Source organism: Aporhodopirellula sallentina SM41 (assembly GCF_000346505.1).
Classification (GTDB): Bacteria; Planctomycetota; Planctomycetia; order Pirellulales; family Pirellulaceae; genus Rhodopirellula; species Rhodopirellula sallentina.
In genome coordinates, this window is the sequence record NZ_ANOH01000228.1 from 1 (window position 1) to 57,671 (window position 57,671).

General features: G+C 52.3%; 51 protein-coding genes and 1 pseudogene (1 of these 52 running past the window's edge). 37 read left to right on the plus strand and 15 right to left on the minus strand.

The genetic code is table 11. The annotated features are described in order from the left end of the window. Nucleotides 1–125 precede the first annotated feature (125 nt). On the plus strand, nt 126–959 hold the full coding sequence (locus tag RSSM_RS15470; RefSeq protein ID WP_008680513.1) for a replication-relaxation family protein: 834 nt from the start codon (nt 126–128) through the stop codon (nt 957–959). Between the two features lie 408 nt (nt 960–1,367). Beyond that, nucleotides 1,368–4,841, plus strand: coding sequence for a leucine-rich repeat domain-containing protein (locus RSSM_RS15475; protein WP_008680517.1), 3,474 nt, complete (start codon nt 1,368–1,370; stop codon nt 4,839–4,841). 257 nt (nt 4,842–5,098) lie between these two features. Here RSSM_RS15475 and RSSM_RS32510 read toward each other — a convergent pair whose 3' ends face one another. Next, nucleotides 5,099–6,517 (minus strand): IS4 family transposase, encoded by a 1,419-nt coding sequence (locus tag RSSM_RS32510; RefSeq protein ID WP_160168139.1) that lies wholly within the window; start codon nt 6,515–6,517, stop codon nt 5,099–5,101. 1,270 nt (nt 6,518–7,787) lie between these two features. On the opposite strand from RSSM_RS32510, the gene RSSM_RS15490 reads away from it, so the two are divergent. From RSSM_RS15490 to RSSM_RS15510, 5 genes are all read left to right on the plus strand, one after another. Next, entirely contained in the window at nt 7,788–9,212 is a 1,425-nt protein-coding gene (locus RSSM_RS15490) for a type IV secretory system conjugative DNA transfer family protein (protein ID WP_236621169.1), read from the plus strand. A gap of 53 nt (nt 9,213–9,265) precedes the next feature. Further along, a complete protein-coding gene (locus tag RSSM_RS15495; protein WP_008680525.1) occupies nt 9,266–10,222 on the plus strand; it encodes a JAB domain-containing protein in 957 nt (318 codons plus the stop codon). A gap of 186 nt (nt 10,223–10,408) precedes the next feature. Further along, nucleotides 10,409–10,717, plus strand: coding sequence for a hypothetical protein (locus RSSM_RS15500; RefSeq protein ID WP_008680527.1), 309 nt, complete (start codon nt 10,409–10,411; stop codon nt 10,715–10,717). An 89-nt stretch (nt 10,718–10,806) separates the two neighbouring features. After that, nucleotides 10,807–11,082 (plus strand): hypothetical protein, encoded by a 276-nt coding sequence (locus RSSM_RS15505; protein ID WP_044302673.1) that lies wholly within the window; start codon nt 10,807–10,809, stop codon nt 11,080–11,082. Between the two features lie 168 nt (nt 11,083–11,250). Continuing rightward, complete coding sequence (locus RSSM_RS15510; protein ID WP_008680529.1) at nt 11,251–11,628, plus strand: DUF2958 domain-containing protein; 378 nt, start codon at nt 11,251–11,253, stop codon at nt 11,626–11,628. Nucleotides 11,629–11,698: 70 nt separating this feature from the next. Here RSSM_RS15510 and RSSM_RS15515 read toward each other — a convergent pair whose 3' ends face one another. Next, nucleotides 11,699–12,109: a hypothetical protein gene (locus RSSM_RS15515; RefSeq protein ID WP_008680531.1), complete on the minus strand. Its 411-nt coding sequence runs from the start codon at nt 12,107–12,109 to the stop codon at nt 11,699–11,701. 437 nt (nt 12,110–12,546) lie between these two features. On the opposite strand from RSSM_RS15515, the gene RSSM_RS15525 reads away from it, so the two are divergent. From RSSM_RS15525 to RSSM_RS15545, 6 genes and pseudogenes are all read left to right on the plus strand, one after another. After that, nucleotides 12,547–12,891: a hypothetical protein gene (locus RSSM_RS15525; RefSeq protein WP_008680536.1), complete on the plus strand. Its 345-nt coding sequence runs from the start codon at nt 12,547–12,549 to the stop codon at nt 12,889–12,891. Continuing rightward, nucleotides 12,884–13,153 (plus strand): annotated as a pseudogene (locus tag RSSM_RS35460) (HNH endonuclease); the annotation flags it as partial. The gene RSSM_RS15525 and the pseudogene RSSM_RS35460, both read left to right, overlap by 8 nt. 15 nt (nt 13,154–13,168) lie before the next feature. After that, the gene (locus RSSM_RS34760; RefSeq protein WP_236621170.1) at nt 13,169–13,501 is read left to right on the plus strand and encodes a hypothetical protein; all 333 of its coding nucleotides are present in this window, start codon (nt 13,169–13,171) and stop codon (nt 13,499–13,501) included. Nucleotides 13,502–13,550: 49 nt separating this feature from the next. Beyond that, nucleotides 13,551–14,036 carry a DUF6884 domain-containing protein gene (locus RSSM_RS31730; protein ID WP_390174058.1) on the plus strand — a complete coding sequence of 162 codons (486 nt, stop codon included), beginning with the start codon at nt 13,551–13,553 and terminating at the stop codon, nt 14,034–14,036. A gap of 109 nt (nt 14,037–14,145) precedes the next feature. After that, nucleotides 14,146–14,355, plus strand: a complete 210-nt coding sequence (locus RSSM_RS15540; protein ID WP_008680541.1) for a hypothetical protein — start codon at nt 14,146–14,148, stop codon at nt 14,353–14,355. A 32-nt stretch (nt 14,356–14,387) separates the two neighbouring features. Next, on the plus strand, nt 14,388–14,606 hold the full coding sequence (locus RSSM_RS15545; protein ID WP_008680544.1) for a hypothetical protein: 219 nt from the start codon (nt 14,388–14,390) through the stop codon (nt 14,604–14,606). Nucleotides 14,607–14,693: 87 nt separating this feature from the next. Here RSSM_RS15545 and RSSM_RS15550 read toward each other — a convergent pair whose 3' ends face one another. From RSSM_RS15550 to RSSM_RS15570, 5 genes are read right to left on the minus strand one after another with little or no spacing between them, the layout of a single operon-like run. Next, nucleotides 14,694–18,407 (minus strand): type I restriction endonuclease subunit R, encoded by a 3,714-nt coding sequence (locus RSSM_RS15550; protein WP_008680545.1) that lies wholly within the window; start codon nt 18,405–18,407, stop codon nt 14,694–14,696. A gap of 34 nt (nt 18,408–18,441) precedes the next feature. After that, nucleotides 18,442–19,107, minus strand: coding sequence for an abortive infection family protein (locus RSSM_RS15555; protein ID WP_008680547.1), 666 nt, complete (start codon nt 19,105–19,107; stop codon nt 18,442–18,444). A 58-nt stretch (nt 19,108–19,165) separates the two neighbouring features. After that, entirely contained in the window at nt 19,166–19,762 is a 597-nt protein-coding gene (locus RSSM_RS15560; protein WP_008680550.1) for a restriction endonuclease subunit S, read from the minus strand. Nucleotides 19,763–19,798: 36 nt separating this feature from the next. Next, a complete protein-coding gene (locus RSSM_RS15565; protein ID WP_008680551.1) occupies nt 19,799–20,323 on the minus strand; it encodes a restriction endonuclease subunit S in 525 nt (174 codons plus the stop codon). Further along, a complete protein-coding gene (locus RSSM_RS15570) occupies nt 20,320–21,912 on the minus strand; it encodes a type I restriction-modification system subunit M (RefSeq protein ID WP_008680553.1) in 1,593 nt (530 codons plus the stop codon). The genes RSSM_RS15565 and RSSM_RS15570 overlap by 4 nt, the downstream gene beginning before the upstream one ends. Before the next feature lie 119 nt (nt 21,913–22,031). Between RSSM_RS15570 and RSSM_RS15575 the strand changes: the two genes are divergently transcribed. The 5 genes from RSSM_RS15575 to RSSM_RS15595 all read left to right on the plus strand — a co-directional run bounded on the left by RSSM_RS15575 (nt 22,032) and on the right by RSSM_RS15595 (nt 29,579). Then, nucleotides 22,032–22,388, plus strand: a complete 357-nt coding sequence (locus RSSM_RS15575; protein WP_008680555.1) for a helix-turn-helix domain-containing protein — start codon at nt 22,032–22,034, stop codon at nt 22,386–22,388. Between the two features lie 150 nt (nt 22,389–22,538). Next, complete coding sequence (locus RSSM_RS15580) at nt 22,539–23,297, plus strand: Hachiman antiphage defense system protein HamA (RefSeq protein WP_008680556.1); 759 nt, start codon at nt 22,539–22,541, stop codon at nt 23,295–23,297. Nucleotides 23,298–23,604: 307 nt separating this feature from the next. After that, a complete protein-coding gene (locus RSSM_RS15585; protein ID WP_236621180.1) occupies nt 23,605–26,679 on the plus strand; it encodes a DEAD/DEAH box helicase in 3,075 nt (1,024 codons plus the stop codon). Nucleotides 26,680–26,959: 280 nt separating this feature from the next. Beyond that, the gene (locus tag RSSM_RS15590) at nt 26,960–28,651 is read left to right on the plus strand and encodes an AAA family ATPase (protein WP_008680561.1); all 1,692 of its coding nucleotides are present in this window, start codon (nt 26,960–26,962) and stop codon (nt 28,649–28,651) included. Between the two features lie 46 nt (nt 28,652–28,697). After that, nucleotides 28,698–29,579 (plus strand): AAA family ATPase, encoded by an 882-nt coding sequence (locus tag RSSM_RS15595; RefSeq protein ID WP_008680564.1) that lies wholly within the window; start codon nt 28,698–28,700, stop codon nt 29,577–29,579. A 61-nt stretch (nt 29,580–29,640) separates the two neighbouring features. Here the strand turns inward: RSSM_RS15595 and RSSM_RS15600 are convergent, their stop codons facing one another. Together RSSM_RS15600 and RSSM_RS15605 are read right to left on the minus strand one after the other, a co-directional pair. Next, nucleotides 29,641–30,639, minus strand: coding sequence for a tyrosine-type recombinase/integrase (locus RSSM_RS15600; RefSeq protein WP_008680566.1), 999 nt, complete (start codon nt 30,637–30,639; stop codon nt 29,641–29,643). A gap of 121 nt (nt 30,640–30,760) precedes the next feature. Then, nucleotides 30,761–31,123 (minus strand): hypothetical protein, encoded by a 363-nt coding sequence (locus tag RSSM_RS15605; RefSeq protein WP_044302677.1) that lies wholly within the window; start codon nt 31,121–31,123, stop codon nt 30,761–30,763. 857 nt (nt 31,124–31,980) lie between these two features. Here RSSM_RS15605 and RSSM_RS15615 point away from each other — a divergent pair. The 14 genes from RSSM_RS15615 to RSSM_RS15695 all read left to right on the plus strand — a co-directional run bounded on the left by RSSM_RS15615 (nt 31,981) and on the right by RSSM_RS15695 (nt 42,157). Further along, the gene (locus tag RSSM_RS15615) at nt 31,981–32,217 is read left to right on the plus strand and encodes a tetratricopeptide repeat protein (RefSeq protein WP_044302679.1); all 237 of its coding nucleotides are present in this window, start codon (nt 31,981–31,983) and stop codon (nt 32,215–32,217) included. A 144-nt stretch (nt 32,218–32,361) separates the two neighbouring features. Then, entirely contained in the window at nt 32,362–33,000 is a 639-nt protein-coding gene (locus tag RSSM_RS15620) for a hypothetical protein (protein WP_144059854.1), read from the plus strand. A 7-nt stretch (nt 33,001–33,007) separates the two neighbouring features. Next, a complete protein-coding gene (locus tag RSSM_RS15625; RefSeq protein WP_008680575.1) occupies nt 33,008–33,685 on the plus strand; it encodes a hypothetical protein in 678 nt (225 codons plus the stop codon). 230 nt (nt 33,686–33,915) lie between these two features. Next, nucleotides 33,916–34,455, plus strand: coding sequence for a hypothetical protein (locus tag RSSM_RS15630; RefSeq protein WP_144059855.1), 540 nt, complete (start codon nt 33,916–33,918; stop codon nt 34,453–34,455). Next, nucleotides 34,452–35,312, plus strand: a complete 861-nt coding sequence (locus RSSM_RS15635; protein WP_044302682.1) for a hypothetical protein — start codon at nt 34,452–34,454, stop codon at nt 35,310–35,312. Before RSSM_RS15630 ends, RSSM_RS15635 begins: the two co-directional genes overlap by 4 nt. A gap of 10 nt (nt 35,313–35,322) precedes the next feature. Next, nucleotides 35,323–37,053, plus strand: a complete 1,731-nt coding sequence (locus RSSM_RS15640) for a type IV secretory system conjugative DNA transfer family protein (protein WP_063709073.1) — start codon at nt 35,323–35,325, stop codon at nt 37,051–37,053. 868 nt (nt 37,054–37,921) lie between these two features. Further along, on the plus strand, nt 37,922–38,401 hold the full coding sequence (locus RSSM_RS15650; RefSeq protein WP_236621172.1) for a hypothetical protein: 480 nt from the start codon (nt 37,922–37,924) through the stop codon (nt 38,399–38,401). Nucleotides 38,402–38,450: 49 nt separating this feature from the next. Further along, nucleotides 38,451–38,672: a hypothetical protein gene (locus RSSM_RS15655; RefSeq protein WP_144059856.1), complete on the plus strand. Its 222-nt coding sequence runs from the start codon at nt 38,451–38,453 to the stop codon at nt 38,670–38,672. Continuing rightward, nucleotides 38,659–39,573 carry a replication-relaxation family protein gene (locus tag RSSM_RS15660; protein ID WP_008680587.1) on the plus strand — a complete coding sequence of 305 codons (915 nt, stop codon included), beginning with the start codon at nt 38,659–38,661 and terminating at the stop codon, nt 39,571–39,573. The genes RSSM_RS15655 and RSSM_RS15660 overlap by 14 nt, the downstream gene beginning before the upstream one ends. A 90-nt stretch (nt 39,574–39,663) precedes the next feature. Next, nucleotides 39,664–39,936, plus strand: coding sequence for a hypothetical protein (locus RSSM_RS15665; RefSeq protein ID WP_008680588.1), 273 nt, complete (start codon nt 39,664–39,666; stop codon nt 39,934–39,936). A gap of 236 nt (nt 39,937–40,172) precedes the next feature. Then, nucleotides 40,173–40,448 carry a hypothetical protein gene (locus tag RSSM_RS15675; RefSeq protein ID WP_008680590.1) on the plus strand — a complete coding sequence of 92 codons (276 nt, stop codon included), beginning with the start codon at nt 40,173–40,175 and terminating at the stop codon, nt 40,446–40,448. Between the two features lie 107 nt (nt 40,449–40,555). After that, on the plus strand, nt 40,556–41,029 hold the full coding sequence (locus RSSM_RS31735) for a hypothetical protein (RefSeq protein WP_144059857.1): 474 nt from the start codon (nt 40,556–40,558) through the stop codon (nt 41,027–41,029). A 545-nt stretch (nt 41,030–41,574) separates the two neighbouring features. Next, nucleotides 41,575–41,841: a helix-turn-helix domain-containing protein gene (locus tag RSSM_RS15690; RefSeq protein WP_044302707.1), complete on the plus strand. Its 267-nt coding sequence runs from the start codon at nt 41,575–41,577 to the stop codon at nt 41,839–41,841. Between the two features lie 58 nt (nt 41,842–41,899). Beyond that, nucleotides 41,900–42,157: a hypothetical protein gene (locus RSSM_RS15695; RefSeq protein ID WP_008680597.1), complete on the plus strand. Its 258-nt coding sequence runs from the start codon at nt 41,900–41,902 to the stop codon at nt 42,155–42,157. A 605-nt stretch (nt 42,158–42,762) separates the two neighbouring features. Here RSSM_RS15695 and RSSM_RS15700 read toward each other — a convergent pair. Continuing rightward, complete coding sequence (locus tag RSSM_RS15700; RefSeq protein ID WP_044302688.1) at nt 42,763–43,932, minus strand: transposase; 1,170 nt, start codon at nt 43,930–43,932, stop codon at nt 42,763–42,765. 225 nt (nt 43,933–44,157) lie between these two features. Here RSSM_RS15700 and RSSM_RS15705 point away from each other — a divergent pair, with 225 nt between their 5' ends. The 5 genes from RSSM_RS15705 (at nt 44,158) to RSSM_RS34140 (ending at nt 49,694) form a co-directional block, all read left to right on the plus strand. Next, nucleotides 44,158–45,120 (plus strand): PLP-dependent cysteine synthase family protein, encoded by a 963-nt coding sequence (locus RSSM_RS15705; protein ID WP_008680603.1) that lies wholly within the window; start codon nt 44,158–44,160, stop codon nt 45,118–45,120. A gap of 311 nt (nt 45,121–45,431) precedes the next feature. Further along, nucleotides 45,432–46,721, plus strand: coding sequence for a DUF1559 domain-containing protein (locus tag RSSM_RS15710; protein ID WP_044302689.1), 1,290 nt, complete (start codon nt 45,432–45,434; stop codon nt 46,719–46,721). A 258-nt stretch (nt 46,722–46,979) separates the two neighbouring features. Then, complete coding sequence (locus RSSM_RS15715; protein WP_044302690.1) at nt 46,980–47,159, plus strand: hypothetical protein; 180 nt, start codon at nt 46,980–46,982, stop codon at nt 47,157–47,159. 956 nt (nt 47,160–48,115) lie between these two features. Next, nucleotides 48,116–49,369 (plus strand): DUF1559 domain-containing protein, encoded by a 1,254-nt coding sequence (locus tag RSSM_RS15720; RefSeq protein ID WP_008680621.1) that lies wholly within the window; start codon nt 48,116–48,118, stop codon nt 49,367–49,369. A gap of 154 nt (nt 49,370–49,523) precedes the next feature. Then, nucleotides 49,524–49,694, plus strand: coding sequence for a hypothetical protein (locus RSSM_RS34140; protein WP_008680623.1), 171 nt, complete (start codon nt 49,524–49,526; stop codon nt 49,692–49,694). Nucleotides 49,695–49,761: 67 nt separating this feature from the next. Here the strand turns inward: RSSM_RS34140 and RSSM_RS15725 are convergent, their stop codons facing one another. From RSSM_RS15725 to RSSM_RS15745, 5 genes are all read right to left on the minus strand, one after another. Further along, nucleotides 49,762–51,531: a serine/threonine protein kinase gene (locus RSSM_RS15725; protein ID WP_236621173.1), complete on the minus strand. Its 1,770-nt coding sequence runs from the start codon at nt 51,529–51,531 to the stop codon at nt 49,762–49,764. After that, nucleotides 51,479–52,132, minus strand: coding sequence for a sigma-70 family RNA polymerase sigma factor (locus RSSM_RS15730; RefSeq protein ID WP_236621174.1), 654 nt, complete (start codon nt 52,130–52,132; stop codon nt 51,479–51,481). The genes RSSM_RS15725 and RSSM_RS15730 overlap by 53 nt, the downstream gene beginning before the upstream one ends. Before the next feature lie 314 nt (nt 52,133–52,446). Further along, a complete protein-coding gene (locus RSSM_RS15735) occupies nt 52,447–53,892 on the minus strand; it encodes a sulfatase (RefSeq protein ID WP_008680628.1) in 1,446 nt (481 codons plus the stop codon). A gap of 395 nt (nt 53,893–54,287) precedes the next feature. Further along, a complete protein-coding gene (locus RSSM_RS15740) occupies nt 54,288–56,288 on the minus strand; it encodes a protein kinase domain-containing protein (RefSeq protein ID WP_044302709.1) in 2,001 nt (666 codons plus the stop codon). A 498-nt stretch (nt 56,289–56,786) separates the two neighbouring features. Then, nucleotides 56,787–57,671: the 3' portion of a condensation domain protein gene (locus RSSM_RS15745; RefSeq protein ID WP_008680637.1), read on the minus strand. 543 nt of this gene lie beyond the right edge of the window; only the last 885 of its 1,428 coding nucleotides appear in the window; the start codon falls outside the window, past its right edge; the stop codon is at nt 56,787–56,789.

Here is a 57,671-nt window from a genome sequence, read left to right on the forward strand (position 1 = left end):
GTTCCAAGGGTGTTTGAGCGATCAAGTCATCGATGTCGCTCATATACGATGATGAGTTTCGGGTGTTCATGCAAGGCGAAAGGGGAGTGGTGGTTCGCTTAGTATGGTACGCTTACAAGCACTCTATGGCAAAACAAAACTCCGTCGCCCTGACTGCTCGTGACTTCGAGATTTTGACCGCTTTGGATCGAACGCCACTGACACCACGGCAGCTACAGACAACAAGTCAGTCATTCGATCAGCCGTTCTCCGATGAAGCGTTGGCACGTCGTCGGCTCGGCAAACTACGAGACGCTGGTTTCGTCCAATCATTTCCTTACTCGCTAGTCAGCGAAGGCAGGGCCCCAAAGTATTGGAAGCTGACGCGGGCCGGCTATCGATTGATCTACGGTGCGGATGCAATCATGCCCAGCCGAAGGTATTTCTCTGAAGTACCAATGGGTAACCATTTCCACACTCATTCGATCGCGGCGGTCATTGCTCATATCGTCGCTTGTGGGAAGCGACACGGGGTCGAGATGGATCAGTTTGCTCGGGAGAATAGCTTCAAACTCCAAGCGGGCCAGTTTCAACTGTACCCCGATGCCGCCTTTCGGCTGGTTCGCAAGTCGCAACGTGATCGCCCGTATTCGTTCGTATTGGAACTGGATAACGGAACCGAACGGGTGCGGAGCAACCGCGACACCGAATCATTGGAACGCAAGATCCGAGGCTACGACGCTCATCAATCACAGTACAAACGTGACGATCCAGCCAGGTATCTTGTCCTCTTTGTCACCACGCGGAGCAAATCACGCCTTGATCATGTTCTTGCTGCTTGCGGCAGCTTGGTTCGCAATCCGAATCGAACCACGGTGATTGGGACAACACTCCAAACTCTGCTCGACTGTGATCCCTTCGCTTCCCCGAATCAGGAATCCAATCAAGGTCTCAAAAGAACGCTGATTCCCGTATGTTGAGGCCTGGACGCCGATTGAAATTCTCGACAAATAAAGGTAAGAAATGAGTTGGAAAAGTGGCTCCGGCGTCGGCCACCGGAGCAGCTTCGTTTGGGATCGTTTCAACGCGTCGGTGCCAGCTTTTCGGACACCGATGCGAATTCCGCGTACAGCTTCAACGCCTCGAACGATGCAACCTCAGCTTCCTGATGAGCTTCTGAACTCGCGTCGGTCTACTTGTCATTGCATGGCTTAAAGAGCTCTTGATCGGGAAGGATTCAGCTAACGAGGATTTGGCAAAAAATGCTCCGCAGTTGTGGAGCCACGAAAACGCACGCTGACAACATCAGAATGCGAAAGAGGATAGAATCCCCTGACACCAAATTTCATCAGCCCATGGAAGATTCTGCAACTGCGCAAGGATAGAAAATGAGTGACTCCTCTCCTGAGACAGCCTTTGACGAGTTTAATCAGAGCGTATCCAACGAAATCCGTGCGGTGCGGCGAAGCGGAAAAAGAAAACTGAAAATCGCGAACATTCCCCTCGAGGAACTGACGCCGGAAATATGCACTATTGAGGGACTAGAATCGTTATCACTCAGTTCGCTTAACGTCCGTGAACTCCCGGATTGGGTTGGAACACTAACGGACTTGACGGAACTCAGCATCCGACAAGTTCCCTTGACGTCGTCTTTGGACTGCATATGCAATCTTACAAATCTCCAGGTCTTGGACATTAGCGGATTAAGGGTTGCCAAACTTCCCGCGAATCTTGGTGCATTGAGGGCCCTGACACATCTCCGCATTCACTCATGCCAATTTGATTCGCTCCCAGATTCGATAGGCGAACTTGATTGTTTGATCGAACTTGAGGTGGTAAACGCTCGACTGGCCACCTTGACGCGGCATATTGGCAATCTGCAGTCGCTGTGCCGCCTCGATTTATCAAAAAATAAACTCACCAATGTTCCGGACGAACTTGGAGCGGTAAGTCACCTCAAATTCTTAAATCTGTCCGAGAACAACATTGAGGTTCTTCCAAATGAGATCAGCGATTTAGAAGAACTTGAGATACTTAAAGTGTCTATGAACTCACTCAAGACATTGCCATCGAACTTACGAGGACTCAAGAGTTTGGCGGAATTGGACTTGGCTGAAAATGATTTGGTTGGATTACCGGAGAGCCTATCTTTCGTTCGCTCTCTCAAAACAATTGACGTACGTTGCAATAAAATCCAGTCTTTGCCAGGAAGTTTGGGTGATTTGCATGACTTGCGAGAATTGAAACTGCAGGGCAACAGAATTGAACAGCTACCAGAATCAATTGGAAAACTGACTGATCTCAATTTCGTAGATCTATCTGAAAATAGACTGACTTTCCTACCGGACCAAATTGCAGGATTGAAGAGTCTTCGAAGGATTTCATTGAAGTCAAATAATCTGCTTACGATCCCAGCCAGTATCGGCGAGCTAAGTGAGCTGGCTTCGCTAGACCTAAGCAATAACCGTTTGTCATCGCTTCCCAGAAGTGTTTCGTCGCTTGACAGAATCGAGTTGCGTTTGCATGGAAATCCGATTCCAGATTCTATGAAAGCGGCTCACGAAGCTGGCTGGGATGCATTCTGTGCGTTTTTGCAAGGTGTCTCGACCGATGGGATTCGGTTGTATGAAGCAAAAATGCTGCTGATCGGTGAAGGTGGTGTGGGTAAAACATCACTCGTGGAAGCGCTGCTCGGCAAAGAGTTTGTAGACGGCCGGAAAACGACCCATGGTATCGAATTAAAGCAACTCGTTCTCGATCATCCGGACGATGTGGACGATGACGGAAACGCCACATCAATATCCTTAAATACCTGGGATTTCGGAGGGCAGAAGGTTTATCGTGTCACGCACCAGTTTTTCTACAGTCCGCGTGCACTTTACGTGATTGTCTGGGAGGCCAGACGCGGAGTTGAGAACTCCAGGGTCGAAGAATGGTTGCGTCACATTAAGATGCGTGCGGGAGCCGATGTACGAGCATTGGTGGTTGCCACACATTGCGGGTCATTGGATCGCGTACCAAGAATTGATGAACAAAGGTTACGCGATGAATTCGGAGATGTTATTTGCGGTTTTTTTGAAGTTGACAGCAAAACAGGATTGGGCATCGAGCATCTTCGATCTGCAATTTCGGTCCAGGCAGCTGCACTTCCCCAAGTTGGAGAACTATTCCCTAAGGCTTGGAGCCATGCGAAGCAGGAAGTTATTAGATCGAGATCTGCGACGATAAAGTGGTCTACATTCAAGCGAAAATGCAGGACTCACAAACTGGATTCAGTTGCAACTACAGCTTTGGCTGGTCTCTTAGACAACCTGGGTCTCATCGTTTACTTTGGTGAATCCTTGGAGCTAGACGACCTAGTGATCCTGAAACCCGAGTGGCTGAGTAAAGCAATTGGCTTTGTTCTTGAAGATAAAGAAACCATTCGTGACAACGGCGTACTGTCTCACAAGCGGCTACCTCAAATCTGGGACAACCCGTCACGCCCTAACAACGAGCGTTATGGGCGTGATCTACATCCCCACTTCCTTCGATTAATGGAGAGGTTTGACCTTTCCTATCGGATTGATGATCAATCTAGCCTCGTGGCAGAACTTGTCCCCACCAACCGCCCCAAGCTACCTTGGAATAGAACAGATCGGTTGGATCCGAAGCAGCAGAAAGAACTAAGTGAAACTCGCTTGGTTGTCCAAATTGAGGAGGATCCACCCGGGCTTATCCCTTGGCTGATCGTTAGGAATCACCGGCACAATGAACGTCGTCTACACTGGACGTCGGGCGTTTTCTTGACCCATGTCCGACACGGGCAAGCACATCTTGAGATGGTTGATCGAGAGCTCTTCATTACGGTGCGATCTGTCTATCCTCAGCATTTCATGAATTTGCTCCATGACTCAGTGTCGTCACTGATCGATGAGCGATGGCCTGGCTTGAGAGGTAAGTACCATATGTCTGTTCCATGCCCAACCGAAAACGTGCAAAAGTCGAAGACCGTTTTCTGCAGAGGACGTTTTGAGCTGACGGCCCTACGGCATTTTCGGTCAGAAGGCGAGTCAAGCGAAAGGTGTCCTGCATGTTTTGAGAAACACGGAATTCAGAGATTACTCGATGGATTTGAAACTGGCGACTTCGATTGGGAATCCGAGTTTGGAAACATTGTCAAGTTTCGTGACACGGCGGCCGCGCAGTTGAGCCGTCTTGAGTCTGCCGTACGGAGTGTGCTTACGGCGCTGGGAACTAAGCCAGAGTGTCCGCGTCTTTTTTCAATTGTTACTGATGAGCTTTCCTGGATTGACCGTGCGAAACCATCGAATTGGTCAGATGTGTGGGCCAAACAGAGGTGGAGGCTCACGCTTTGGTGCGAGATGCCGGATGAATACCACCCTGTTTGTTGTATTGGAGAAACGGGGGATCACGGTGACAGCACAAAAGGCGAGTACATAATCCGGGAGCCACGTAAGTGGCTCTTGAAGTTGATGCCGTTGGTTCACTTATCGGCGCGGACGCTTGCGCTTGCTGGCGAGACCTTTTCTGCAGGATTTTCGACTTCGCCGTATTCGGAATTAGCTGATGTTAAGGAGACTATAAAAATATTGGATGCGGCGGTTAAAATGTCCAAGCTAATGCTTGAGCGAGAGAAGGAAACTCGTAAGTACGCGGAAGAGTTGGACTGGGACATGAAGGAACCGAAGGCATCGGGAGCTGTACTTCGCGATTTCGAACGTCTCCTTCGACATCTCGACCCAGTTCGAAAGTGGGGCGGCTTGAGCCGAGTTCTCGACAAATCGAGCGGTGACTGGATTTGGGTATGTGAACACCATCGGAGGTCAATCCAGCCTGGCCTTCCTGATCTGCAGAATTAGATTTTTGCTTTTGGACTCGAAAGATCGTAAGGGACTTTTGGTGCGTGGCGAGAACGATGATACATCCTGCAAAGTAGGTGCGTCCAGCGACTGGGAACCCGTGCCTTGTCGCTGAGACCGATGCTAGTTATGTCTCGATTGACCTGAGCGAGGTTGGACAAACCGACCGCTCTGGGAGAAGTGGCAAACTGACCTCGGTGTAGACGACCGAAGAGCGTTTCCCTGATGCTCCGGTGGCCGACACGAATGGCACGTAGTTATTTTGTAAGTCCTGCCAGTATTTGACGTTTCGCTTCGTGTCGATGCACGTGCAGGAAGTCATGATGCTTTCGAGTAGGCTGTTTAATCTTCCTTGGTTCAAAGCGGTCTGGTCTATCTCCAACTCGATGGACTGAAATTGCCGCGATCATTTGGTCGTACAATTGCTGCCGGAAGTCCGAAGGACAGCGTCTCAAGTTTGCAAGGACTGGTTGAAAAGCCTTCAGCATTTGCACGGTCATTTTGAAACTGATCGAACGTGGTTCTATGTCGACTTCGTGAGCGGCCCTGGCCATGATTGTTCGAATGAGGTTGTAGGCAAGAACATGAGTCCAGATTTCCTTGCGAACAAGATCTGGAGTTTTGCAACGCAGCATGTCCATTTGCAGAGTCTGTTTCAAAGATCGGATGTCCAACTCGACATTCCATCGCTTGCGGTAGAGCAAGGCGAGTTCTTCTTTCGGATACTCAATCGGATCGAAAAGCGTTGTCGCGACGACAAGCACTTTGCTGCGGAAACCTGGGCGAGCGATTCGAATGCGACAGACTCGCACTTTTAGATTGTCCGGCAAGCTCTTCCGATAGGCGTTGGCTTCTTTGGTACGTGCGTGTCGCTTTGGCCAGTTCACGATTTGATCGTCTTTGCCAAGACGTTGTCCACAACGGAAATCAAGCTTGCGAGTGGTAGCATGTCTGACGACAAAATCCACGCCACGAGTTTGAAGTGCGGTCAGTTCGCCCCAGGAACACATAAGTCGATCAGCTACCATGATGTCACCCGAACGAAAGGCATCCATTAATCGACGGAGCAAACCGAGTTCGCTTTGGCCTTTACCCGAATAGGCGCAAATTGCCATGTCGACGACAGCTCCGCACGAAAGTGAAAAGACGGTGCACACTCTCGCCATTGGGCGTCCAAGCCCCGGCCTTTGATACGATGGCTGGGGGTATTCTGATTGATTATCTGCCGTGTCCGGCATCTTCACCGTCGTGCCGTCGTACAGATAGACGCGCCGACCATGCCATAACCATTCAGCTTTCGCACTGTCATCCAGCGCACGTCCCGCTCGACGCGCGACATCGGAGAAGAATTTCTCCGGGAGCCGTTTTCTTGCCTGACAATATGCGGAAGTCTCTGACGAACAAGGGCCTTGATTGCGTGAGATCCTGTGAGCAATCAGCCTTGCGACCGCAGATGCACACGACTGGTCTTCGCTGAGGATTTGCCCCAGAAAAACCCACAGGGTTACGAGCGGCGAGTAGATCCTTTCTTTCCAACAGACGCCATTCTGAGACAGTGCATTAGAGATAGACTGCTCTGAAAGAACGTCAGTGAATGGTAGACCGCCATCCTGTAAGAACTGGCGACGCAAGAAACTGATCTGTTCACCCAACGGACCTTGGTTCAAACTACCCATCACAGAGGCCTCCTTGCCGAAGATGAAGTTGTGGTAAACCCATCTAAGCAAGTGAGGCCTTTCTTGCATATGTCGTTTCAGTGAAACGAGTTAGCGATAACTACGTGCCATTCGTGGCCGACACCGGAGGCATTTTGCGTGCTTTGCAATGCACCGGCTACGTTTGTTGGAGGGGATGATCCTTGATTGCCGATCGGCAGACTGTGATCATTTTGAAGAGTTTTCTTGACAAAGTTGCGTGACGATTGATGCTGAAAAATGCTACTATGAGACGCCGCTTGATTCGCCGCTGACTCATCATCCTTCGTACCGCTCCTATGCGTGCGGCCCCTTCCTTCGCTACTCAACCGGCGATCCTGGACGAATGTAGGTTGCGTCTCTTCGTTCCGCATCGCTGGACCAGTGTCGAACACACTCGGATCGAGATGGGAATGGGTTTTGGACATTATCGGTGACTTCCGGAAATCGATCGGCCTCGTCTCGGCTTGGCCGCAATCGATGGCCTCGCCGAGCGAGTACCCCCGCTATCCCTCGCATGCTGCATTGTTTGACTCTCCCCACTGGCGTAACCAATGGATCGGAAGCGATGGCTGCAGTGCTGAGAAGCATGCACGCCGCAAATCAGGCTCGCCAAGCGGTTGAACTGATCTTGGCTGAACATGATGGACTTGTTCAATTCTTCGTTGATTGTCCGCTCAACTTACGATCGCTTCTGCTCGTTCATCTGTTGGATGCATTTCCTGGAGTCAAACTTGAGCGAGTCTCAGAGAGCCTCTTTGATCGAGATTCCCAAAAATCTCGGGTTGTCACGATTCGACCTGAATACGGCTTTGAATATCTGCGACGTCGCTTCGATCGACATGATCCCATGACGGCGGCGCTTAGCCTGTTAAAAGGGAGACGTTCATTGCCAAGTCATGCTCGGATCGCGATCCGGTTGCGGCCCGCTCGTGAACACCAAAAACGCTGGGCAGAACGAGCTGAGTATGTGCAACATGGCCGCTGTTTCAGTGTAGCGCTGCAACGCAGGCTGGTTGAAATGCTGAGTCATGGACGAATGTTGAACCGCTGGTGGGCGATGGCAATCCGTGCTCTCTGCGTTCGTGGCCCAAGCGGAACGCCACAGGTTAATCGCAAGCTGCATGATTGCCTCTTTGAAGCAGAGATAGGAATCACTGTTAGTTCAAGTTCCGGTCAACCCAACGCCACAAACGAAAGACTGGTGGGTCTTGTCGGCGGGTTCGCGTTGTTTGCTTCGCCTACGAATCGAATGGTAGTCGGCCGCAATCGGGGGCTAATGACACCCGAGGAGATCGCCTTGATGTGGCATCCGGTCAGTGACGATGTGCGAGTATCTAAGCTGCACCGTAGCGGTCACATTGAGCTTGAGCCACCGATCGAATTGCCGGCACCGGGACGGCATACGTCTATGACACCGCTAGGACGCATCGCATACCGAAAAGACAATCGCTTGGTTTGCCTGCCGATCGCATCGATCCGAAGGCATTGTTACCTAACGGGAAAGACGGGTGTAGGTAAAAGTTCGTTGATGCTGTCAATGCTCACGGCGAATCTGCGAGACAATTTCGGCATCGCGCTGCTTGATCCGCATGGTGACCTCTTTCTCGATGCTGCATTGCAAGTACCGAAACGACGCACGAACGACTTGATACTGTTTGATCCGGGTGACGTTCAGCAACTCGTTCCGTTTAATCCGCTCGATGCTTCAGGTGGCATGGATCGCGGTCGGATTGCCGATGGTGTGTTATCGGCTTTCGTGAAAGTGTTTAATCTGGATGCTGCGTCGGCACCACGGCTTCTTCACATCTTCAGAAACGCGCTCTACACGCTGGTTGAACAGCCAGACGCCACCTTGATCGGCATTAACCGACTCTTAACCGACGCACCTTATCGCAAATCGGCGGTCGCCAGAGTCAGCAATCCGGTAGTGCGGGACTTCTGGCACGGTGAGTTCGGAAAATGGAACGAGCGTGATCGGGCTCAGTTTCTGGCGAGCTTGCAGAACAAGCTGGGAGCGTTTTTGTCTAATCGTCAGTTGCAGTTGGTTCTGGGGCAACCCAAAAGCGGCTTCAATCTTCGACAGGTCATGGATAGTGGTGGGATCCTGCTGTGCAATCTCTCGAAAGGACGTCTTGGTGAAGACTCGGCGAATCTTCTCGGGGCGTTGCTACTCAGTTCGCTGCAACTAGCAGGGGAGTCGCGGGCCGATATTCCAGAAAGTGAACGTCGCGACTTTGTCTGTTACGTGGACGAGTTGCAGAACTATTCAACAACCGCTTTGGCAACCTCGTTGTCCGAGGCGCGAAAGTACCGCTCCCCGCTGTTTGTATTGGCGAACCAATATCGAGAGCAGTTGATCCCTGAACTACGATCCGCCATTATCGGTAATTGTGGATCAGTGATTACGTTTCAAGTTGGTTCGGAAGATGCCCCATTTTGGTCGCGTCACTTCGGAGGCAAGGTGTCACCGGAACACTTGATGACAATCCCCAAATACCACGCCGTTGCCGACATCCTGATTGACGGAATGCCATCCGGCCCAATGACGTTTCGCACGCTACCCCCACCACAATGCATTGCGAGTCGGGCCGAAAAGATCAAACGTCACGCAGTGCGTCAATTTGCGCGACCGCGAACTGAACTGGAACGATATGCCGATTCGATGTTTCGATAAACCGTGTGAGTTTCTTGGTTAATGGAGGTTGCTGTGGCAGACTATATGTCATTATGCAACGTCAACTCGAATTTTGGAATGATGACGAGAAGGAAACCTCCAAGCGGACTCATCTGGAAGTTAAAAATGCTCAAGCAGAGACGAAACGCGAAGCGAAAGGCCTCTTCACCAACCCAGATCGTCAGTGCGATTTTGACGGTGACCCCCACGAAAAGTGGCCACAGCCCGCCAACACACGCAACAGCATCTTTGTCGACCGCATTCGCAATGACATTGACGGCCCAGCTCACCGTTTTGAAATTCGTCGGCATGACTTCGTAGAAGTTTTCGTCGACAAAGACAACCTGCGATACGGACACATCGTAGGAATCTCGCAGAAAAAACAAGAAGTGCGAGTTGCTTTCGATGACGCGAATGAAGAGATCTGGTTCGATATCGCCTGTATCTTCCCGGCAATAAACGAAACCGAACGGAAACAGAAGCCTCGATCGCTGGACTGGAAACACGTCAGTGAGAACGGAGATTCAATATGTCTTCAACAAGAGATCGCTAAACGGATCTCGCGGCAAACCGACTACACATCGTTGAAGATCGTGTCGGTGGTACGAGTCGGCTCGATGAAGGGGAGGCCCAAACTGACCAGCACCTCTGAGGCTCAAGCATTCTTCAAGAAGTACTGGAAGGATAACCCGTCACCGGACCAAGAAAAATTTGCGATTGCGACGCTGGATACAAAGCACGCCGTCCAAAGCGTCGTGGTCATTACGCAGGGAACACTCGACGCGTCGTTGGTTCATCCCCGCGAGGTTTTCAAACCCGCGATAATCGAAGGTGCGAGCGCAATCTGCCTATCACACAATCATCCATCAGGTGATCCAACCCCCAGTCGCGAAGATCACGAAGTGACGAGACGCTTGACCGAGATTGGCACGCTGATCGGAATCACGGTCCTGGACCACATCGTCGTTGGCGATGGCACACTCGAAAGCGTGTCGATCCGAGAGTGCTGAGTACGTGTTGAACAGAGTGGCAAGACGTGAGCGAACTGCCTTTGTGCCAGGCGGTGCGAGTTTCGCATCTCCCGATTCCAACCGATCAAGGTTGTCTGCGAGCAGCTCCACCTTGATCTGGAATCACGCAATGCGTTTTCCGCACCGAGGCCACACAGGCCGCTCACTATCTTTCCCCCCGTTGACATGTTCACGATAAATTTTCACGGACGACACCAAGTCGAGATTGCTACCGGTCGCTACTGCGACAACGATCAGCTCTACGTTTGCCTGGAGCAAAATGGCGAACTGTTCGCAGACGTTTCAGTTTGCTTCCCCGAGATTTCACTCAAGCCCGATGAGTTTATCTTCAAAACGTACGGCGAAAACACAGGCTTATTTCAGGCGATGATTGACGCTGAACGAGTCGTGATGGTCAATCTAATTGACACTCCGATGGACTTCCTACCTGTCTGTCGCTTGTCGGAATCGTTGCACGTATCGCCTGATTGCTAAAATGCGTTGTGATTGATTCAATGCCGTGCCCCAATCACGCGGAAGGCAGTTTGCCTTCCTGTACCACACGAATCCAACTTCAAAGACATATGAGCAGAAATATTTACCAGATGTACCAAGATAACGGTGATTCAGCAGGCTTTTTCGTGCGACGAGATTCTTGGAGTACGGTCGTCGCAAAAGTCTTGTCGATCGACGGTATGGAAACCGGCACCCTTGCAGGACAACCGCCCTATCACGGTAATCCACCCGTATTGATGGCGGTCTATAGCAACGATGGGACGATTCAGAAGGAATCCGAGGTGATGTCTTGCCCTGGAACATACGCATACACGCAAGTGGATCCACCGCCTGCGCTGAAGTAGGGAAGCCAAACACTCTTCGGCACAGCGATGAGGTTTTTTGATGCAGACGCTGCTTGGGTCTTGGGTAAGGAACCATTGCCGCCGAGGCACGACCAGAAAACACAATCACTCACTGCCGTGTCAAAAGCTTCCTGCGGCTCTGCTTTGTGACACCGCTCGCGATCGTGCATGACAAAGCGTGCCCTCGCGGCATTTTGTTTTCTTCCCCATTTCATCGTGCAGCATCCACGCACCAAATCACCGGCACACACACTTCTAACCAAAGGTATCTTGGCCAAGCTTCCCACGCTCGGAGCAACATCCGAAAACCGCGATCCGATTGTTCAAGTCAAATGGTTCACCCCCGATGCCAACTGGACTTGGTGGGTCATCGAATACGATCCTGAATCGCGAATCGCCTACGGTCTGGTTCGCGGTCTCGAACAGGAATTCGGAACCTTCGCACTCGACGAGATCGAAGAATGCCGGGGTGCTCTCGGTCTTCCGGTCGAGCGTGACCTCCACTTCGATCCGCAACCGGTTTCGCAGGTCATGAATCGGGCATAGGCAATTGGCCAAAGGCTCTCGATCTTCGAGGGCCTTTGCAGTGCGCCGCGAGGAACCTCGACCAAAATCCTCAGTCATCCGATTCCCCAAAAGCTTCACCGAAAAGAAGTGTCCGGATGTAAACAAACTGTTCTTGACTGATGATACCAAACGTGCTGAAAGGTGTCATTCCAACAAAGATTTTGGTTCTCTCCCACGGGTCGTCTTTGTCTACATGCTTTGCATCAATCAGCATGGTCTGCCAAATCCGGTGATGGTATTCTTCAGTCGCCGGGTCTTCGTCGAGCGGCTCGTTGTCACCGGCTCGTGAAAGGAAGATCTTCCTCGCGTAGTCCGCTTGTTCTCGAGTAATGTGTTCGACATCGCACGCCGCTTCGATGCCACAGAGCAACTTTGTGCGTTCCCAAAAATCCAGAGGATCAACAGAATAAGCGTCGGACAAAATTTTGGTCCACCATCGCTGTTCCCCTACTTCGTTCATCAGTCCTTCTTTGTATGAATCATCGAGTGCATGTGAGATTACGTCTAATTGTATCAATCTGTAAGTCCAGAATAAGCAGCTCTTTTCGCTAGGCGGGATCACCATAGGCGTTCGGAGCCAATTTGCCGTGAAGTCCTACCGATCGCGAAAAATCACCAAGACGTTCGGGCCGCACTCCATCCACCCTCGCTCGCAGAATACGATCCGATCTCTGTCAAACGCATCAATTGAAATTGCTCGTCAGCGAGAGCGAAATCATTTGCTTTCGGAAGACGAGGGCCATCCTGTTCCGCTTCCATCCAACCAACGCGGGCGGATTCGGAACCCTCCAAAATCACTTTCTTTGTGGGGAAAACCCTCTTGGTCACGCTTCCAGCGGGCATGGATAACACGGTAATCGCTGGTGTATTCGCCCTTTCCTGTGATACAATAGGGGCATGAAGTACGAAATTGATCTTCCAGCCGACCTTCAGCAATGTCTTTCCGCTCGCGCCAGCGAGACGGGGCAAGACGTTGTGCATTTGATCCAGCTTGCTGTGACACGGTTTGTGGCTGAGGAAGTTGGTACGGACGGAGACGATGCTCAGTGGACGCAGGCCAAGGACGACCGTCGCTGCGAATTGATTGATCGCGAAATTGCTGGCACCATCAGTGTGCCTGAACTTACCGAGCTCGCGGGCTTGCAAAAGTTGGCAGAGCGGCACTTCGATGAAATAGCATCTCCGCCGATGGAAGAAGCTCTGAAGCTACACAAGCGGTTACTCTCTCAACCGGATGCGTAGTGTGCCGCCGCTTGCGTTCACCTATCCAGGCGGACCGCTAGTTCGTCGTCACGGGCCGAGTGGTTACTCGGATGTCCAATCTTTCCGGCCATGGTTGCGTGACGAGTTTTCGTTTCGCTGTGTGTACTGTCTGGTTCGCGAGCAGTGGGGAAAACGACTGGGTGAATTTGACCTCGACCATTTCGAGCCAGTGGCTAGCTCGCCAGAGACGAGTTTAGAGTATGACAATCTCGTCTATTCGTGTCATGCATGTAATCTCCGCAAAGGAAAACGGCAGGTGCCAGATCCAACTCAGGCCCTTTTGGGTTCGGCTGTCCGAGTCCATCTCGATGGAAGACTTTCCGGTTTGACCGACGAAGCACGCCGAGTTATTTCGGTGATGGGGTTGAATTCGGCGAACCTTGTTCGATGGCGTCTCACTTGGATGCGGATTATCGACATTTGCCAAAAGACTGATCCTGAACTCTTCGCTTCATTGATGAGTTACCCAGACGACATGCCAGACTTGTCGGTACTTACGCCACCAAGCAACACACGACCAGAAGGTGTCGAGCGTTCCTATTTCGCGAAACATGCTGATGGCAGTTTATCCAACGGCTTCACCGTTTGAGCAACGATAGAACCTTCCCGCTTTTCTTATCAAGCAAACCATCGCCCTGATCGGCTGCGGAAAAGAGAAAGCCAATCGAGCCGCCCCGGCGTGCGAGCTTTACACGGGACCATTGTTTCGTGCATCACGACGTTGGGCTGAGCAAAATACAGACGCCTATTTTATTGCGTCGGCAAAGCATCTTGTCATTGAACCCAATACAGTCATCGAACCCTACGATCTGGCGATGTCGGACTTACCAGCGGATGAGCAACGATGGCGAGCCAAGCAAATCGAAAGCCAGTTTCATTTGCATTGGAAGGAGTACTGCGAGTTTGGCAGGAACTCAAGAGGCTTCCAAGTTGCAGTCGATAAGCCACGAGTCGTTCTGCTTGCCAGTCAGCTCTACCTACGCGGTTTTTACGATCGCATTCTGGCCGGACGCGACAAGTACAGTTTTGAAGATCCGCTTCGCGGACTTGGCATCGGCAACCGACTTGCTTGGTTCAAAGCACAAACGCGTTCTTCAGTAAATTCCCAACTGGACTTGTTCTAAACGTTTGATTGCGCACGTGAGATTTTACAGGCATTCTGTTTCCGCTTCTGTCCACGTTGGGCAGACGACCGCCTATGGCGGTTTCGTTCTTTCTTTGCTGAGGAATGCCATGTTGGTCGATCCGAACGATGGCAGCTGCTATGAGTGTGAAGGTCAGCTTGAAATCATCGACGCTGATGATTGCTCGATGGCCGTGAAGTGTGCCGAGTGTGGTGAAAACTACGACGTAGAGCCTGACGCCTTTGGCGACGGCTGCGTGACGTACTACATCCCGTTTACAACCGAGCGATACCTCGCTGAACACTTTGGAGACGAATGATGGACCCAAATACAGCGTGGGACAGTATGCTCATGGCTTACGCGACCAAACAATGGTCCGAAGCGTTTGACTATGCCGAAGCCCTCAAAAACTGGCTCGATGGAGGCGGTTTCCCACCGCGTCCAACCATCGGTTCGTGCAGCGGTGCACTGACCATGCAGCCAGACGAACACCTATCGCGTGCAATTGCAATCGCAAGTTGCGACTGCATCTACCGACAATGTCTCATCGAGACGAGCGAACCGGCATGAGTCTCCGCACTCCCGCCAAACCAAGGCATCCACTTTCCGAAGTGCGGTGCCTTTTTCCAGCTATCCAGTGGTTTTCGCAGTTGGCTCTTAGACTTCGCCAATGCTGTCCTCGAACGTCTGAATGAAGTCCAGAAGTTTACCGATGATCCGCTCTGTGACCTTCTTTCGCTCGAGAATCTTCGGCTTGGCTGTCATGCTTGCCACGATGTCGTCGCGAAGTGGCATTCGGCCAGTGAAATGATACTGATCCAGCACCTTCAAGATCGCGTCGGGGACCAGACCCTCAGACTTGCAAAGTTCCTCGAATTCCGCTGTTCTGGCGGAGTCCCAATAGTCGCGGAACGCATCCTCAACATCGGCATCCGGTTTTAATTGCGGCATGTTCCGATTGATAAACTGCTCAATCAATACTCGCTTGCTGCGAAGTTGAGTTTCGCTTCCCAACAGGTCGAGGATGCCTCGCTTCTTGTCACCGACCTTCTTTCGCTCCTCATCACTATCGCTATTCTGTGCTGCATGCAACTCCGCCAGCAGTTTCAGGATGTAGGCGACGTTAATTTCATCTCTATGAATAAGTTCTAGCTCAAAATCGACATCCTTGACGATCGACGCAGCCTGTTCGGGCTCAGCACGGGTGCGATCGAAAATGTCGAGATACTTACTCTTGTAGTCCTCGAACGTCTGTTCCTTCATGTAGAGGTCGGCAAACGTGAACTGCGAGAATGTCTTTAGGACATTCATCGCCCGAATCAAATCTCTAAACGCCTGAACAAATCGAAGTATGTCATCTTCGCTCTGCAAATCATTGACACTGTCTACGGTAGGAGCGATCCCGAGCAGCACTTTGACACCATCATTGAACGCCTTGACGTAGTCTTCGTAGGGTTCAATCAGAATCGTTTCGCTTGCTTGCTTATTTGAAAAAAGACCAATCGCCTTGTCTGTATTCACTTTGAGATTGCGAAAGCAAACAACATTCCCCTGAGACTTGAGGCTGTCGAGAATTCGATTGGTTCGGGAGTACGCCTGAATCAGTCCGTGATACTTCAGATTCTTGTCCACGTACAACGTGTTGACTTTTTTTGCATCGAAACCGGTTAGGAACATGTTCACAACAAGAAGAATGTCGACGCGATCTTTTTGCTTGAACTTCTTGCGTTCGCGATCTTTGATACGTTTTCCGATGTCCTTGTAATAGCTGTAAAACGTGTTGTCGCGTGTCGAATAGGCAGTGCCAAACAAGGCATTGTAATCCGCGATGAACTCGTCTAGCCGTTCACGCGTGTGTCGCTTCTTCGGGTCAGTGTCGTCGGTGCGTATGTCGAAGTCGGGCTCACCGATCAAACCGTCCGCGTCGGCATCCTCTTCATTGTCAGTGAAGGAGAACACCGTAACGACTCTTAGTTTGTGCTCTCCTGCTTCTTTTTTCTCCCTAAATTTTTCGTAGTAAGTGATCAGAGCGTCGACGCTGCCGACTGCCAGAATAGCCGTGAACGCTTTGTGATGCGTCTTGCGATCGTGGTTTTCGATTATCCAGTCAACAATCTTCTCGATTCGGTCCTCATCTTCAAAGAACTCCTTCGTGTTGATGGAAGCGACTTTCTCATCAATCAAACTTCCATCTTTGCGTCTAAGGCGGCCCCAATACTCGACTGAAAACTTCAGGACATTTTCGTCTTTGATGGCGTTTGTGATGACGTACTTGTGTAAGCACTCGCCGAACAAGTCCTTGGTGGTTCGCTTTCCCAATTCGTTCTTGGACGCATTGTCCGCAAAGATCGGCGTCCCCGTAAAACCAAACATTTGGAAGTTTTGAAAGAACTGCGTAATGCGTTTGTGCGTTTCGCCGAATTGAGAGCGATGGCATTCGTCGAAAATGAAGATGATTCGTTTGTCGGCAATGGCCTGCATCTTGGCCAAGTGCCTGCTCTTCGGATTGATGGCGTTGTTCAGCTTTTGAATCGTTGTAACGATCAACGATGTGCTATCGGTCAACTGCTTTACCAATGACTTGGTGTTGTCTGTGCCATCAACGCTTCCTTTGCTGAAAGCGTTGAATTCAACGGTGGTCTGGTAATCCAAATCTGCGCGGTCGACGACAAAGACGACTTTGTCGACATCGGGCAAGTCCTGCAGAATTTGGGAGGCTTTAAAACTCGTGAGCGTTTTCCCTGACCCAGTTGTGTGCCAAATGTATCCGTTGCCGCTATGCGTCTTGACTTGGCGAATCATCTTCTCGACCGCGTAGTACTGGTACGGACGCAATATCATCAAGACCTTGTCCGTCTCTTGAAGCACGATGTACCTACAGATCATTTTCGAGACATGACACTTTTCCAGAAACGTGTCGGCGAACTGATCGAGTTGCGTAATTAGGTCGTTGTCTTCGCGTGCCCAGTAGAACGTCTGTTTGAAGTGCTGGTTTCGGTTATTGGCGTAGTACTTGGTGTTCACACCATTCGAGATCACGAATATCTGAACATAGTTGAACAACGCCGTGTTCGCCCAGAAACTGTGTCTCTGGTAGCGATTGATTTGGTTGAAAGCTTCTTTAAGCTCCAGGCCTCGGCGTTTCAGTTCGATTTGCACCAGCGGCAGGCCATTCACAAGCAGCGTTACGTCGTAACGGTTTTTGTAAGACCCGTCCATCGTGATTTGGTTGGCGACCTGATATTCGTTCTGGCACCATCGATCGACGTTGAGAAACTCAACATAGAACGAACTCCCGTCATCGCGTGTCAGGTTGAAGCGGTCTCGAAGAATCTTTGCTCGTTCAAATACGTTGCCTTTGTCCAAGTGATTCAAGACTTTGGCAAATTCCTCATCTGAGAAGACAGCGTCGTTGTGCTTCTCCAATTGCTTTTTCAGATTAGCAAGAAGTGCGGCTTCATCGGGAATGGCCACACGCGTATATCCAAGGCCACCAAGTCTTTCAATTAGGCTCTCTTCCAATTGAGCCTCTGACTGTATCGGAGCGTCGGTGGTGTCTTCCAATCGATGGTCAGTTGGGCGTTCCATCGGAGTGAAAGCAGACTCGGTTGCAGTCGTAGTCCAGGTTTTGATTCCCATGGATTGCAACGCAGCATTTTGTGTTGGACGAACCAGCACCGCACCGAGCCACAACGGGGCTTCGATCGTCACTCGTACAGATCCATCTTCCAGACCAGCCACATGCACTTGATCAGCAGTTGCTCCAACCAGATCCGCCAGTTGCTGTTTGAATTCGCCTTGGTCGAACGAATTCATCGTTTGGTTCGGAAGGAAAAAACAAAATTCCTGCTGAGAGTCCTGAGCCCGCTTGCGAAGTTTGCGTTCCCGCCATTCCGCAGCAGAGAGTGGGAAGTAGCGTTCAACCAGCGTCAAGCCACCGTTCTCGTCACCTAGCAGGCTGCTCTCGATCTTCTCGCGGTCAAAGACCTGCAGTTCGCATTCGAGCGACTCCAGCTTTCGCATCAAGCCAGAACTGGGCAGAGTCGAGTAGAACGCAATGAATCCTTGGCACTGGTGCTGCCTGACTCGTCCCTCAATATCGACTTCATCATCAACGCCGACCGCTGCCTGATTCTTTGAATGTGCATTGTGCTTACAACTCACCAGCCAGCGAACTTGTGTCTTCCCTCCGACACCGGTACGAGTTTCCTCGACTACGAGGTCGCGACCGTCGTCGGGGCCGCGACTAGGTTCAATGATAATCTCGTATCCCAAGTGCTTTAAGAAATCACGAGCAAAGAACTCAAACTGGTCTTGGTCCCCATCAGCTTTATTCGCTTGGGCGATTTCTTTGAAGTCTAGTGCTGGCATAGGGATTCTCAGGTAGAAAAACTGATCTTGAGGATCATTCTTCAAGTTCGCCTTGAAGCTCTTGTTCGTATTGGTAGTCGCTTAGTTGAATCGTGTAGTCTTCGTAGTATTGGTCGTACAACGCACGACTGTACAAGACTCGCCCGTCTAGCGGATTCTCGTCGTCGAGCGACTGATTGAAGTCTGGGTTATCTTCGTACTCAATGCGTTCTTCGCCGACGGGTGCAACTTCAGGATCAGGAATCGAAAAGAACGCGTCCAGCATGTAGAACAAGACGCTAGCCGTCATTTTCAGGGAGAGCGATGACAACTTGTCATCGCTTTGATGAAGCTTCGGAGCCCCTTTCCCGTGCGAGATGTCGCCTCGCGCGTTTCTGAGGGCTCCCATCGCATATGCAAGTGAGGAGCACCGCTTTAAGAAGTCGTCCTCGACAATGTCATTGTTTACCTTGAGCTGTGTGACCGCGAGCTTAACCAAAGGCCCAACTTCAAGTTTGTCTAGGTCAGGTCGGGCGTGAGGATTGGGAAGTTTTTCGATGATCGACTTTGAAATACCTTCTAAAAGCGACTTGCACGTTTCGATGCAGATGTCGGGATGCTCAACGAGATCAGCCTTTGCCTTCTCAATTAATGGGAGATAGTAAGCGAATTCCGGAAATCGCCCAATTTGGTGTTCGATGATCTCTTTGACTGTATCCATTGCAGTTCTCAAACAAACATCTGTTGAAGCAAGCCGTTCTTGAATTCCTCCAATAACGTTATTCGCAGTGCAACTTCGCGAATCTTGTCATCAAAAGCTGCAGGCAACGAGTTATCCTGTCCTGCTCTCGAGTGGAGGGCAAATAAATAGGAAGAGAACAATATTCCTCTGCATTGATTCCAGGTTGCCCTGATCGCGCTGACATCACAACAACCCAATTTCTGTATCGCTGCAGATCGAATTGATAATTGATGAACGCTGCATTCGCAGACAAAATACGAAACCGAATTAGAAAGCCCGCGAAATAAACAGCCCCGTCATTTGGATTGTAGAGGTATGTTTTTCCGACACTTGCACCGGTTCGAGCTACAACAATATCTCCAATCTGAAGGCGGCAGTTTGAATCACCTCCCCCTGCAGGTGATACCCATTTGTCTTGCTTGTACTCTCCAGTCGCTTCGTCGATGTCAGTGATTCGCACATACTTGTTGACGCCATCGAAAGTTGCTGCAGCCGCATTCATGCCGTATTTCGGTGGTTCGGACACTTCACCAAGTGTTGTCTCTTCCCAATCGGGAAAGTCGTTTCCGTCATCATCTTTCAAACGGAGTTGCTTGGAAAAAATCTGTTGCATCACGCCCTTTTTGTACTGCATGAGCAACGATCGCTTCGTCTCAAGATGTGCAATCTTTTAATCAACAGAACCCAAAAAGGCTGCTATCTTCTCCTGCTCGTCGATATCAGGTGCAGCGAACGGAATCTGCGCAAAGTCTTTGTAGTAAAGTCGAAGGCGATCATTGGTTAATCCATATGAGAACGCCCAGAGCCAGTAGAGTGTTCTTTTGCGATTGAACATATGCAAAAAGAACTTTGAATCCGCAGTCTTTCGAGGCCGAAGCACGACGTAAGCAGGACTGACCATGCACGACTCGCTCGCCAGACCAACTGCGCCCTGCCACATTCGCATCATGTTGTAGACAAGGTCATCTTTTTCTGCACGAAGGTTTTGCTCGAATCCCGCGTCAACTCCGATTTGACGGTCAAGGCTATCGCGTCGAACCAACCCATCGTTTTGAGTCACTGAATAGATGGGCAGTCCTGCAGTGCCCTTCGTGCGACTGCTCGCGAAATACTCGCTTCCTTTTTTCTCTGTCCAGTCGTCTTTAAACTCCGGAAATCGAATCGGTGGGCTAGGAGACGTATTCTTGGCGGTCATTCACTCGTTCCCACTGGCGATACGACACCAAGTTCTTTGCAGAAATTCGCAATCGCTTGGTCGGTTGCTTTCATCGAGGATTCCAATAGCTCGAGATCCTTTGCAACAGCCTCCAAGTCAACGAGTGGTTCGGGTTCAAACGTGTCTACGTATCGCGGAATGTTGAGGTTAAACTCGTTCTCTTTGATTTCGTCGAGTTCCGCGACGTAAGAATATTTGTCTTCTGTTTTCCGTTGCCGATACGTGTCGATTATCCTGTCGATGTCTTTCGGCCGAAGGGTATTCTGGTTCTTTGTCTTCTCGAAGTTGTCGCTCCCGCTAGCGTCGATAAAAATGATGTCGCCCGGATTTTCGCGACACTTCTTCACTACCAAAATGCAGGTGGGAATTCCGGTGCCGTAGAACAGGTTCGGCGGAAGCCCGATAACCGCATCCAACATGTTGAGTTCTTCAATCAAGTACTTGCGAATATGGCCTTCGGCAGCTCCCCGGAACAGCACTCCGTGTGGCAATACGACCGCCATCTGTCCGTTCTCATCCAGGTGATGAATCATGTGCTGAACAAAAGCGAAATCGGCTTTCGTCTTCGGCGCTAAAACCCCGTATTGGCTAAACCGATCATCGCCCTTGAATAATTCGCGGGCACTCCATTTGGCTGAGAATGGCGGATTGGCAACGAGTGCCTCAAATCGCAACTCGCTGTGTTGAGGATGCTCCAGCGTGTCTTCTTGCTTTAGATCAAACCGACGGTAATGAACGTCGTGCAGGATCATGTTCATCCGAGCCAAGTTGTAGGTCGTGCGGTTTAATTCCTGGCCATAAAACGCCCCAACTTCCTCCACTTCACGAGCAACTCGCAGCAACAACGAACCTGAACCGCATGTTGGATCGTAAACCGTCTTGAGCCGCTTCTTGCCGGTCGTGACCAACCTCGCCAGCACGGTGGAAACTTCCTGCGGCGTATAGAACTCGCCCGCCTTTTTGCCTGCACCGCTCGCAAACTTGCCAATCAGGTATTCATAAGCGTCGCCCAGTACGTCGGATTCACTGTCTGCTAGCTCGAAATCAATCTCGTCCAAATGCGCAAGAACTTTTGCAATCAGTTCGTTCTTCTGCTTTTCGGTTCTTCCTAATTTGGTAGAAGCTAAGTCGAGGTCTTCAAACAACTTGTCAAAGTCGTCTTCACTCTCGGTCCCCATCGTGCTGCGTTCGATGTTGTCGAGGATCTTTGCCAGATCGCCAAGGATGAAAGTGCTGCCACCATCTTCTAGCGGCGTGTTTCCCCGCTTGGCTATTTGGCTAAACAACTCCGACGGCTTCAGAAAGAACCCCAGTTGCTCAACTGATTCATGCTGTACCGCTTCGAGATACGCCTTGCCGTCCTCAGACTCTTCGTTGATGTCCAAATAGTCGATGCCGTCTTCCGCCAAAATTTCATTGGCGTAGATGTGCATTTTCTCGGACAGATATTTGTAAAAGATAAACCCCAAGATGTAGTCGCGAAACTCATCGGCATTCATCTTGCCGCGAAGCGTATCGGCGATAGCCCAGAGTTGCCGTTCGAGAATTCGTTTCTGCTCTTCGGTCACGTGTGAGCCACTTCCTGTTGCGATTCAAATATTGCTACTCGGCCAAACGCATGGGTGCGTTGCCTAAAACCTGCAACAATCGTAAGATCTTGGCCAGGGGCTAGCAAGCAGGGAGAAACATGACCGCATTCGGCGAACGCATTCGAGAGCTGCGAAAATCGAAAGGCTATTCGCTTCGCGAACTTGGGCCGCTTGTTGATGTTGGTTTCACCTACCTGAGCAAAGTTGAACGCGGCAAGTTGGATTTTGGCGACTATCCGTCTACAGCACTGATTCAACGCCTAGCCAAGGAACTGGACGCGGACCCAGACGAATTGATGCTGCTGGCAAAACGAATCCCTGAGTCCATTGCGACAAAGATCATGGAGCAACCCGAGGTATTCAGATTTCTCGCAAGTTGTGAAACCGCGAAGCTTCAAAAGCTCGCGGAAGACGCGGGCCTACGAAAAAACAGCAAAAAGAAAAAGCCGCGATAACGAGCATCGAATGGTATTCGCCTTAAATTCTGGACGCGTCAATAGTGTGAGCGTATTGTGGCGACATGACCGATTGATTTGAGTACCAGGAACCTTTCAAAGTCTTGATTTCAATCCACATTTGTATTTGTTACTCCTAAGCTGCTACCGATGACCGCGTTTCTAAAGAAATGGATGAACGTTAGCCAGCCGCTTGACGACTGCGCCGAGCTTGTTGTTTTGACGGAACAGCCCGCCGCAAGGAAGGCAATTGAGAAGACGCTCGACTTGGTCGTAAAGGATCATTTCGCGGACCTCGATATCATTCATCGCATCGGCGGATACCGAAAATCGCTAGCGTATGTCAGGAACAAACTACCAACGAAAAAGAAAGTGCGATCCGGTGATTTTGGCGAGTTGATGACGAGTGAGTACATCGATCAATACACCGAGTATTCGGTCCCCATCAAGAAACTACGATGGAAAGACGATCGAAACACGACTCTGCGTGGCAATGATGTGCTTGCGATTCAGCGATTGACGCGAGGATCCAAAATCCTGAAAGCGGAATCGAAGAGCCGTTTGTCCCTCAATAATGTTACTGTCACCGAGGCACTTGAGGGGCTTGATGGAGATGGAGGACGACCGAATCCAAGTTCGCTTGCGTTTATCTCGTCGCGTTTACGCGAACTTGGTCGAGACGATGAAGCCGAGGCCTTCGAGAAGCTGCAGCAACGGTTAATGCCACCATCCAAGGTTCGGCACCTCCTGTTCACACTCTCTGGTAACGCTCCATTAAATTTCCTGTCCAAAGCAATCGTTGATTCATCTCACCCCTACAAGCGTGATATTGTTGGATGCGTCATTGAGGACCACCAAGAGTTCATAGCGGACGTATTCGACCGAAATTATGGCAGAAGATCCAAATGACCTTGCACGGCAAATCGAAACTCTGGTCCAGCCGGGGTTTCGGGAGCAGCTATTGGCCCGAGGCCTTGCTCGTGGGTTGATCTGGCAAGACGGTGAATTGCCGTCCGACGCACCGTCATTTGCGCCGTCCTTGACGACAGATCTGCTCGACCACGGATTTCAGTTGCTTGCACAGTCACTTCGACTTCGAGACGTTGGCCAGTTCCCCGACGTTGTTAGGCGGGGCCTTTCTGCAGCGGCAGAGTCGCTCGAATCTGCGGCTAGACGTGAGGCGACCTCAAGCACCAATCGCGGATTCTATCTTGTGATGGCTGCAGGAGCCTTTCATATCGGCGGATATGCTGCTCGCGCATACAGTTTGTTTTCGGGCGAACTGGAAACTTTAAACTTGGCTAGTTACGAGCGATGTCTTGTTCAGTTAATGCGTCGTGATTTGAATGGCGTTCGAGACACTGTCTTTCAGTGGATGAACAATCGAGAAAATGATGATGCGAGCGTGCAGCGTCGTCTTGAAACTGACGATGACTTTGGGGCTGGTGATCTACTCGCCATTGCTTTAACTCGCCTGTTTCTTAAGGCGATTGCTTCGTTCGAGTTCGCACTGCTCACTGGGCGAGCGACGTATCACGAGCGTGCGATGGGATTCCTTCGCGACGGCTCCAAAGCGTCAGCAGAATCCAACCATGTTCCACTTTGGTGGTCTTTCACTGTCGCAAGACACTTGCTTGACGATCTTTGGGACAACTCGCTTCATAATCGACTTCCTGTCGGCGGTGGATCTCCTGAGTGGCCACGACTTCGCCGCAAGATGATCGATCTACTGGCTTCGCGTTCAGTCGCTGAAGTTGACCTTTGGCCATCGCAGCTTCAAGCAGCCGGTCGCGTTGTCGATACTGAAGATGATCTAGTGATTGCGTTGCCAACCAGTGCAGGAAAAACGCGAATCGCAGAACTCTGTATTTTGAGATGCCTTGCAGACGGCCTCCGTGTTGTCTACGTCACTCCGCTGCGTGCACTGTCGGCACAGGTTGAGCACGGATTGGCAAGAACATTTCGCCCACTTGGATTCAGTGTCACTTCGGTCTACGGCGCAAGTGGAATCGCGAACGCCGACATCGACACACTTAGGTCAGCGGCGATCGTGGTTGCAACGCCCGAGAAGCTTGACTACGCGATTCGGCAAGAACCCGACACGATTGACGATGTTGGGCTTATCGTACTCGATGAAGGGCACATGATCGGTTTAAGCGAGAGAGAGATTCGGTATGAGATGCTGGTGCAAAGGTTGCTCCGTCGCGACGACTCCAGCCAACGACGCCTTGTCTGCTTGTCGGCCGTTTTCTCACCAGGCGAGTCGTTCGATGATTTCACGAACTGGCTTCGCGACGATAAACCAGGAACTGCAATTCACTCGGCTTGGCGGCCAACACGCCAGCGTCCAGGTCGGCTGATGTGGAATGGTGAGGTGGGACGATTAGAGCTTGAAGTTGGCGACGAAAAACCGTTCGTTCCGCGATTTGTGCAACAACAAACACCAACAGTCGGTAAGCGGAGAGTCTTGTTCCCCCGTGACGCGGGCGAATTTCTTGTTGGTGCAACGAGTGCGTTTTTGGCACGTGGCCAAAACGTACTCCTGTATTGTCCTCAGCGTCGTTACGTCGAATCGACCGCAAAAGCATTCATCGAGTCGCATCGGCAGGCCTTCTTTGCCTATGACGCAGGGGCTCGATTCGTTGACACAATTGCAGACGCTGTTCGGATTGGAACGGAATGGTTGGGGGCGAATCACATTGCAGTTTCTAGCCTAAAGCTAGGCATCGCCGTTCATCACGGAGCACTGCCAAGGCAGTTTCTCGCTGAAATCGAGGCACTATTGCGACAAGGTGTGTTGCGAGTCGTCATTTGCTCGCCGACGCTGGCACAGGGAGTCGACTTGAATTTCAGCGTATTGCTTTTCAAGTCAATCTATAAAATGGGCCGAGATCCTATTGATGCAAAGGATTTCGCGAACGTCGTTGGACGCGTCGGACGGGCGTTCGTCGATTTGGACGGACTTTACGTGTTGCCACTTTTTGATCAAGACGTAAGAAAGAATTCGCGGAGCCAAAGAGACTTCCGAGCTCTTATCAGCAAGGCGAAAAGCAGGCTACTCGAAAGCGGAGTGCGACTACTCGTTGGGCACATCATTGACGTTTTGCAATCGAGACTCGGGGGCGATCCTCAGTCAGTTCGCGAGTACGTCCTGAACCAAGAAAGTACATGGGAAGTGGAGGCTCGTGAGGACGAATGGGAAAAGTGGCTCGACGTCGCATTAAATGAGTTGGACACAGCGATTCTTGGGGTCATTGACGTGCTGGATTTGCCCACGGAGTCACTCGCTGATTACCTGGATCAATGTTTGCAAAGTTCATTTTGGCAACGCCGCTTGGCTAAGGAGCCAACAGAACTTCGAGAGCTACACGGTGACGTAATTCGTGGACGTGCCACGTGGCTATGGTCAAACACTAACCTTGCATCGCGAAGAGCATTCTTTTCTGCAGGAATTGGCTACAAAGCCGGAACGGAAATTTCCCAGTACTTGGACGACCTACAATCCAATCTTGCCGCTGCTGAATCGTTGCTAGGCACGAATGAGATTGACACAGCAGTGAATCACATCAATTTTGTCGCGAAAATTCTTTTCGGCATTCATCCTTTTGAACCAGAAAAACAAGAGGACAATTGGGAGACATTACTTAAGCACTGGGTGAAGGGGACTGCTCTTGGTGAGTTCGCCGACAACACGGGGATTCACTTTATCCAACAAGACGTTGTCTATCGCTTGGTTTGGGGCATCGAAACAGCACGTAGCCATCTGGAGTTTCTCAGTGAAAGCAAAAATGATGCTCCAGGAGCTTTGGTGGCTCAGTGTTTGACGTTTGGAGTACCCACACAAACATCGGCGTTCTTCATGCAAGCTGGCTTGCAGTCACGAACCATGGCTACATTGATGCCCACAATGATCGGAATGGAGCTCTCAACTTTCGACGAACTACGTGAATGGTTTGGCCAGTACAGTTCCGGTGCGTTGGGGGAACTTGAATGGTCAAGTAACGATCACCAGGCCGAGTGGAAGCGTTTTTCGCAACAATTCAACCATCACGACGTTCGGGTACTTAGCAATATTGTGGTGAAGATGGCTGTGACATGGGACTCCAAAAAGCCGCCACGAGACAGAGTGAGAGTTCGAGTTAAGCGTGATGTGGGCTCCGAAGCGACAGTTTTTAGCCAAGCGTATCGTCGCCTCGGGTCCACGAAGATTCCTCCGTCGATAAAGTCCGACGAATTCACTGGTCTAGTAAGGAATGACGGTAGCAAGATTGCGGTTCGCGTTTTTGGGTGAAACAAAGCTTGGCCGTTTGGCTCGTAGCAGGCTATTTCCCGAAGCCCGACGCAAATTCTTGCTAGCACAGATTATCTCCGCCATGGGCAAGCGTTTGATTACCAGTGAAGAGCCTGTTACCGAAGATAATTTGGGTTATGAAAACTAGACGAAAGTTTTTAGGTGAACCTCAAGTCTGTGTCGGCAGTCAAGTCCCAGACAGAAAGATCCTAGAATTCAATTAGACAACAAAGGTGTGTCAGTAATGGCAAGAACCACTATCTCCCCATCCCAACAATCCATGACCGTTCACGATGACATTCTCGCTTGGTCGTTGGACCAACCACATTGGCAACGAGATGCGTTGCGCCGGATTATCGAAAAGGGAGTTTTCGAGAATACGGACATTGATGAATTGACTGCGGCCTGTCGTGAGGCCCATGGGTTGAGTGAGGAAGCTGCACCGGAGCTGAATTTTCTGGCAGCTGAGCATATTCCTTCACGTCACCAGGCCGGTCGAAAGATTACATTGAGTTCAATCTCGGAAGCCGAGAACGTCAACGCATTGGATTCCAGCCAGACGCTGCCTTTTGCTCCAACCGGTCTGACCGTCGTGTTTGGCAACAACGGTTCGGGTAAAAGTGGCTATGGGCGAATTCTGCGGCGTGCCTGCCGAGCGCGCAGCAAAGGCGAACCAATTTTGCCCAATGTTCTTGGGAATGCAACGACGGCCCCAGCTAGTGCAGTGATTACGCACGCTGTAGACGATGCCGAGCAATCACCGGGACAGTGGATCGATGGACAACGTTCACCAGACGGCCTTGGATCAATCAGCTTCTTCGATTCGGATTGTGCATCGGTACACGTACGCGATAAGAACGACGTTGCTTTCACGCCGTTCGGCATGGAGATCCTTCCCACTCTTGGCGATCTGTGCAAATCGATTCAAGCAAGAATCGATACTGAAAAGAAGGCTCTCGAAAGCGAAACGCCACCTTTTCTGCGGAACAACTTTGCGACCGGCGAAACAAAGGTAGGCAAGAAGCTGACCGGCCTAAAGGCTTCAGCGAATCTGGAAGACCTTGACAGTCTGGCGACTCTGAACGATGCGGAATCGAAGCGATTGAAAGAGATTTCCGTTCAATTAGCTTCCGACCCGCAGAAGGCGGCAAAAGAACTGCGCGTTCAGGCTGGCCGAATTACCACCCTCGAGCGATCACTCGTGACAGCGGAGAAGGCGTTATCTAATGAAGCGATAGCAGCCATTAAAACGCTTGCCAAAGATGCGTCCGCAAAAGCAAAAGCGGCTCAAGTCGCTGCAGCAATGGACTTCAATGATGATCCGCTGAGTGGTATCGGTGAACCCGTTTGGCGTGAGCTATGGGATGCGGCTCGTCGATTCTCAACGCTCGCAGTTCCAGACGCCGAATTTCCAGTCACCGATACTGAGGATGCTGTCTGCGTTTTGTGTCAACAGCCGCTTGCCGATGATGCAAAGGATCGCCTGCAGCGTTTCGAGAAGTTTGTACGTGATGAGAGTGCCCAGCAATCAACCAAAGCGGCGGCTGCTCTGAAAACTGCCATCAGTGCATTGCAACGGCTGGATCTTCAGGGCGAGGGCCTACGTGAACAAATGAAAGACTTAGAGTCGGTTGACGCTGCTGTGGCTCTGTCGGTTCGGAATCAACTTGCAACGATGCTGCGACGATTGCGCGCTGTCAAGCAGGCCTCCGAATCAGGCGTCTGGTCATTCGATATTCCAGGAACGATAAACGGAATAGGCGACCAACTAGGAACCCTCATCAAGACTCTCGGCTTGCGTGCGGCAGACATCGACAAATCAGCAGACACAACGGAGCAAAAAAAACTTTCGGACGAACTTGCAGAACTCAAAGCTCGTGAGTGGCTGGCGACCGTTTTGGGCGACGTAAAGGAGCATGTATCGCGGCTCGACGACATCAGTAAATTAAAAAAAGCGAATAAAGGAAACTAAAACGAACGCGATCACAGGGAAGAGCAAGGAACTGGCGAAATCCTATGTGACTGATCAGCTTCGCAATGCGTTCGCAGATGAAATCAGAAAGATGCAGCAGGGAGTGCGTCGGCTGAATGTGGAACTTGTGGCCGCAGAGGGAAAGCACGGTCGTACTTTCTATCGTGTGCAGCTAGTCGGGGCCAGCAACGCTCAGATTGGAACCATCGTTTCGGAAGGTGAGCATCGTTGCATTGCTCTGGCTGGATTTCTGTCAGAGCTGGCAACTGAACCGACCAAGTCCACAGTCGTATTTGACGATCCGGTAACGTCGCTGGACCATCATTGGCGTGGCTGTTTTGCACACCGGCTAGTGGAAGAATCGGCTGACCGGCAGGTGATCGTTTTTACCCACGACCTCGTGTTTCTCCATGATTTGCTCGACGGTGCAAGTGAACGCAGCCTGCCCGTTCAGATTCAGCAACTAGAGGCGCGTCGGGCAACTGCTGGGATAGTTGATGAAGGATTGCCTTGGGACGCGAGAAGCGTAGCATCACGTTTAGATACGCTTGAAAAAGATATTCGGACCGCTCGCACGCTCTACGAAAATCACGAAGACGAGCCGTACAAAGCGAAGATAGAAGGCGTTTATGGCCGACTGAGGGCAACAATCGAAAAAGTTGTTGAAGAACAGATTTTTTGTCGAGTGGTTGTTCGGCACCGTGACTACATCAATTTGAAAGAACTACCGAAAACCGTCGCTGTCACAAGCGACCACTGCACGCGAATTAAGAACCTGTTCAGCAAGTGCTGTGATATTACTGACGCTCACCATCGATCACCGTCGCGTGGTTTCAGTGTCCCAGCACCCGCTGATGTTCTGAATGACGTTGCTGAACTCAAGAGTATCGTCGATGCCGTAAAACTTGAGCAAAAGAATCTTTGCTAGGACGCAGCATCGTCGTCGCTAGTGCTAATCATGGTTCAGTTTTTGCGAAGTTGAACTGTTTTCAGATGAGTATCCGTTCAACCTCATCCAGTGTCACTGCATCGCTGCTTCGATTGTATAGATTCGTTGTTTTGGACGATGCGTGGGCGGCCATTTGCTGTGCCTTTTCTAGCGTGCCACCGGCCATCATGTAAGCGGTGATGCCTGAGGCGCGGCATGAATGATTATTAAATTGGTCGCCCAGACCGGCTTTTCGAGCACGGCGTTTAATCATCCAGCGGGAGTACTCGGCGGCCATGCGGTTTTCGGATAGGTTTCGCTTGCGATCAAGCGAGCGGAACAGGGGAGTGCCGTTTTGGCCCCATAGGTTTGCACCGTCCAAATAAGCGATCATGGCCTCTTCGGCGTGATGGTTTAGGGGAAGTGTGTGCTCTCTTCCTCCTTTTTCTTTGAGGCGAACCCAGTAACGGCGACCGTTCTGGTAAACGTCTTCGACGTTCATCGCTACCGCAGCTCCGATGCGGGCGAATGTGAACAGCATCAGCGAAATCAGAGCCTTGTCGCGAAGGCCACCGACCGTGTCGGTAGAGATCGAGTCAAGAAGAAGCCTCGCATCGATAGGTTGAAGAGCGGGTGTCTTTCCTTTGACGATGGTGAGCTTTGGCCCTTTGACCGACAGCGATGGATTGTGCCGCATCAATCCGCCGGTCACAAAGTAGTCGAACATCATGCGAATCGCTGCGAGGTTCTGTTTGACCGATGCCTTGCTGTACCCATCCTGCATTTCCTCGATATAGAAGGCGATCATGGTCGGTTCAATATCAGCCAGCCGTGTAATACCACGACCTTCCATCCAACTGCAAAACCGATCGATGGCACGGAGGTATGCCCGCCGCGTATTCTTGTTGCGAACTGAGGCGGCAAAGAACTCGACATATCTTCGTTTTGTGTCGTCGCCTGCATTCTCAATCAGTGCCGGCACGGTCGCCGCTTCGGTGATCGAGTGCGTCACTTGACGCGAAGTGAATCCGATGTCTTGATCGCTCTTGGGGAATTCCATTTCTTTGAGGGGAAGTGATTTTCTAAATGCATCTGATAACGTCCTTTATCCCAGATAGTCTTAGTCTGCCAAATTAGCTAGGCGAAAGCTATTGACAAGAAGGGAAATTGAAGTCCACTTTTCACGGTTCGTCAATTCCAGCTTCCTTTCTAAGATCGTCTCCAACCTTTCTTAACTGCCCCACAGCCCACCAGACGCTCACCGAAAAACTTATAAAAGCAATAAAGGTAAATATCATGTTATAAGGCTCTGACTGCGGAAAAAAAGTTTCTTCGTATTTCACCAGGGCATAAGCACAGGCAATGCCGATTGGAAAGCCAGTGATTCTGCCAAGGCGATAGAAAAAGCTGAGCCTTGTCATATAAGCAGCATTATCTTCTTCGATCAGTTGTAGCAACTGATCGAATTCCCGTGCATCGCTGAATTCGGAACGCCAGCGTTCAAGAATTGCGTCTGCTTCTTCATCGGAAAGATCGTCAATCATCCCTGTTTCGAGCCTCAATATACGAACTTGCAATTCGCTCGATAGTGTCGTCATCAAGCGATGGGTCATCTCTTTTGAGCAGGTTGCATAACCAAGTCATCCTTGTCGGGTACAACTCGTGTACTTCAACACGAAGTGCAATGGCAAAACGTAGGTAGGCGTGCTTTTTGTGATTTGTCGTGGCCTTTACGTGCTTCCTGCTGAGCCCAAGCCATTCGGAGAGCTCTTTGATCCCGGACGGCGTAACTTGATCTCGTCGGTTCTTTGCCAACTGAGTATCGATAACCTTGATCAATTTGTTTCGACCAATTCGCGAGATTATGTCTGAACTCGCTTTCTCCTTGATGAGAGCCTCAACTCGTCGGAACGTCTCCGGGTCCATCGCGACAACTTCTCCAAACAGCGAAGATTCAAACAGAAAAATGCTAAAGGTCTGAGCGGGTCGTTTTTCGACTCACTTCACCAACCACGAGTCGTTTTCCGACCCAAAAACTCGAAAACAATTCTTGCGTCGCATTTAACCATCGTCAACTGAAGACGAGAGGGCTTTAATTCGAGCAGTTCGGCGGTGAAGACATCGTTAGCTGCCAGCAATTCTGCGTCACATTCTGACCGAGCGTGAGAGGACGTTAACCAAAAAGCCAGTCACTGCACACGGCAGCGCTGATCGAATCGCTGAATTACTAGTCTTACGAAACCAAGCGAAACACTTACTTCGAATATTCACAATACCCTGAGGAGAGTCGCCACTGAAAGCATGCACGGTCGACTTGATTCGCCTAAGCAATCCACTTCCTGCCGGTTCCGGTCCAGACGAGGATCGACGTTCGCAAGCGTATGCTTTGGCGAGTCGAGCGATGCTACATCATAACGCAGGACGGTGTCAGAAGTCGTTGGATGATTACAACGAGGCTATTCGTCTCGATCCTTCGCTCGTGATGGCGTACAACGGTCGAGGGCATCTCTTCGAACGCCTGGGTGAAGATGCGAAAGCACTTGCTGACTTCGAAAAGGCTCTTGATCTCACCAATGTCGATTCTCATTCATCGACGTCACCGCTTAATGAAATAGCTGAGCCGAACTCGTTCGACTAGCCGTTTCTCCCCCCGAAGTTTGCCTCACTGAGCGTTCTGTTCGCTCATCTCTTTAACCCCGCAGATCATTGTTCTTCTCTTTGCCGTCAAAAGTTTCCGGTCAAGAGCCTGGCCACCGGTCTGCACTTTACAAAGGAAAGCCGAATGTCGACTACTCGAGTGCTGGAGCCGCCGAGCTCCGAACGAAATGGCCGGATCCGTTCGCGGGAACAGCCAATCAAGAGGCAAGTGAAACCGATCAATTGGGGTCGGGTCTATGCCACAGTTAAGTATTGGATAGTGTCCTTGGTCACGAAAATCGGCCTGGGCATTATCTACATCTCTGCGATCCGCGAGGGTCTTGCCTACATGGTCCCGTTTCTTGGTCAGCGTTTAAGCAAGCTGCCGGGGTTGTCATTCTTAAATGACTTCGAAGCCACCTACAAGCTTGATCTAGCGATCGTGCTTTCACTGTTTTTACTGGTATTTGTCTGGTGGCTTTGGGAGAAACTGCTCCTCCTTTGGCTCTACGACGATGACGCAGTGTTTGCGGGCAAGAGCGTTCGAATGCGTGAGCGACGGGCCTGGACTTTTCGCATTCTGGCACTCGTGATCCTGGGTGCTGATGCGGCATTGTTCTATATCGCGATGTGCATCTCGGGTTGGGGGGACTCAATGTTCTCGTTGCCCGCACTTTTAGCGACGGCCGCCTACGTTGGCGTGCTGATCGCGGTTTCTATCCTTTGCATCGATTTAAAGATGCAAGTCAAGCTAGCGAAGGAGCTTTACTCTGATGATGTCTAGAACTTTCATGAAGCACACAATTGCGGTCGTGCTTTTCTTTGGTCTGTTTACGGGATGCGAGGCCCGTCGACAGACGGAACAAACAACATTTGAAGCCCCCGAGGCGGAATATGTTTTGGCGATTGCTGTCGATTTCAGCGGTTCCTTCATCGACAAGATGGCGAACGATGGTGAGGCATATCGCTTTACCATGGATGTCATCGACCGGTATATGCGTGAGCGTCCAAGCGACGAAGGTCGTTTGGTCATCACACAATTGTCGGCGACGGATGACCCGCTTCTGTGGGAAGGGCCTCCAATGCAACTGCGAAAAGATTTCGCGTCGGCGGATGACTTTAGAAACTTTGTCCTGGCTCGCAATGATCCTAATGGCAGTCGGATCTTCGAAGGGTTGTCGAGTACGCTTTCGTACCTCGACGGCCACCGCGCTATTCGTAACGGTGCAAAGCCAGCCTTGTTCGTTCTTTCGGACATGGCTGATACCAGCGACGACGCGGACGAACAAGAGGCGGAGATTAGTCTCAAGTTCAAGGAGTTTGGCCAGAGTGGTGGCACGGTGGGAATGTACTACGTGCATCAACAGCTCTTGCCACGCTGGCAGCAAACGCTCGCCAAGAGCGGAATGCGAGACTACGTCGTCGAGTGTGACATCGTCACACGCCCGACGTTGCCCGAGTTTCAATGAGTCGCCCATTGTGACCCTGGTGACATAACGACATGGCTGGAAATGGAATGCCAGCCTTCTTTCATACGCATAGTTGGCCCGGTGCTGCCTGGTGCTGAAGACTTCCGCTACGTGAGCTCGATCAATGCTCAAACAAGCGTCTCCGTTTCATGCAGTGACGATCCTGTTGACTCATAGCCGCAGCTTTTCTTCATTCTTTCCAATGCAATTTAGCCAAACAAAGTGGTGCCATGCTTCCTGCAAAACCAATTCGACGATTTGTATACTTGCTGTGGCTCGGAACTGCAGTTGCTTTCATCTTCTCTACACTCCTTATATTGTTCCGCGAGTACCTCTTAGCCAACGATCCTAAACTCGCACGGATGGCCATCGAACTAACCAATCGATTCCTTCCGGGGGCATTCGATCCCATGTTTACGATTGATTTTGCGACTCTCGTCTCAGCGCTCCTATCGATCAGTACCGTTCCGTCATTGCATGGGTACTTTGCCGTTTTCTTTTTCGGCGAGCCACTTCCTTGGTACATCGCACTGTTTTTTGACGATCAGTCTGAAAAGCACCTCACGCCTGATAAAGCACGAAGATTGGCGATGGGACAAGCTTGTGCAACGACCGGAATGATTCTCTATTTAGATTCACATTATTCATTCCTAGCCGCTCGTTCACTCGGGCTATCTTTGTCGACTGCATTTTTAGTCGTGCCGGCAACGGCAGTCGTAATTGTCCTAGTTGGGTATATCTCATTTCTCCTTGATCGAGCGAGCAAATGATAGACAACAACGTTGGAAGTAGATTCTGGACGATCATTGACACCACGCCGATACTCTACTTGTTGGGACTCGCCTACGTGCTTAATAAGCTCGGGGTCGCTTTCGCTCAGCGTTTCCCTCATGTTGGGAACTGGCAGTATGGACTGGCTGTTGCCACCTTCGCTGCGCTCGGAACCCGACGGTTGGCGGTTGATCCTCCGGCCGAGTTCTTGAACGTTGCACTGGTTCTAATGCGCTGCGGAGCGTTTGGCTTGGTCGTGTTCGGCCTGGTGGGAACGATTGGCACCGGTTTACTGTCCGTGCGGGATTTTCATCGAGCTGTTATCCGGTGGTTCACTTATCGCCAACACGAGTCTGCTCGAAGACGCGAGGAAGCTCGCCTCGCTCGGTTACGAGCTGAAAGAAATGCACCACTTACGCCAGAGCAACTGGCGAGACGTCAAGAAGAGGAACGTCAACAACAAGAACGCTCAATTCGGGAGCAAATTGAACGTGAGCAAGCCGAGCGAGAACTCCATCTCCGCAAGGAAATGGAACTGAGGCTTAAACTGCGTCTGCGATTGACGACTGATGATGAAATCAAGCAAGTGCTCGAAGAACTGATGACCGAGTTCATGTCAACGTCGCTGCCGATGGATCAGTTCGAAAAACGAATTGCGATGCTGGAACAGGCTATCAGCGAATTCATTCCTAGGCGAGAGAAAAACTATCAGAGTATTGAGGAGGTGCTGTCAGATTACGACGAAAAAATTCGCCAGGTTGATTGCTCAAGTCATGCCAAGGAACAGAAGGACAGTTTGAAAGCGGTTTTGTTGATGGAACGTGACTCGATGGTTCAACGGCTGGCTAACCAATAGTAGACTTAACATGAAGAAGTTTAGGCTGGGCATCGAGGTTCCAGGTGGCGAGCCGGTGTGGTTTCCCCGCGGGCTTTTTGGCACGCACCTGCACTACTTGGGGGGCACGGGAAGCGGCAAAACATCGAGTCTCATCAAACTGATCGCACAGGTAATGGTAGCGTCTGTGCTACCCTATACCGTGTTCGTGATCGATCCGATGGGCGGACTCGCGGAGGCGCTCCTCAATTATCTCGCCCATCCGTATCTCTGCACCGACGAGGTTCGTAAACGGCTCGTGTACTTGGAGCCGGCCGATACGGATTGGGTTATGCCGTTCTCTTCGCTCGATCACCGGGACGCGGATGAGCTGTACTATGCCCTCGGTCGGCATTGCGACTGCATGCTTCGCACTGGTCGTGACCATGATTTGACAACGCAACTTCGGCTCAGGCGATGGCTCTATACCTGCTTCCTCTCGACCGCAATGATGCGGTACCCGCCGGCGGCTGCGCAGTTCTTGCTTCGTCCTGGAACGGAGCAGCACGAGGTTATGCTGTCGCAGTTGCCTGATGTTCTGCAGCTTGAGTGGGCAGAGATCATCAACGCAGGATCCCGTGAACGCATCACGATGCTCGACAGCACGCGAAACCGGCTAGCGCCATTTTTTAGCTGTCCGGCGCTCAGCCGAATGTTGTCGCGGACGCAAAACTACTTTGATGTCGCCCGTTTCTTTCGTGAAAAACGCATTGTGATCATCAACCTCGACACCAAAGGCAAACTGGATCGCAACGTTGCCCACGCGATCGGCGGGCTGCTCGCCAATCAGATAATCGAGGGTGCCCGCAACCTTTCCCCGATGTTGGTTGGACCGTCGATACTCGTGATGGACGAGTTTCAGCATTTCGTCGATGACACGATGTACGAGAACTTGCCACTGCTAAGACAACGGGGCATGGGCGTCGTTTTGAGCCATCAAAGTTTCGATCAATTGATTAAGGGTGAAGTCGATATGTCGTCCATTGTTTGGCAGGCGAGGAGTCGCGTCGTTTTGCCCAATGACGGAGCGGATGCGGACCTGATCGCTCAGGAGTTGGCAAGCCTCAACTACGACCCGAAGGCGGTCAAGGATGAGATTGTTTCGTTCCGTCAAAAAAAAGTTGGTCAGCAACTCGTGAAATTACACGGCGGCAATTCAGTGAGTACAACATCCAGTGCGACGGATGAAACGCGATCGCTCGGTGGAAACACGGGAACGGCTCGACCTCTTCATGGCGGGGCATTGGAGGGTTCGAAATCCCACGGAGAATCTTGGAATCGAGGACAATCAGAGAAAAAGGCGACCAGCGTTGGCGAAACCGAATCCTGGTCAGAAACGTTGGTCGACATCTTGGAGGACTTTTACGAAGTCAGCGGGCGAACCTTCTACACGTTTGAAGATCAAATGCGGTGCATGGCTCGGGACATTCGTCAGCTCAGGACCGGACAAGGTTTTCTTAAATTGAAAGATGATCCACGACTACGACGAGTTGACTTTGATCGACTCGCAATGGCGGCCACCAATGAGATCATCGAACGCCGAGCCGAATTGCTCGAACGAAATTACCGTGATGCCAGTTTGTTTCTTCCCAAAGCGGTCGTTGAACAAGATTGGGAGCGATTCGTTTCCGGCTTAGCGGGTGGAACAGTAATTCCTCCGCATTTGACACGTGGGATCGAGGATACACGCGAGAATGAGGCTGACGATATTTTTCTTCGTTAATTCGAGACTGCCTCGCTTCCGTGGCGGACCAGATTCTCCAAACGCGGTAGTCCCCGACCAGCGGTCGCTGCATACGAGACTTGCGCTGTATCACGGGCTTGCTGAAGCGATGGACTCTGGCCACCGATTACGGACAACAGCTGTTCGCGGTAATGATGACGCATCTCAAAATGGATCCCAAACCGCTCGTGGTATCCCATCGTTAGGTCGAAAAGGAGCCTCGCCCGACTGGCTATGTCGTTCTGCATGGCTGCAGCGGTTTCAATACTCGATAGTCCCACTTCGAGTACATCGAGACGATGAAGCTCGGAAAAGGCTTCCAGGCGGTGGGCAAGGTGCCGGTGGTGATCGAAGGATTCAGTCATGGGATGACAGTAGCACGTCAACCCCTGAAAGTCACTTGGCGCCGCTGGGAACTGGTGCGAGATGCGCTTTGTGGCTGATATGGAATGGTTCCGCAGGTCGGTCCAGGGTTCGGTCCGGACTGAGGCCCCCCCGGTCCAGCGGGACCGGTTTGTGTGTGTTCATGTATGTTTTTGCCCCCCAACCGATTAGGATCGCCTGCGGCTGGCAACGCGATGCGTTTCCAGCCTTGGCTGGAGGGCCACGTTCGCAAAGGAATTGCTCATTAGATTCGTGCCCCTCCAGCCAAGGCTTCGCCTTAGCGATCCAGCCGTCCACGGAACACCGTGTGCTCCGTAATTACACGCCTGATCGATCATCCGTGGCCGTCTCTTCGTCGTGGCCGACGAAGGCTAATCGGTCCCCCTTAAGTCGGTCTGCTCGATCGACTTTTCGAACCGCTGATCACCACCGTGGCCGAGCTGGGTTGACCCAGCGTTCGCGACTGCGAACAACTACCGTATCGTTGGCAATTTCGCCTACGAGTATCTTTCCCCTTTTTCCTATGGAGGATTTCTTTTTACAGCAGCGGCAACCTCGACTGCTGACAACACCGGCCGACCCGTTTCCGTCTTTGATGGATGCCGTCAAAGAGTTCGCGTGCGTTTCACTCGTTCCCATTCCTGCGAATTGGATCGTCGACGTGCTGCGAACACGAGAACAACCAGTAGCAATGCCAATTTGCTCGTGGCTGTTTTTGGTTCAAGGTCCGTGGCAGGTTCTAGCGATTCGAAAACGGCTTTCGGATCATGACTTCGGTGAAGATCTGGATCGTCAAAACCTGATGGATGCCGGTTGGAAAGTCGTTCCTGAAACAGGGCTTTTCGCCATTGAACTCGATCGGCAATTGCTGATCGGTATCGATGGAATTGGGTATGACTTTGTTGAGGCACATTGGAGGCCGCTCTATGAAGTGCTTGGATTGAGGTGGCATCTCGATGACTAGCCGATTCTCGGACTTCAAAAATATCTGTACGCCGGACTTGACTCGATCCATGTTCGGCGTACAAATGATTTACCGTTCGCTTGTCGAACGCCTCCATGACGCGTTTTCCGCCAGCGTCCCCGTGACGCTGAAGAAAATCCGCTTGGTTGTAATTGCTCCCACCCGGGACCGTCTCTACCGAACATTGCTTCATTTCAGCAATCGTTCGGTATCTCTATTTGCTTCTGATGCAATGACGGTGAAACAAGGGTCGGTCGATGCAACTTACTGAATTGGACATGACGGTACTGAAAACCGTTGCTCGCTACTACGTTCTGACCCGTGAAATGGTCCAGTCAGTCTGTTGCGCCGATCACGCCAGTGGCCGTGGGACACGCAAGAGATTGTCGCGTCTTGGCCAAGCAGGCTATCTCACCAAACATCGCGTGCCCGTCGCTTTGCCGGGCACCAACGGAGCGGCCCCGGTGTACTACGCAACCAAGAAGGGATGCGAGGCACTTGCCAGCTACTTTGGTGATGATGAGTTTTTGGCGACCAATACGCGTACGCCTCGCGCTGATCGCCTGTCGCACTGGATCGCAATTAACAAAACGCGACTTTTGATTGAAGAGGCTGCTTTGCTTGTCCCCGGATTGAAACTGGTTCACTGGATTACCGAGTGGGAAACGATCAATAAAGGCGATGCCGCATCGGATCAGTTCTATCTCCATACACAATTCTCAAAAACTCCGCCGCTCTCCTGCTCCCCAGATGCCGGATTTTTATTGGAGTATCGCGGGCAGCGAAAGGTCTACTATCTGGAGCAAGACTTGGCAACTTCGAGCCCGCGTCAGATTGCTGCGCGGAAGTCAAAGGGCTATGAACGCCTTGCGAAGACAGAGGTTCACCGCAAACACTTCCCGGAAACAACCATCGGAGCATTTCGGGTATTGTTCGTCACGAGCAACGACTATCGAGCTCGCAAAACGGTGGAAGAAATGAGTGATAAGCCAGGTAAAGAACTGTGGCTGATGATGAATGAATCCGCATTGACGGTAGACAACTTTTTCACTGGCGACGTCGCGTTGGATCATGAAGGGATCGTCGGGCCATTGGTGCGAACCCAATCGACACAACAGGTTGATACGACACAGCCTAACCGACCACACGCCGCATCACCGGCTACTGCATAGCAGTCAGGGTGCTGTGCACGCTGGTGTTGCGTGTGGATTTTTGTCACTGCGTCTTGACGCAGTATTCTCTGTTTCTTTCCCCTCCTACCCATGAGCAATCAAACTCAAAAAGACCAATCCAACGAACCGATTCGAGTGTTTCGTGCACCCGGCATGAGTGTCGCGGTTTTCGCAAACACCTCGGATGATGGCCGTACCTTCCACAAGCTGTCGGCTCAACGCGTCTACAAATCAGGCGATAAGTTTCGCACCAGTACCAGTTTCTCGGTCGCTGAACTGCCGCAACTGATTTTGCTAATGCTTCGAGCTTGGGCTTATGCCTCAGACCTTGAAGATAGCGGCAAGGAACGTGACAACGGTTAGTCTTGAAAGAATCGGAGCGGGTCACTTCCCTGACGAAGACCCGCTCCCGCGACCGCTTGGTTGATGCATCGAATGACACAATCGAGATTGCCCGTGGGCATTCCGCAAGGTGTCGCTTTGCTGGATTTACGAAAACTCTTCAAGCGATGCTGCTTTCGCATGATGCTTGGACTTCCATTGCCGCCCCCAATCGCTGAAGACGAGTCCGTCATTTGCGAGTTTTGAAAGGTCCAAACATGAACCGAAAAAATCCTGAACATGTCATTCGTATTGGCAACGTTTCCGCGAGTGTCTTTGCTCGCAAGATCGAGAAAGAAGGCGAACCGGCCCGCGTTATCCGAAGCGTCAATCTGCAAAAGCGCTATATGGATGGTGCCTCCGCCAAGTTCAGTTCTTCATTTGGATTGACTGAACTACCCCAAGCTATCGAGGTATTGAAACGAGCGCTGCAATACGTTGCTGATGCCGAATCGGTCGTTGCCCAAGTGTCCAGCGAGCCAGACGACTTCTAGCAATGACGTTCCCGCACACTCTGGAGGCATCTAAGTTCCCCGTCGGTTGCGGACGACGGAAACACCGGTGTCACCGAGTCGTATGTCGCAATCGGATCGCGGCATTTTTGTATTTCATTCCCCTAACAAACATGGCTACACGTTCATTTATCGCACGCAAAATCACTGTTGGCTACGAAGGTTGTTACTGTCACTGGGACGGTTACTTGGAAGGCGTTGGTCAAACCTTGGTTGAGTATTATCTCGACGAAGACAAGATCGCGTACTTGCTTAGCTTCGGTGACATTTCATCACTGGGCACCGACGTCGGCTCGAAGCATGACTTCATGGATCGCAGCGAAGATGCCACAACATTTTACGGGCGAGATCGAGGAGAAACGGGCACGAACATTCAGACGAAACAATTTCCAACCATTGAACGGCTACTTCAGTATGCTGAATATTCTGGTTGCGAATTTGTGTATCTGTTTGAACGAAACGGCTGGCGTTATGCAAGCCGCGGAGCCCAATACTTTGGATTGAGTGACGGAAGCGGCTTTTCTGAATTTCAATGGATGAAATCAGCAGCCACAGCCGCTTAGCCAATTCAATCGTGTTCACGCGGATGGATGACGACCGCAATCGTCATCGCCGTGTAGCACGACCATCGGGCGTACGCGGCAGACTGCTACTTTGAGCAGCTCGTCTCTATCACCGATGGATATTGCGAATCGCTGGTGGGTTCGACTCTCACGAACGTTCGTCTTTCACGATCGTTCGACTCTGTTTTGATCGCGCACGCTCGATTGTCGGGCGGCGATCACTCCCCTGCTTCAACAAAGAGAGTTTGAACGATGAAAGTTGTGTTGAGTGGCCACGAAGAAAAGGCCAAATGTGTTTGGTGTATGCGGGAGAGAGAAACCGTGAAAGCGAGCTTCTCCGATCGTATGTTTACCAATGCTTCCATTTGCTGGAAGTGTCTCGCGACCATCGTACGGGTCAAAGCCCAAGACATGGTGGAGCCTTCGTCACAGACGGTTACTGAGAAGAAAGAGTAGTCGTTTTTGATTTGCGTGGCGTCTCGGCGGGGTCGCTGGGACGCCACCTCCTCTTCAAAGAAACTCCACTGAATATACGAGGCACGGCGATGGATACAGACGAGATTACCAGCCGATTAAACCGCATCGAATCTTTACTAAGCACATTGATCGAAAAGGAGAAACCCCGGGATTACTACACCACTGCCGAGATCGCCAAAATCTTGGGAAAAGCCGAATTTACCGTTCGCGAATGGGCGAGAAATGGACGCATTTGGGCGGAGAAACGGCAATGCGGACGTGGTCGCAGCCGAGAATGGATGATCTCGCATGTTGAGCTTGAACGGATTCAGAACGAAGGGCTTTTGCCTGGCTAGCCAAGCTGACGGCCCATTTATTTGTTCGCTAACTCCCCCAGTGCTAGGCTGCCTGCAGATGACACATAACGAATCCCCTACCTCCCTTTCGCCGGAACATGCCGAACACGTTTATGAAGCCCTTCGCATCATTCAAAAGGCCCAGTCTCTGATCAACGAAGCCGCTCGCGAGCTTTGTCCGGTTGATGGGTTTGCCGATGAATGGTCCGAGTCGGTTGTCGTTCACGACGCGATCAAGACGTACTGGCATCAAGTGAATAGCCGCTTGATGCAGGTCCATCCGCCCGACGAATCGCCCAACGGAACAAAAGCGTGACTGCCACTGCACGCAACTTTTTCCCACTAGGTGCGGTGCATAGCGTGAATTTCAACAATCCCCCACTAGGTTCGTCGAAAAGCCGCCTTTTTGGCTAACCTAGTGGGGCGAAAAAAGTGACAAAACACGGAACAATTTGACTGTTTAAAGGCAACTTGTTACAACTGCAAAAGCAACGCGACCCCGTGTTTTACGATGTTTTAAGCTCTGTTTGCAATTTAGCCTCAATTCAAAGCAAGTGACAATTTGCGCGATTGAGGGCCTAGTGGGAGTTAATCCCGTGGAGGTTCGAGTCCTCTCGGCCGCATCCAAAAAGCCCCGTGACTCACGGGGCTTTTTCATGCGCGGACGGAATCTAAACTTTCCAGCAGAATGATCCGGCCACCCAATCCGTACGGCGCCCAATCAATCCGTACGGTGCCAGCCACCAAACCCGCCAGCAAGACATGAGATTGCAACAGGGTGCACCGGCGACCTTTCGGGGCGCGAAATAGGGCTGCGCGAAAGACTAGAAGTCGTTGCTGCACAGTTTTTCGCCGGGCCAACAGATGCCCGCGCAGCAAACAACCTCGCTTGGTGCTCTTGCCTGTTAAGCGGAACAATGACTACGCGGTGAAGCAGGCCTTGCCGAGAGCTTGGCCTCGGTAGTGGTGACGATCGGTCTGCTCGGCGTGCTCTCGCATCGATTCAGGCCGCCCGACACACACGCTCTTGCCGAAGTACTTCTGCCAATCCCAAACCAAATCTCGCCACATCGCTGCGTCAATGCCAACCTCCGCCAACGTCTTGGCGATCGCTTTCGGGATCTCTTGAACTGACGTCGTTCCGTTCTCCGTTCGCTTCGCCGTCCAGTCCAACAACCGCTTGTACTGCTTCAAGCTCAAATGCAAAAACCCTTTGTCGCTGCTGCGCAAACCACCGGTGTGAGCTTCAGGCTGATCCGACAACATGTCTGGCTTCAAACGCAAAGGACTTAGCCATCCGTCACGACGAATCCGTCGTCCCGTCGGGTTTCGGCGTTTCGCCTTACGTTCTCCGCGAAGCGCCTCAACCGGTGTTTCACGGATCTTGCGTGCGGCTTCTTCCGTAGGGATCGGCTTCAGATCGAAAGCTGCCGACGAGATCATTCCTCCCTTGCTGCCTTCAATGCGATCGTAGGCACTGGTATGGACACATTCCTCTGGAGTTTCGGCAATCGCTGCCCTGACGGGGTTAAGATCCACGTACATGCTGCAGGCAAGCAAACCGGCCTCGTCAACAATCCGCTGTGCCTTGAAGCGACCTTCCCAGAAGCGTCCCGTGCACTCGTCTTGCTTGTTCGCCATCCTCGCAATCGGCTCGGCCAGTGCCCGCATGAACCAAGAGATGTCCGATAGCCGCTGCCGGACTTCGGCCAGTCGCTCCTTGTCTCGCACCAGCGTCTTGACATCGTTCTCGGTCGGTTCAGCCAAGTGCTCTTCGAGCCTCCGCCCAGGAAAGACCCTCAGCCAACGGATAGCGACCTCTTCATCTGACCACTGAGCACAAACGTCCGGTCGATTACGAAGGATCTGATGCATGTGATTACTCATCACCGCGTAGGAAAGCACGTCGACGGCAAAGACCGACGCGAGAGCCTCCATCCTTCGCCGGATCCACTCCTTGCGGAACGAGTAGTCCTTTCCCGTTGCGTGGTCGATCCCCGCCAGAAAGGCACGTCGCACGCATCGCTGAACGACATGGACAATACAAACTTCGCTCGAACCAAACTGTTCGCATCGCTGAGGTCGCGGCATCTCGAATTCTCCTGAATAGATGAGATGAAACATCCTACCAACTCCCACCACGCTGTCAACGCTTGGTGGGTGGCACCATACAGAACAGATACATCGTATGGAAATGGCTGCACTTCGTGGGTGGCCCTTTTTCTCTCATAAGCGGCCTTCACAACTGGCACGGCCAAACGGCATACTTTGAGTGGCCCCGTCGCTTCCACGCAGTTCAACAATGTTGGTGCATGCATGAAACCTCGTTTCCAAAACAGCCTCTCGCTTCCCGAGGGCTATCGTTACCTGCATCAGATTGCTCCCACACCACTGGTGCCGGTAACGTTGGAGGACGCTGGCGTGGAAATTTGGTGCAAATTGGAGTTTCTCAATCCGAGCGGTTCGACAAAGGACCGCATCGCAAGGCATATCATTGAGAAAGCGTGGCGAGCCGGAAAAATCACACGCGGAAGCACCGTCGTCGAGGCATCGAGCGGTTCGACCAGCATCGCGTTCGCCCTCGCGTGCAGCCAGATGGGACTTCGATTCGTTGCCTTCATTCCTGATTCAGCAACATCCGAACGAGAACTAATCATTCGAGCGTACGGAGGGATCGTCAAACGGGTTCCTGGCGATATGACGGAGGTGCTTCGTGCGGCAAGGGAAGCCAGCGAGAACGAAGGATGGTTTCTAGGCCAGCAGTTTTCGAACGAAGACAACACCGAAGCACATCGGCTGTTTACGGGATCCGAGATTCTCTCGCAAATCCCCGGTGGCTGCGTCGACGGCATTGTCAGTGGAGTCGGCACAGGAGGCACGCTCCGCGGACTGTATGAAGCGTTCCGCAGTGCAGGATGCGAGGTGGGCGCCCACGCTGCAATTCCTTGCGAAGGCAAACTCTTCGGAGCCAACGTAGAATGCTGCAGTCTAAGATTCAGTCCGAACGTACCAGGCGTCGCCAATGGCATCAGCGACATTTACGGGCAATGGAATTGCCCTCATCTCACGGAATGGGAAATCCCCGATGACGAGTGCCTTGAGCTGACCCGCCAGCTATGGGCCAAGGGGTTCCCAGTCGGCCCCAGTTCGGGTCTCAACATGGCTGCGGCGATCCGCGTGGCCGATAGATTGGGAAAAGATTGCGCTGTGGTCACTGTCTTCCCAGATCGGATGGAGCGGTACTTTTCCCACACGGTATTCGACGGCATACGGCCCTGATATTCCGCGCAGTAGCACTAGCATGCGTGATTCGGCAGACGCCGTGATCCTCTACACGTCAATCGCCAACCGATGGTGAGTGGCACCACTTGGCAAGGAGCCCGCCGCTAGTTGGTGCATGGCATTGGCTGGAAGGATAGTTGGTGGGTGGCACCGTTTGAAAAATGGGATAGCAGATTGCCGCGGGTTGGTGGGTGGCACCGTTTGAAAAATGCTTGACACGCTATTGTATTACCAATAAAACAGAATCAACTACCGTTGCGGGGCTGCAGTGGAGCCCGGTCTACCACTGATATTCAAGGGTATTTGTCATGATTAGAAATTCGGAGCGACTTCGCCAGGGATTTACCTTGGTGGAGTTGTTGGTTGTGATCGCCATCATTGGTGTCTTGGTCGGTCTGTTATTACCTGCGGTTCAAGCCGCACGCGAAGCCGCTCGGCGGATGAGTTGCAGCAACAATTTCAAACAAATTGGCTTGGCACTGCACAATTACCACTCAGCGTACAAACAGTTGCCACGGCACATGGGCGGCACACGCTCACCGACGAACAAACAGTGGTACTCGGGTGGTGATGGAGCGCAGGCCGCCAACGCTTCTTCCCTGAGTGTCTTCGTCGGAATGCTGCCGTTCATTGAGCAACAAGCATTGTGGGAGCAAATTTCCAATCCCAACAATACCTATTGGAACGGATCGTCGGTGGTCAGCCCGATGCCGACAAGTCCATGGAATTCCATGGGGCCTTCACCGCATGAATCACGGTATGTTCCATGGCGTACCCAGGTTCCTGGCTTTCGATGCCCAAGCGATCCGGGGCAAGGTGAACCATCCTATGGTCGGACGAACTATGCCGCGTGCCTTGGAGACGGAATCAGCTATACATCAACAGGCGTCGGAGCATACAACTCCGCCGGATGGCTCGACGAAGTGTCGGTGGGTTCGAACGCTTGGCAAACTCCAGAAGGTCGTTCGCGTTATACTCGCGCGGGTTGCCGGGGAGTGTTCGTTCCACGGCAAGACATGCGTTTCCGTGACATCCTCGACGGTCTCGCTAACACCATCATGGCTGGTGAGATCGCCACAGACCTAGGCGATCTCGACAAACGAACGATCCCAATGCGAACCGGCAGTCACAACAGTGCCACGACCGGACCTCTCCGCGAGCCCGATGCGTGCACGGATCTCGGTTACATCGATCCCGAACGGCCACAGTTTTGGGAAGGATCGCGAGCCTATTCCGGGTCGGGCGCGCCGAGCAATGGCCAAGCCGAACGTCCTCAATTTGGACGCGGTTATCGTTGGGCGGTTGGCTCGCCGACCATGACCGGAATGTTGACAGTCCTGCCGCCAAACCGCGAACTCTGCAACGCGTATAATCACGATGGCGAGTCCACCGCGACAGCGAGCAGTCGCCACCAAGGAGGTGTCCACGTATTGATGGGCGATGGGGCGGTCAGGTTCATCACCGATTCTATTGAAGCAGGTGATTCCAGCGCGGACGGAATCTTCCTCAACAATCAACCAGGTGGACCAAGCCCATACGGACTATGGGGCGCGTTGGGATCGCGTGCCGCTAAAGAAGTGATTGACGAGGAGTTCTAATTTTCCTTCTCAACACGACGACTCAATAAAGAAGTCTCGAGTCGCATGGCTCTCGCGTGAACAGATCCAGCATCGGAGTTCGATGCTGGAACGAAGCATTGGAACGTCGAGTACCCTATCGAATTCTCCAAGATGCCGAGCTAGATGCTTGGTGGACTTCCCGTTCGGTTTACCGCTTTCACGAGACACCGTTCGTCATCGATGGCATCCGGTGTCTGTCTCTTTTTTTGCTACGCTCACCTTCCCAATGGAATTGACATGTTGTTCACACGCTTCGCGCTCGTAGGTTTGTTGGCCTTCTCGTTGTCTTGTGTTACCGGCTGTGGAGGCAGCCAAGAACCTCAACTGGTCGAGGGAGCCGTGATGGATAACGGGGGGATGTCCGAGGAAGAACTCAACTTCGACACCCCCGAAGAAGAAACATCGGGCGCCTATTAGCAACATGCGCCGCTGCGAACAGGGCGGTTCACAGCGGTAATCACTCGCCGGTGAAGCACTCGAGACAGGCTGCCCAACTGCCATCCCCCTGAGACAGGACCAACCATGGCTCCGTTTGAGCCGAGTGCAATGGCGATTTGCACAAATGGGTTCGTGGTGGGCCGTTTGGGCGGAGTTTACAAAGGCAGCCGCTTGAAATTCGATTCCCCCTCAGCCGGTGACAAAAACTTTCTCCCCGGCGTCACCAACCATCCTCTGGTTGGCTAATTGGCTTTTGTCACACGTACCGGCAGACAACGCCCCCAACGGCCCCATAGCCCGGAACATGATGAACTGTTGTCCCCTTCGTGCACAGCCAAATCGGTCGTCTGAGAAAGCCTTAAGGGAATCTGCAACGCCTTATCGCCAGAGCGATTTATTGCGCACAACCTAGGCAGCTTCCACCACTTCAAAGTGCGCCCAAAGAGATATATAGGCAGTGCCGCGCATGCTTGAACAGGAGTCCGCGCCACCGTTATCGTCCGCGCACCCACCCACATGGCAGAGAATCCTGCGCTATCGCAAACATAGTGTTCGCTCACGCGACATTTTCTCCAACCGCATCAACGCTGCCTGTTCCTTTTTGCAATTCGGATGGGGTGCCTGATACCGGCTCGACGTCTAAAGCAACCGTGATCAAAAAACAGGCACCCAATGCATGCAACACGTGCACGCTTCATTTTGAAAACCCCTAGCGTTGACAACAACGGTCACCGAACTGCCTTTACCAAAACGGTCCGCTGTTTGCCTATAGAAGCGACCGAAAGATGTGATGGCATGTCTTTCATGCTCGCTTCATTTCATGCAGAGCAATTTTTGCGACCTCCCAATTTCCCTATTGGAAACATCCCAAGATGTCACGTACGTACTGTCCTACCTCTTCGGCACCCCTGATAGTCACAGGCCCTCCGTCCGAAATGACCGACCGCCAATCCCGCCGCGGTTTCACCCTCGTCGAACTGCTAGTTGTCATCGCAATCATCGCTGTTCTCGTCGGCCTTCTTCTCCCGGCGGTCCAAGCCGCTCGCGAAGCAGCCCGACGGATGAGCTGCAGCAACAACGTCAAGCAACTCGGCTTGGCGCTTCACAACTACCATTCCGCCTACCAACAACTGCCACGGCAACTGGGCGGCACCAACGGCCACTTCGACAAAGGTAGCACGGGCGGAAACAGCCTTCGCCGATACGCTCCAGGCAACAACGGCGGCGAACTGTCGGCGTTGGTCGGTTTGACCCCGTTCTTCGAGCAACAAGCGTTGTGGGAACAAATCTCCAACCCGTATCAAGTCCACGAAGGTACCGGTGCCGGAAACATCTACCAAGCGATGGGTCCATGGCCAAACCGAACTCTGATCGAATCGGTCAACGCAGCGAGCGGAATGTATGACCCTTGGGTAACAGAAATCCCAACCTTGCGTTGCCCTAGTGATCCAGGCGTCGGTCTGCCCGCACAAGGCCGCAGTAACTACGGCGTTTGCATGGGCGATTCCATCGACCAAACAATCGGCAACAAATATCACCCATACAACGGTTCGATGTACGCCAGCACGACGACGCTGACCAAAATTCAAGCTGCCACTCGCGGTATGTTCCAACCGGAGATCGACAACCGATTCCGTGACATTTTGGACGGCTTGTCGAACACGGTAGCGATGGGCGAGTTTGTCACCGACAACGGCGACAAGAACATTCGCACCACCGGCGTCAAAGGCGTCTCGGTCAAAACAATCGGTGGGGTTCGTGGCTGCGAAGGCTACATCGATCCAGAACGTCCTCTCTACTGGGATGACTCGACGTCGATCCTTAACTCCGGGAACGTGGAATGGCGACGCGGGATGCGATGGGCTTCCGGGTACGCGATCTTCACCGGCATGTTCACAATCCTGCCGCCCAACCGCGAAATCTGCTACTCGTCCGGTTACGTGCAAGGCGACGGGATCCTCACTCCTAGCAGCAACCACCAAGGTGGCTGCCACGTCTTGATGGGCGATGGTGCGGTTCGATTCATCACCGATTCGATCGACTCAGGCGATCTCAATCGTGCGATGGTTACCGTCAGCAGCACCAACGGTGACTCGACATTGTCGGTTCCTGGTTCAGCAAGCCCCTATGGGTTGTGGGGATCACTCGGAACTCGCGCAAGTCGTGAAGTCATCTCCGAAGAGTTTTAGTCACACCACGACCTGTCGGTTGCATTCACGTCACAAGGTGGCATAGCCTCCTTCACGGAAATCGGTCGCACCGACTTCGTCGTCTTTCAACTATTCAGTGCCAACCGACATAATCGGTTGGCGCTGTTTTCCTTTTTCCAAGAGATTTTGTCAAATGAAATACGTCATCACCTCCTTCCTGTTCATCGCATGCTTCAGCGCCATCGGTTGCCAAGAATCGGGACCTGAGCTTGCCTACGACTCAACCGATGTCGAACAGTACCTCGAGGCTCACCCAGAGCTCAAAGAAGAGCAACCATACCACGAGCCATCGAGTGACGAGTAGGGAACCGGCCGCTATCGGCCTTCCCTTCGGATAGACACCTATCACGCCGCACGAGTAACCATTCCATTCACCGGATTCCCAGTTCGGCGATTTCGTCGAGCTGTTTGCGAGCGCTGCGAAGACTCGCTCCTGCAAATTTGTCTTTCCAGCTTTGACGGTTTTCTCGTCCTGCCCGCTGGACATGATAAAACGCCCACAGGGACACACCGATCCCAACACATCCAACGATTAGAGATGGGATCAGTGAATTGGGATGCATAATTTGGTCAAATCCGGCGGCGATTCCCGTTGGAATCCACATTAGCCACCACGGGAACCCGATCAGCGGACTCAGACGCAAGTAAATGCTTTGCACGTCCGAAACTCTTCCCTGTACCATTTCAATGGGCTGGAAATAGTCGATTCGTTTTATTCGGACCATGACGGCGATTGCGGCAGCGATCACGGCAACGCCGTAAACGTGCAGGATCACCCCAGAGACCAACCGGTGCGGGACATCCACATTCCGTGTCCAGCAAAACGCCCCCAAGACGATCAGCGTAACGCCGAGGAAGATCTGGAACATCTGCCACGCAAACAATGGCCGCAGCGACGCCTGGACTTGGCTCATCAAGTTGCGACGATCCAACAACATCCGCGCCGCCGGTCCCGACTGCTCGCCAGATCGCGCCTCGGAAATCGCTTCGCGCGAGGGCCGAGACAGATCGGCGTCTAACGTGACCGCCATTGAGACTTCGCCAGAGTTCGCAATCGACTGCAGATCCGACTTCACATCACTGGCGGCCTGATATCGAAAACGGGGTTCCTTTTCGAGCGACCGCAAGACGACTTCGTCCAAACGAACGTCTATCGACACCTTCTTCGACGGCGGTGCAAACCGTCCCAACGGTACCTCACCCGTCAACAGCTCATAGAAGACAACTCCCAGCGAATAGATATCTGCGCGGTGGTCGACGTTGTGAACGCCATCGTACTGCTCCGGAGCCATGTAACGCGGGGTCCCCATGACCTGATTAGTTGCCGTCAAAGGTGAAGTCTGATCGGCGTTGCCAATGATCCGAGATAACCCAAAGTCGACAATCTTCACCTCGCCGTTTCGGTTTAAAAGGATATTCTCCGGTTTGATGTCTCGATGGATCACGCCTTGATCGTGAGCGTACTGCAGTGCATCGCAAAGCTGCGGCACGATGGCTAGAGCTTGCTTGGGCGACAGTTCACCGGACTGGACAACATTTCGCAGCGTTGTTCCGTCGACGTGTTCCATGAAAAAGTAATACGCTTCACCGATATTCCCGAATTCATACACCGAAACGATGTTGGGATGATTCAGTTTCGCGAGCGCCCGAGCCTCGCGTGTGAACCTCAGTGAAAACCGAGCGTCGTGATGAAACTCTTCCGGCAGCAATTTCAACGCGACGTCGCGATCGAGCCCCGGTTGTCTGGCCCGATAAACCGCGCCCATCCCTCCGGCACCGAGCAACTCGATCACCTGCAGACTCGGAAACAACTTTGCGACTCGGTCGACCGAAGGTGGTGCAAACGGCAAAGCGGACCGTTTCTCCGCCGCGAATGCATCCTCAACAACACCGGCGTGCTCCGGGAAACGAACGTTGTACTCCTCCTGCGATGGCGACTCGCCCTTTTGCTTTCGATAATCAAGATCCAACGCGATAAGCTCCGCCAGCAAGAGCTCTCGTTGGCCTCCATTGTCCACGTCGGCGATTAACGACTCGATCGCAATCGGTTCGCCTGACTGCCACGCGGTTTCAAATCGCTCGCAGTGGTCATCGATCTGTTGCAGGATCGCGACCGGTAGGTTTTTCTGACGAATGTTCATCGCTGGCGTTCATTTCCTGTTGGCATTTTTGTCGGATCAGGTGCAGACGACGTTCAACCGTCCGTTCCGAACACCCAAAACGCTCGGCCATTTCCGCGTTCGAGTATCCCTCTAACTTGGCACCCGCCAAATCTCGAAGCTGCCCGACACCCAAATGAGAAAAAAAATTCTCGATCGTTTCTTGGGTCATCAACACCATCTCGGGTGAGGGTTCGTTCCCGATCACTTCCATGAAACGATCATCGGCGTCATTTGTCGCTTGAAGCGAGCTAACGTCCACGTTTCCCCCGCGTCGAACGCGTTGGTCACGTCGGTGTTTGTCCACCACCTTGCGGGCGGCCATCCGCAACAGCAGATGCCACAGGTCATCCCGATCGGCCAAGTCGGGAAAACGTCCTTGCTGAGCGGCGTCATAAAAACTATCGAAAACGCTCAGGGCGACGTCTTCTTCATCGCTAACCGCACGATTCTGTCCCTGCATCCGGCGTCGAACTGACCGTACCAGTCGGTCGAAATAGTGCTGCCAAATTTGATCGGCTGCGCGCGAGTCGCCCACTTTGACCTGTTCGATCCAGTGAGTCACGCCATTCGTTTTTGCCATTTTCGCAGACACCTTCAGGACGAAACGCCCCTCCTCGAACATCGTCACGCAGCAAATTGGATCATCCGATCCAACGGCAGTCGGGCAGAAGGGCACCGGAGCACATTGTTTGTGTTTGGCGGGACCACGTGATTCCGAAATACCGGATTCTAGCCTATCTGGCGACAACGACTGTACCGCGGATACGTTCGAGTGTTCTCGTATTCCGACGCAGCTTGGATTTCGGGTAGGGGGTAGTTGATATTGTCAAAGAGCCTGCTGCGTAGGGATCTTTAACAAGATCCACTGCCGGAGAAGAGAGCTAGCGTAGATGACTAATGAGCCTCGTCGACATGAGTGAGTGGCTTGCGATACGTATCCATCCGTTCCATCGCCGCTGCCTCATATTTTCTTTGAAGTTGCCATAGCGGACGTTTGAGAGTTACTTCCCATTCGAAGAGTTTCCTAAACATATCCCGCACACGTTCCGGATGCACCGCCGCCAAATCATTTACCTCCGAAATGTCATCGGGCAGGTAATACAATTCGGCAGGCCGGTCTGGGTAGCGAAGCAGTTTCCAATCGCCGTCGCGGATGGCCCCCCGAGCCTCTTTCTTCCAAAACAAAGTTTGGTGCGGTCGGTCTTGCGTTTCGCCGGTCACATACGGCCGCAGATCAACACCATCAATCGAGGTGAGCGACTCAACCTCTCCTCCTGCGGCGGCCACAAAGGTTGGCAAGAGATCGAGCGTGCTGATCGGATGTTTGAAGACCGATCCCGCAGACGCGACGCCCGGCCACCGCATCAAGAATGGGACGCGGATGCCGCCTTCGAGATGGTTCGCCTTGGTGCCGCTGAGCGGATCATTGTTCGAAGCGTTGCTATCGGTGGGACCGCCGTTGTCATTGGTGAAAACAACAATCGTGTTTTCCTCGAGCCCCAACTCGGCCAACGCATCGAACACGCGACCACAAGCTCGATCCATCGACAATGTCATGGCGGCCAAAGTTCTGCGTTTGCCGTTGAGTTCAGGGAATTTCGCGAGATCATTTTTCTCCGCCTGCATCGGACTGTGAACGGCATTGAAGGACAGCATCACGAAAAACGGGCTGGCTTGGTTCCGGCGAAGGAACGCAATCGTTTCGTCAGCAAACGCGTCGGTTAAGTATTGATCCGATTCGGCAAAGCTGTTCAACCCGCGTTCGAGACGATCTTCCTTGCGTGGGTTTCGATTCTTTGGACCGAACGCGAAGTAGCTCCTCGCTCCCCCACGAAAACCGTAGAACTCATCGAAACCACGATGCAACGGATGAAAACGCTCTGCGTTCCCTTGGTGCCACTTGCCGATCAGTGCCGTGCGATAGCCGAGCTTCTTCAATCGATCGGCTACGGTCGTTTGATCCAACGGCAGCCCCATTTCATCATCCGGCAAGCATGAATCGCTCATGTAGCCGGGAACATTATTCTCCTCATAACCAAACCGTTGTTGATAGCGGCCCGTCAGAATTCCGGCACGCGAAGGGCCACAAACCGCAGCGGTCACGTAAGCTTGCTCGAAACGCATGCTCTGCTCCGAGAACTGATCTAAATGTGGCGTCCGGATTACCTTGCTGCCGTGAAAACCGAAGTCGGCATACCCCGCGTCATCCGCAACGATCAATACGATGTTCGGTTTTGCCACCGTGTACACCGGAGAAAGGCAACACGCAACAAACGCGATAATGGCGGCCAGCAAACACTGCGAGGACTTGCCAAGAGGTAGATCGAGATAGTGAAGCATGGGCTAGTAGTGACTCTGATGAAGAAGGCGTTGGTGGGGCGACGCAATAAGAGCATAAGACATTGTGGACACTCCCACACGTCCGCGCGAAAGCCGCGACGCGAACGCGAGTTCAGAACCACGCACGAGAACTCATGGCCGAATGGCGTCGACGCAGTCTATAGGGCAACACGAACCTGCGAGTCGATTCACGGCGTCATCGGCCCAGGTTGTTTTCGGCCAAGGTTTGCCTTCGCAATCGGGAGTGATGACGACGACAAATTCTAGTCATACGCCCGGCAGGATGCTCGAACTCGCTGGCATGCTCGTTCTCACCCGCGTGGGAATACGCGAGAGAGGTTTGCCGAACCGCGGGTCAGCGAATGAGCTTTCTGAACCTACGTAGCGTTGATCTTCTAGGCTGACGCTTCGGTGCTGCTGGAGAGAAGAGAACGGTTTACCTGCAACCGGCTCGCCGTCGTGAAGATAGCCCGTTCCAACTGCTTGCTATCTGTCATGTTTTTGGAGACGAATTCCATCGCTCCCGCCTGCAAACATCGCTGACGGATCTCGGTCGAGTCATCACCGGAAACCGCAATGACGCCGACCTGTTCTTGGGTGAGTTGCGTGATCGCGGCGAGAGTTTCCTCCACGGGCGAATCAGGCAAATTGAGATCGAGCAAGATCACGGTTGGAGAATGGGGCCCGACCGGGTGCTCATCCAACAATCGCAATAAACCTGCCAAGGTCGGCGAATGCAAAAGATCAACGGAATGATTCGAGCGGTCCAAAACCCGCTGGGCGACGGCGACGTCCGTTGGGTTATCCTCAACGACCATCACGGTAATCCGGCAATCATCCTGCGAGAAAGAGTGGTCACACAACAGTTCTAAAACCTCCTCATCGCTCTGCGGACGATCCTCTCGTTCGTATTGCAGAAGGATTTGCAACAGTTCAGTGACGCGTGGGGAGAAGCCGAACTGCGACAGGTCTCGCGTACGACGTTCGACCAAGAGCAAATGCAAACGCTCTCGCAGGGATCCTCCCTCGAGATAGCACTTCCCGGTCAAGAGAAAGAACAGCAAACTGCCGAGGCTGTAGTAGTCCGACCGATAGTCGACCTTGCCTTCTCGGTCGAGCTGCTCAGGCGCGGCATAGCCGATCGTTCCGTAGGTGCTTGAGTCCCCGAGATCGAACGAATCGAATTCACACAACGTTCCCGACGGTCGGCAGATGCCCACATCCATCAGTTTGTAACGTCCCGAGTCCAACCGCATCACGTTGCTCGGTTTGATGTCACGATGGACCACGCCACGATCGTGCATGTGATGCATCGCCCGAGCGACTTGATGAACGGATTCCAGTGCGGTTGCTTCGTCGAACGGTCCGTTTCGTTTTACGATACGAAAGAGGTTATCACCGTTTAGCAGTTCCATCGCGATGTAATGAAACCCGTCCGCGTCCCCGACTTCATATGCGGTCACGAGGTTTGGGTGAGCCAACTCCTGCAGGACAGACATCTCGCGGCGAATGAACAGTAGATGTCGCCCGAGGTTTTGAAACAGTTTGAGCGCGACTTCTTCGTTTCGATCTCGATCGAACGCTCGATAGACCGTCCCCATTCCTCCGCTTCCCAGTTCGGTTAGCAGCGTGTAGCGGCCGACTCGCAAACGACGTTCAGCATTGTCGGCGATGCAATCGGCTTGGAACCCCGTTAACTTTCCATACAGAACACACCGCTGCAGTCCCAGTTCCAGGTTGGGAGCGTCGTTCAAAATTGACGTGATGACTTCGCACTCACTACGCGAAAACACTCCCGTATCGATCAACCTGACCAACATGGACGTGGGGTGCATACGGTCGCTGCGAGGACTGCAATCCGGATCAACCAATAGCAGCGAACTCTCGTCAGTGTTGCCGCTGGAAAAACCAGTCAGATGGCAACCTTCTCCAGAGGATGTCGCTTCTTCCAAACCCTCACTGGGCTGCGAACCGACATCGAGCACACGGGCGTCATTGATCTCCTGCTGCGTCGCGGTTTGCTGCACGTGGTCAGGTGGCAGATGGTCTTGCTGCAGATGGTTTTGCCGCGCGCTATCGGCCTGCTCGGAAGCCGACTGTCGCAACCGATACCACAACCAAAAGCAAATCAACGCGATCAAGATGCGAAACCATGGCACGGCCTGATGCCAGTACGCCTGAGCAATACTATCGACGGTCAGCGAGATCACGCCCGTCAACGCGAGGACACGCTGCTCACGATCTCGGAAGATCCCTCCCAAGAGCACGAGCAGAATTCCGTTGGTCGCTAGCAGCGGCAAATCGAATCTTAGGTCGAAACCAACCAACGCGACGATGACAAACAGGCCCAACCAGCGAGGATGTCGACTACCGTCGCGCGATGTTCCCCGCATCATCTGATCCACGTCCCCGATACCCCCACAGTTGACGCCTCAACGAATAAAACGCATTGATAAAAACACAAAAGCACACGTTTACATACGAACAGCATACCCTCCGCTTGGGTGGATGCAATACGCTCGTTTCACATTTCAAGGTGAAACCTCTGCACAAATGTATGCTGAGCTGGCGGTCTGCGACAGCTTCATTCTCGCGTAGCGACACTCACCAAGAGTATCGCGAAGGCTCGTGATTCACCGAAAGTCTTGGCTACTTTTCGCTACGGGTTTGGCGCAGATTAATGGCGGTAGTCATCCACGAACAACAGAGCAACCCGACGTCGGGGAAGTTCGGCGAGCCATCGATGCAAACGAAAAAACGCACATTCACAGGACGCACGCACTTGCACGCAGAGAAGGACACCACTCGAATCGGCGTTGTGCAACTGGGGATGCAACAAAGCTGCGCCGCATGCGGGGCAGGAGAAGCCCCGAGCATGGCCAGAATTCAACTGTCTAGGCAGACGCCTCAGCCATGAGGTTTTCGATCGAGGCGACGTAGTGAGCCAGAAACTCGCGAGAGTCCGCCACACTGAACGCCTTCGGATCACATCGCAAACAGATCTTCAGCACGCGGCGATACGTGAAGACCGAGATCGTAAGGCGTGTCCCATGACGCATCGGCGGTACACCGTTGATGTCGGTCATCCGCAAGTTACCCGCCTTCAACATTCCCTTTTCGCTCGGGAAGGAAACACTGAATCGCTTCGTCGGGTCACCGGTGTTCGATACGATCGCGGTGGCCAAGCGGCGGTGGCCGGCAAAGCCTCGCTTCAGCCAAGTGGGCAGTTTGACTAGGAACGCCATCACATTCATGAACGGTGTTTTGTGACGCGTGTGCTTCAGTTTCAGCAGTTCCTGTGACAACGAATCGATCAACTCAGGCGAGTCGACGCATTCGCTTCTTGGCCGGCGAATCAAGGCATAAGTGACTAAGTTTGCGGCGGTCGTCAAACGGGTGTCGGCTTCTCGCAGATCCATCGGCATCATGATGCAGAACTGGCCGCCACGCCGGTCGCCTTGATCAGTGTTCCAACTGTTGAGCGAAACGAGCAGTTGTTGAATCAGCAACTCATTGGTCGATTGTCCGCGGGCTTCGGCGACATGCCGCAGTTGTTTGAACCGTTTCTTATCGAATTCGAAATCACACAGCCCGGGAAACAGCGGTTCGGGTTCTGCGTTCGGTTGCCCTTCCGCCTGCACGGCTGGCCAACTTTTTTGCTTCGACTTTGGAGCGAGCGATCGCATTGTTTGGATCGCGAGTTTGTACGCTTCTGATCGATCGAACTCGATCTTGCCATCGTCTCGCCGATAACGCTCGATATTATACGATGCTTTGAC

Coding starts and splice junctions, on each gene's coding strand:
- RSSM_RS15525 (WP_008680536.1), top strand. CDS start 12,547: ATGAAGTACGAAATTGATCTTCCAGCCGACCTTCAGCAATGTCTTTCC.
- RSSM_RS15575 (WP_008680555.1), top strand. CDS start 22,032: ATGACCGCATTCGGCGAACGCATTCGAGAGCTGCGAAAATCGAAAGGC.
- RSSM_RS15655 (WP_144059856.1), top strand. CDS start 38,451: ATGTTCGGCGTACAAATGATTTACCGTTCGCTTGTCGAACGCCTCCAT.
- RSSM_RS15585 (WP_236621180.1), top strand. CDS start 23,605: ATGGCTGCAGGAGCCTTTCATATCGGCGGATATGCTGCTCGCGCATAC.
- RSSM_RS15735 (WP_008680628.1), bottom strand. CDS start 53,892: ATGCTTCACTATCTCGATCTACCTCTTGGCAAGTCCTCGCAGTGTTTG.
- RSSM_RS15550 (WP_008680545.1), bottom strand. CDS start 18,407: ATGCCAGCACTAGACTTCAAAGAAATCGCCCAAGCGAATAAAGCTGAT.
- RSSM_RS15545 (WP_008680544.1), top strand. CDS start 14,388: ATGGCTTACGCGACCAAACAATGGTCCGAAGCGTTTGACTATGCCGAA.
- RSSM_RS15540 (WP_008680541.1), top strand. CDS start 14,146: ATGTTGGTCGATCCGAACGATGGCAGCTGCTATGAGTGTGAAGGTCAG.
- RSSM_RS32510 (WP_160168139.1), bottom strand. CDS start 6,517: ATGGGTAGTTTGAACCAAGGTCCGTTGGGTGAACAGATCAGTTTCTTG.
- RSSM_RS15600 (WP_008680566.1), bottom strand. CDS start 30,639: ATGGAATTCCCCAAGAGCGATCAAGACATCGGATTCACTTCGCGTCAA.
- RSSM_RS15615 (WP_044302679.1), top strand. CDS start 31,981: ATGCTACATCATAACGCAGGACGGTGTCAGAAGTCGTTGGATGATTAC.
- RSSM_RS15695 (WP_008680597.1), top strand. CDS start 41,900: ATGACACATAACGAATCCCCTACCTCCCTTTCGCCGGAACATGCCGAA.
- RSSM_RS15560 (WP_008680550.1), bottom strand. CDS start 19,762: ATGCAGTACAAAAAGGGCGTGATGCAACAGATTTTTTCCAAGCAACTC.
- RSSM_RS34140 (WP_008680623.1), top strand. CDS start 49,524: ATGAAATACGTCATCACCTCCTTCCTGTTCATCGCATGCTTCAGCGCC.
- RSSM_RS15515 (WP_008680531.1), bottom strand. CDS start 12,109: ATGAACGAAGTAGGGGAACAGCGATGGTGGACCAAAATTTTGTCCGAC.
- RSSM_RS15690 (WP_044302707.1), top strand. CDS start 41,575: ATGGATACAGACGAGATTACCAGCCGATTAAACCGCATCGAATCTTTA.
- RSSM_RS15475 (WP_008680517.1), top strand. CDS start 1,368: ATGAGTGACTCCTCTCCTGAGACAGCCTTTGACGAGTTTAATCAGAGC.
- RSSM_RS15490 (WP_236621169.1), top strand. CDS start 7,788: ATGGTAGTCGGCCGCAATCGGGGGCTAATGACACCCGAGGAGATCGCC.
- RSSM_RS15625 (WP_008680575.1), top strand. CDS start 33,008: ATGAAGCACACAATTGCGGTCGTGCTTTTCTTTGGTCTGTTTACGGGA.
- RSSM_RS15730 (WP_236621174.1), bottom strand. CDS start 52,132: ATGGCAAAAACGAATGGCGTGACTCACTGGATCGAACAGGTCAAAGTG.
- RSSM_RS15665 (WP_008680588.1), top strand. CDS start 39,664: ATGAGCAATCAAACTCAAAAAGACCAATCCAACGAACCGATTCGAGTG.
- RSSM_RS15635 (WP_044302682.1), top strand. CDS start 34,452: ATGATAGACAACAACGTTGGAAGTAGATTCTGGACGATCATTGACACC.
- RSSM_RS15500 (WP_008680527.1), top strand. CDS start 10,409: ATGTTCACGATAAATTTTCACGGACGACACCAAGTCGAGATTGCTACC.
- RSSM_RS15720 (WP_008680621.1), top strand. CDS start 48,116: ATGACCGACCGCCAATCCCGCCGCGGTTTCACCCTCGTCGAACTGCTA.
- RSSM_RS15620 (WP_144059854.1), top strand. CDS start 32,362: ATGTCGACTACTCGAGTGCTGGAGCCGCCGAGCTCCGAACGAAATGGC.
- RSSM_RS15510 (WP_008680529.1), top strand. CDS start 11,251: ATGACAAAGCGTGCCCTCGCGGCATTTTGTTTTCTTCCCCATTTCATC.
- RSSM_RS15630 (WP_144059855.1), top strand. CDS start 33,916: ATGCTTCCTGCAAAACCAATTCGACGATTTGTATACTTGCTGTGGCTC.
- RSSM_RS15700 (WP_044302688.1), bottom strand. CDS start 43,932: ATGCCGCGACCTCAGCGATGCGAACAGTTTGGTTCGAGCGAAGTTTGT.
- RSSM_RS15470 (WP_008680513.1), top strand. CDS start 126: ATGGCAAAACAAAACTCCGTCGCCCTGACTGCTCGTGACTTCGAGATT.
- RSSM_RS15675 (WP_008680590.1), top strand. CDS start 40,173: ATGAACCGAAAAAATCCTGAACATGTCATTCGTATTGGCAACGTTTCC.
- RSSM_RS15605 (WP_044302677.1), bottom strand. CDS start 31,123: ATGATTGACGATCTTTCCGATGAAGAAGCAGACGCAATTCTTGAACGC.
- RSSM_RS15715 (WP_044302690.1), top strand. CDS start 46,980: ATGTTGTTCACACGCTTCGCGCTCGTAGGTTTGTTGGCCTTCTCGTTG.
- RSSM_RS15580 (WP_008680556.1), top strand. CDS start 22,539: ATGACCGCGTTTCTAAAGAAATGGATGAACGTTAGCCAGCCGCTTGAC.
- RSSM_RS15555 (WP_008680547.1), bottom strand. CDS start 19,107: ATGGATACAGTCAAAGAGATCATCGAACACCAAATTGGGCGATTTCCG.
- RSSM_RS15640 (WP_063709073.1), top strand. CDS start 35,323: ATGAAGAAGTTTAGGCTGGGCATCGAGGTTCCAGGTGGCGAGCCGGTG.
- RSSM_RS15705 (WP_008680603.1), top strand. CDS start 44,158: ATGAAACCTCGTTTCCAAAACAGCCTCTCGCTTCCCGAGGGCTATCGT.
- RSSM_RS15725 (WP_236621173.1), bottom strand. CDS start 51,531: ATGAACATTCGTCAGAAAAACCTACCGGTCGCGATCCTGCAACAGATC.
- RSSM_RS15660 (WP_008680587.1), top strand. CDS start 38,659: ATGCAACTTACTGAATTGGACATGACGGTACTGAAAACCGTTGCTCGC.
- RSSM_RS15495 (WP_008680525.1), top strand. CDS start 9,266: ATGCAACGTCAACTCGAATTTTGGAATGATGACGAGAAGGAAACCTCC.
- RSSM_RS15740 (WP_044302709.1), bottom strand. CDS start 56,288: ATGATGCGGGGAACATCGCGCGACGGTAGTCGACATCCTCGCTGGTTG.
- RSSM_RS15710 (WP_044302689.1), top strand. CDS start 45,432: ATGATTAGAAATTCGGAGCGACTTCGCCAGGGATTTACCTTGGTGGAG.
- RSSM_RS15505 (WP_044302673.1), top strand. CDS start 10,807: ATGAGCAGAAATATTTACCAGATGTACCAAGATAACGGTGATTCAGCA.
- RSSM_RS15590 (WP_008680561.1), top strand. CDS start 26,960: ATGACCGTTCACGATGACATTCTCGCTTGGTCGTTGGACCAACCACAT.
- RSSM_RS15565 (WP_008680551.1), bottom strand. CDS start 20,323: ATGACCGCCAAGAATACGTCTCCTAGCCCACCGATTCGATTTCCGGAG.